Origin of the sequence: Streptomyces sp. NPDC006655 (genome assembly GCF_040703965.1) — a bacterium.
GTDB lineage: Bacteria > Actinomycetota > Actinomycetes > Streptomycetales > Streptomycetaceae > Streptomyces.
In genome coordinates this window covers 1-57,671 of sequence record NZ_JBEYJU010000049.1, presented here as the reverse complement: position 1 = coordinate 57,671, position 57,671 = coordinate 1, and the positions used below count along the sequence as shown (strand labels likewise).

Genomic DNA, 57,671 nt, shown 5'->3' with positions numbered 1-57,671 from the left:
CGGCGGCGGCGCGCAGTTCACGGTGGTGCTCCCCGAGGCGCTGACCGAGCCGGAACTCGAACCGGTGCTCGCACCGGCTGACGAAGAGACACGATGACCGAACGGCAGGGAGGCACGATGATCGAGGTCCTGGTCGTGGACGACGACACCCGGGTCGCCCGGGTCAACGCCGCCTACGTGGAGAAGGTGCCCGGCTTCCACGTGGCCGGCGAGGCCCACAACGCGGCCGAGGCGCTGCACCGGCTGGAGACGCTCCCGCGCCTCGACCTGGTCCTGATGGACCACTACCTGCCCGACGACACGGGTCTCGCGGTGGTCCGGGAGATGCGCCGGCGTGGCCACCAGACCGACGTGATCATGGTGACGGCGGCCAGGGACGTGTCGACCGTGCAGGCGGCGATGCGCCAGGGCGCCCTGCAGTACCTGGTGAAGCCGTTCGCCTTCGCGGGACTGCGCGCCAGGCTGGAGGCGTACGCGCGGCTGCGACGCACTCTGGACGGTGGCGGCGAGGCCGAGCAGGCCGAGGTGGACCGTATCTTCGGCGCCCTGTCCACGCCGTCCGAGCCGGAGCTGCCCAAAGGGCACTCCCCCACCACCGCCGAGCTGGTCCGCCAGTCGCTGATGAACGCCGAGAGCCCGCTGTCGGCCCAGGAGATCGCCGAGCGGACCGGGGTGAGCCGTCAGACCGCCCAGCGCTATCTGAAGCTCCTGGAGCGCACGGGCCGCGCCCGGCTGACCCTCAAGTACGGCGACGCGGGCCGCCCCGAACACCGTTACGTGTGGGCGACCCGCGGCTGAGGCGTACGCGTGGGCAGCCTTCTACTTGGCCGCCTCGACGAACTCCGTCGTGTACGTCTTGCTCAGGTCGACATCGTGGTTCTGTACGTTCGTGTTGAACGCCTTGAGCACCTTCTCCACGGTCTCCGGCCCGTTCTCCGGCATCACGCCGTCGTCGGTGAACATCGGCAGCGAGCTCTTGATGGACTCCGTGTAGAGGGCTTTGTTCCCCTGGGCGTAGTCGGCGGGCATCTTGGCCGCGATCTCGGCCGCGCTGTGCGTGGACATCCACTTGAGCGTCTTGACGAACGCATTGACCATCTTCTGGACGGTGTCCTTGTGGCTGTTGACCCAGTCCGTCTGCATGTACAGGCTGGACGACGGGTACGGGCCGCCGAGCGCCTTCTGGGAACCCTCCGGCGTCCGCATGTCCAGGAGGATCTTGCCCGCCTTCTTGTCCAGGATGGTCGCCACGGTCGGGTCCGTCGTCATACCGCCGTCGATGGAGCCCTGCTGGAGCGCCGAGATGAAGGTGGCGCCCGCCCCGACGGCGACCGGCGAGAAGTCGCTGACCTTCACCCCGTTCTTGACGGCGAGGTACTTGGTCAGGAAGTCGGTGGACGAGCCGAGGCTGGTGATGCCGAGCTTCTTGCCCTTGAAGTCCTTGGGCGAGGTGATGTCCCCGGCCGCCTTGGTGGAGACGATCTCGACCTCGCCGGGCGCGCGCGAGAACTGCACGACGGACTCCACCGCCTTGCCCTTGGTCTGGAGGTCCAGCGTGTGGTCGTAGAAGCCGACCGTGCCCTGGACCTGCCCGGCGACGAGGGCCGTCTCGGCCTGGACACCGGCGGGTTCCGTCAGCAGTTCCACGTCGAGGCCCTCGGCGTCGAAGTAGCCGAGCCGCTGGGTGAGCATCGCCGGCAGGTAGATGACCTTGTCCAGGCCGCCGACCATGATCTTGACCTTCGTGCCCTTGCCGTCGCCCTTGCCGGCGGAGCCGCTGGAGGTCGTGCTCGCGGCGTCGTTGGCACAGGCGGTCAGGGAGGACAGGGCGAGCAGGCCGGCGGCGGCCAGGGTGGTGTATCTGGCGGACTTGCGCATGACGTTCACGTCCTTGTGAGAGGCGGTGCGGGAGGAGAAGGCCGGCTTCAGCTGTCGGAGTCCGACGGCTTCCAGCGGAAGATGCGGCGCTCGGCGAAGGTGAGCACTCCCTCGGCGGCCAGCGCGACGACGGCGAGGATGACCATCGCGGCGTACACGCCGGCCGAGTTGAAGGTGCCCTGCGACTGCGCGACGAGCAGGCCGATGCCCTTGGTGGCGCCGATGAACTCGCCGACGATGGCGCCGATGAGGGCGAAGCCGAAGCTGACGTGGAGACTGGTGAAGATCCACGAGGTGGCGGACGGGATGACCACCTGGAGGGTCACCCTGCGGTCGGTCGCGCCCAGGATCCGGGCGTTGGCGACCAGGTTGCGGTCGACCTCGCGGGCGCCCTGGAAGGCGTTGAAGAACACTGGGAAGAACACCAGGACCACGGCCGAGGCGACCTTGGAGGAGGCGCCGAGCCCGAACCAGATCATGAAGATCGGGGCGAGCACGATCCTGGGGATCGAGTTGAGCACCTTGATGTACGGGCCGAGGACGTCGGCGAGGAACGCGATCCGTCCGAGGGCGATGCCGAAGACGACTCCGGCGACGACGCCGATGACCCAGCCGAGCAGCGCCTCGTAGAGCGTGTACCAGATCTGCTCGCCGAGGGAGCCGAGCGCGGTGCCGTGGGTCACCCAGGTCCAGATCTGCTGCCAGATCTTCGACGGCATCGAGAAGTTGAACGGGTCGATGACGCCGGCCCGGGAGAGGACCTCCCACAGGCCGAGGACGGCCACCAGGAGCAGCACCCGCACGGCGTACACGATCGCCTTGCGTCTGCGGGCGGCCTGGGCCCGCGTCTGGGCGCGGTCCGGGGCCTTGGCCGTGTCGACGACCGGTGTGCTGAGGACGTCAGGCGACATGGGCGGCGCCCCTCTCACGGGTGATGCGGACCTCTTCGCCGAGGGACTCCCAGATCTCGCGGTAGATCTCGATGAACCGCGGCTCCAGACGCACCGACTCGACCTTGCGGGGGCGGGGCAGGTCGATGTCGAAGACCTGTTTCACGGTCGCGGGCCCGGCGGTCATGACGACGACCTTGTCGGCCAGCGCGATGGACTCCTCCAGGTCGTGGGTGACGAACACGACGGAGGCGCCCGTGCCCTCCCACAGCTCCAGGAGTTCGTCCGACATCAGGGCCCGGGTCTGCACGTCGAGCGCGGAGAACGGCTCGTCCATGAGCAGGATCTCGGGGTCGTTGACGAAGGTCGCGGCGAGTGCCACCCGCTTGCGCTGGCCGCCGGAGAGCTGGTGCGGGTAGCGGTCCTCGAAGGCGGCGAGACCGACCCTGGCCAGCCAGGCGCGGGCCTTCTCCTTGGCCTCCGCCTTCGGCACACCCCGGAAGCGGGGTCCTGCCATCACGTTGGACAGCACGGTCCGCCAGGGGAAGGTGGCGTCCTGCTGGAAGACGAAACCGACCTTGTCCCCGACCCCGGCGACCGGTCGGCCGGCCACCAGCACATCGCCCTCGGTGGGCTCCTCCAGCCCGCTGACCAGCGTCAGCGTCGTGGACTTGCCACAACCCGTCGGCCCCACGACGGCCACGAACTCACCACGTCCGACAGTGAGGTCGAGGTCGCGGACAGCCGTGTGCAGACCCCCCGACGGGGTCTTGAAGATCTTGCTCGCGCCCCGCAGCTCGATGGCGGGGCTGGTGTCTGCGCTCATGGGCCGGGACGGTAGGTGTGGCACGGACCACAGCAGCAGTCTTCTGGGCGCAAGCCGTTCTTTTGCTCGCAAGCACCTGTTGTGCTCATTTTGCGCGCGCTACAACTGCGCAGACGAAACACGGGCTTAACGCTCGCCGGCCTTGAAGGAGAGGCCTGATGATTGACGTCCTGGTGGTCGACGACGACTTCCGCGTCGCTGAGATAAACGCCAAGTACGTGGGGAAGGTTCCCGGGTTCCGGGTGGCCGCCCGCGCGCACAGCGCTGCCCAGGCCCTGGCCGCCGTGGAACGCGGCACCATCGACCTGGTCCTGCTGGACCACTATCTGCCGGACCGGACCGGCCTCGAACTCGTCCACCGGATGCGGGAACAGGGCCATGGCACTGACGTCATCATGATCACGGCGGCCAGCGACGTCACCACCGTCCAGCGGGCGATGCGCCTGGGCGCGCTGCACTACCTGGTCAAACCGTTCACCTTCGCCGCGCTGCGCACCCGCCTGGACTCCTACGCGGCGCTGCGCCGCACCGTCGACCGGGTCGGCGGCCGGGGCCTGACCGGGCAGGAGCAGGTCGACCGGATCTTCGGCGCCCTGCGCACCTCACCCGCCCCCTCCGCGCCGGGACTGCCCAGCGGCCACTCCGAACCCACCACGGACCTCATCTGCGGGGTCCTGCACAGCGCCGACCATCCGCTCTCCGCCCACGAGGTGGCCGCCGAGACCGGCCTGAGCCGCTCCACCGCCCAGCGCTACCTCCGCCATCTGGAACAGGCCGGCCGGCTGCGCCTCTCCCTGAAGTACGGCGACACCGGCCGCCCGGAACACCGGTACGCCTGGGTGGCGCCGTAGGAAGGACCTACACGGCCCCCGCGCCGGTCAGCGACCGCACCTCGGTCTCCGCGTGCCGGGCTTCGTCCGGCACCTCGTCCGAGGTGACCGTCCCGAGCCAGCCGGCGAGGAAACCGAGCGGGATGGAGACGATCCCCGGGTTCTGCAACGGGAAGTACTGGAAGTCGACGTCCGGGAACAGCGCCCCCGGGCTCCCGGACACCACCGGGGACAGCACGACCAGCATCAGGGCCGGAACGAGTCCGCCGTACACGGCCCACACCGCGCCGCGGGTCGTGAAGCCCCGCCAGAACAGCGAGTACAGCAGCACCGGCAGGTTCGCCGAGGCGGCCACCGCGAAGGCCAGACCGACCAGGAACGCGACGTTGAGGTCACGGGCCAGCAGGCCGAGCGCGATGGCCACCACTCCGATGCCGACGGCCGACGCGCGCGCCACCGCCACCTCGCTGCGTGGTCCGGCGCCCGGTCTGCGCAGCGAGGTGTACAGGTCGTGGGCGACGGACGCCGAGGAGGCGAGGGTGATCCCGGCGACCACCGCGAGGATCGTCGCGAAGGCAACGGCGGCGACGACCGCGAACAGAACCGCTCCCCCGGTGGAACCCGCGCCGCCGCCCAGGTCGAGTGCCAGCAGCGGGACCGCCGTGTTCCCCGACTCGTTCGACGTGCGCACCACGTCCGGTCCCACGACGGCGGCGGCCCCGAAACCGAGCAGGATCGCCATCAGATAGAAACCGCCGATCAGTCCGATCGACCAGACCGCCGACCGCCGGGCCGCCTTCGCGGTCGGCACCGTGTAGAACCGCGACAGGATGTGCGGCAGTCCCGCCGTGCCCAGCACCAGCGCCAGCCCCAGGCTGATGAAGTCCAGCCGCGCGCTCCAGCCCCCGCCGTACCTGAGCCCCGGCGCCAGGAACGCCTTCCCGTGTCCACTGCGCTCCGCCGCCGTGCGCAGCAGCTGGTCGACATCGCCGTGGAAGCGCAGCAGCACCAGCACGGTCAGCGTCACCGTCCCGCCCAGCAGCAGGACGGCCTTCACGATCTGGATCCACGTCGTGGCCCGCATCCCTCCCAGGGACACGTAGATCACCATCAGCGCGCCGACCCCGATGACCGTCCACGCCTGCGCGGCCTGGCTGGTCCGTCCCAGCAGCAGCGTGACCAGGCTGCCCGCCCCCACCATTTGCGCCACCAAATAGAGAACGGACACGGTGACCGAGGACGCGCCCGCCGCGATCCGCACCGGCCGCTCGGTCATCCGTGCGGCGATCACGTCGGCGAGGGTGAACCGGCCGCAGTTGCGCACCAGCTCGGCCACCAGGAAGAGCACGACCAGCCACGCCACCAGGAAGCCCACCACGTAGAGCAGCCCGTCGTAACCGAACAGCGCGATCAGCCCGGTGACACCGAGGAAGGAGGCCGCCGACATGTAGTCACCCGCGATGGCAAAACCATTTTCCATGGGCGAGAACAGCCGACCCCCGGCATAGAACTCCTCCGCCGAACCATGCCGCCTCCTGCTCACCCACGTCGTGATCCCGAGCGTCACCGCGACGAAGGCGCTGAACAGCATGAGCGCCAACGTCTCATGACGGCCCGTCACAGGGCACCGCCCCGGGCGCCACGGGTCAGCTCCTGGGTGTCCCAGCGCAGCTCCAGCGCGGCGCGGTCCCTGCGCAGCCTGGCGTGCCGGGCGTAGGCCCAGGTGAGCACGAACGTGCTGAGGAACTGGCCGAGCCCCGCGAGCATCCCCACGTTCACCGCGCCGGCCACGGGTCTCGCCATCAGACCGGGCGCGGTCGTCGCCGTGACCACGTACGCCACGTACCAGGTGAGGAAGACGGCAACCCCCGGCACCACGAACCTCCGGTAGCTGCTGCGCACCTCCTGGAAAGCCGCACTGCGCTGCACCTCCAGATACACGTCCCGGGTGCGAACCGCCGCCCTCTCCCGCTCCGTTCGGGCGGCGGGCACCGACGGGGCCGGCATCCCGGTGGCGTCCGGCTCGCCCCAGCCGGAGGCCAGCGCGTCGTACCAGGGGTCCTCGTACCTGACTTCTGGGGAGGTCGTGCCGTACTCACCCTGGTCCTCGCGCCGCTCGGCCGAACTCTCGGAGCCCTCCCCGCCGTCGCGGTGAGGCCCGTTGCTTGACTGCATGCCCAAGGATGGACAGATCGGGAAGTTCCCCGACTCTTCTTCCCCCGTCTCTCACCCCATCAGGTGACTCAATTCGCTGGTGGCCGCACCATTCCCTTCCCGTTCGCGTAACGCACCGCCTGCGCACGGTCCTTGAGGCCCGTCTTCGCGAACAGGTTGTTGATGTGCGTCTTCACCGTCGCGGTCGAGACGTGCAGCCGCCTGGCGATCTCCTGGTTGGTGTGCCCTTCGGCGATCAGCACCAGGACCTCCGTCTCCCGCAGGGTCAGCCCGTCCGGCGCCTCGGTCACCACCGGCGCCTGCGGCGGCTCGGGCTGCGACAGCCTTTCCAGCAGCCTCAGCTGGATGCTCGGCGACAGCCCCGCGTCCCCCGAGAGCACGCTCTCCACCGCGCGTACGATCTCGTCGCCGCCCGCGTCCTTCGTCAGGTAGCCGCGGGCGCCGGCTCTCAGCGCCGGGAACAGCGACTCGTCGTCCGCGAACGTGGTGAGCACCACGACCTGGGTCCCCGGATACTGCGAGCGGATCCGCCGGGTCGCCTCCACGCCGTCGCAGCGCGGCATCCTCAGGTCCATCAGCACCACGTCCGGAGAGAGTTCGCCGACCAGCCGCACCGCCTCCTCGCCGTCGCCGGCCGCTCCCACGACCTCCACACCGGGCAGCAGCCCGAGGAGCATCACGATGCCCTCCCTGACCACCGTCTGGTCGTCGGCGACCACCACCCGCGCCGGCTTCTTCTCGCCCTCCGTCATACGGGCACCCTCAACCGCACCTCGAACCCCTCGTCGTCGCGTGCCGCCTCCAGCGACCCGCCCAGCAGCTCGGCCCTCTCCCGCATTCCCAGCAGACCGTACCCGCTGCCGGCACCGGTGAGTTCGCCCGGACGGCCGCCCGAGTCCCTCACGTTCAGCGTCACTTCGTGCTCGTTGTAGTCCAGCAGCACCCTGACCTTGGCGCCGTGGGCGTGCTTGCGGACGTTGGTCAGCGCTTCCTGGGCGACCCGTCGTACCGTCTGCGAGGCCTCGGCGGGCAGCGTTCTGCGTTCGCCCGTGACGGTGACCTCGGCGCCGTCGGTCGCACCGGCCAGTTCGGTGAGGAAGTCCTCCAGCGGGGTCAGCTCACCGCGCAGCGCCGACAGGGCCTGCCGGGTCTCGGCGAGTCCGTCGCGGGCCATTCCCCGGGCGGCCACCACCCGTTCGAGGATCTGCTCCCGGTCGGCCCCGCGCTCGATCAGCAGCCGCGCGGCCTCCAGGTGCACCATCTGGGCGGAGAGGCTGTGGGCCAGCACGTCATGGATCTCCCGCGCGATCCTGGCCCGCTCCGCGAGCGCAGCCGACTCGGCTTCGGCCGCTCTGGCGGCGCGCTCCTGGGCCAGCAGCCGCTGTGCGTGCCCACGGGCCTCGGCGTCGAGTCGCATGACGTAACCGGCGAGGGCCATGCCGGCGACGGTGGCCGCGGTGGTCAGCCAGACGTCGTTGTTGAACGCGGAGTACGAGGCGAGAGCCACGCAGGTGATGGGCACCGCGATCGCGATGGGCAGCCGCTCCAGCGCCGAGATGCCGCAGCCGCACCAGATCACGAGCGCCGGTCCACCGAATCCCGCGATCTCCGCCACGACCGCGAGGGCCAGCAGGAAGGTGATGAGGACCATGGAGGGCACGAGCCGGTGGGCGTAGGTGGTCCGGAAGAAGCCCCAGGACGCCACCGCGGTCACCAGCACACCCGCCACGGCGGCGGCCACGCCCCAGCCGTGGACGTGTGACTGGTTGCAGGCGCTCCACAGCAGCAGGGCGAGGACGAGCAGTCTCACTCCCCAGGCCAGCGTGCGCCGGGGCGGGGAGACCCCCGAGCGACTCAGCGCTTCACGTGAGGGCCATCGCGTCCAGGCGTTCTCCGTCACACGGCTTCCTTCCTGGTGACCCGGGGCATGTCGTCACCGTACGCCCGGGTGGGGCCGCTCGTGGACGGGCCGGAGGGGAGGGACTGCGCCCGCCACAGGAGGATGCCGGAGCGGACCAGGAGGAGGAGTGCCAGGCCGAGCATCAGGGCGGAGCTGTCCTGGTGGACGCCGAGCGCTGCGCCTAGGGCGAAGAGGCCGACGCGCAGGAGTACGCCGCTGAGCCAGACCATCGCGCCGGCCCTGGTGCTCTTGGTCCACACGACGCCGTCGGGTTCGGTCCAGATCCGGGTGGTCCAGGCCCAGGCGGCGCCCATCCCGAGCCCCACCAGCAACTCGGCGCCGAGCAGCAGGGCGGATTCGGTGCGGTGATGGGCGTCGAGTATGCCGGGGTCGCGCAGCGCGACCACCGCGAGGACCGCGGGGAGCAGCCACCAGCGCCGGCCGGTGTTGACGGGGCGGGCGCGGAACTGGCGGGCGATCACCACGACGACCACGGCCACGATCAGCAACGCGTTGACGAGCCCGGACATCAGAGCCTCCGTGAGCGGGAAGGGGCGGTGCCGGGAGCGGGAGCTGCCGACGCCTTCGACGCTACGGAAAAGCGCAGGTCAGCAGATCGGCGCCAGGGTGGATCAGAGGTGGATTCGACGAGCGTGATCTCTCCACCCTCAGGTGGAGAAGCGCTCTGTCGGAGGGTGGGGGCGTGGGGGCGTGGGGCCTCGGGGGCTCGGGGGCTCGGGGGCTCGGCGCGATTAGGTGGCGGTGTGCGGACGTACGGTGCGCCGGGGCCGGGCTCCTGAGCGACAGGAGGCCGTCATCCGGTCTCGGCGTCTCGGACTCGACGTACGGTGCACCGCACCCCGACGCATCGTGCACCGCGCCGCGACACACCGCGCACCGCCCTGGGGCACCAGACGCCCTGCCCGGAAACGCCTCGGGGCCCCGGCATCCGTCGGGGCCCCGAGGCACTCCTTGTGACTCGCACGCGTCTGAGCGGGCGGAGGCTGTCGGCCGACGGGGCGCCCTGGGTGGGGCGGGACCGGGTGGGTCGGCCGAGGCCCGCGCAGCGGTTATGCGTCGATCCGCGACCGGTCCAGCGTCGCCGCCGAGCCGGAGATGAACTCCTTGCGGGGAGCCACGTCGTTGCCCATCAGCAGGTCGAAGACCTGTTCGGCCGCTTCGAGGTCCGAGAGGTTGATGCGGCGCAGAGTGCGGTGGCGCGGGTCCATCGTGGTCTCGGCCAGCTGGTCCGCGTCCATCTCACCCAGACCCTTGTACCGCTGGATCGAGTCCTTGTAGCGGACGCCCTTGCTCTGGAATTCCATGAGCTTGTCCCGCAGCTCACGGTCCGAGTACGTGTACACGTACTTGTCCTGGCCCTTCTTGGGCTGGACGATCTCGATGCGGTGCAGCGGCGGGACCGCGGCGAAGACCCGGCCGGCCTCGACCATGGGCCGCATGTACCGCTGGAACAGCGTCAGCAGCAGGCAGCGGATGTGCGAGCCGTCGACGTCGGCGTCGGTCATCATGATGATCTTGCCGTAGCGGGCCGCGTCGATGTCGAAGGTGCGCCCGGAGCCCGCCCCTATGACCTGGATGATCGCGCCGCACTCGGCGTTCTTCAGCATGTCCGTCACCGAGGACCGCTGAACGTTGAGGATCTTGCCCCGGATCGGCAGCAGCGCCTGGAACTCGGAGTTCCGGGCGAGCTTCGCGGTACCGAGCGCCGAGTCGCCCTCGACGATGAAGAGCTCGCTGCGCTCGACGTCGTCGCTGCGGCAGTCGGCGAGCTTGGCCGGCAGCGACGAGGACTCCAGAGCCGTCTTGCGGCGCTGTGCGTCCTTGTGCTGGCGGGCCGCGATGCGCGTCCGCGCGGCGGCGACCACCTTCTCCATGACCACCCGCGCCTGGGCGGCGGCGTCACGTTTGGTGGAGGTCAGGAACGCCTTGAGTTCCTTGGAGATCACGTTGTTCACGATCCGGCGGGCCGCCGAGGTGCCGAGGACCTCCTTGGTCTGACCCTCGAACTGCGGTTCGGCGAGCCGGACGGTGACGACGGCGGTGAGGCCCTCCAGGGCGTCGTCCTTGACGATGTCGTCCTCGGCGACGCGCAGCAGCTTCTTGGCCCGCAGCACCTCGTTGAGGGTCTCGCGGACGGCCTGCTCGAAGCCGGCCACGTGGGTGCCGCCCTTGGGGGTGGCGATGATGTTGACGAACGACCTGACGTTCGCGTCGTAACCGGTGCCCCAGCGCAGCGCCACGTCCACGCCCAGTTCCCGGGTGACCTCGGTGGGGGTCATCTGGCCGTGGTCGTCCAGGACGGGGACGGTCTCCTTGAAGGTGCCCTGTCCGGAGAAGCGGAGGACGTCGCAGACCGGCTTGTCGGTGGCCAGGTACTCGCAGAACTCACTGATACCGCCGTCGAAGCGGAACGACTCCTCACCCTTGCTGCCGCTCTCGCCGAGCCCGTACTCGTCGCGGACGACGATGGTCAGGCCGGGCACCAGGAAGGCGGTCTGCCGGGCGCGCTGGTGGAGGGTGTCCAGGGAGAGCTTGGCGTCCTTGAGGAAGATCTGGCGGTCGGCCCAGTACCGCACGCGGGTGCCGGTACGGGTCTTGGGCACCCTCTTGATCTTGCGCAGTCCGCTCGCGGCCTCGAACTTCGCGTCCGGTCCGCCGGCGGCGAAGGCGCCGGGGACACCGCGGCGGAAGCTGATGGCGTGCACCTGGCCGCCGCGGTCGACCTCGACGTCGAGACGCGCGGAGAGCGCGTTGACCACGGAGGCGCCCACGCCGTGCAGACCGCCGGAGGCCGCGTAGGAGCCACCGCCGAACTTGCCGCCGGCGTGCAGCTTGGTCATGACGACCTCGACGCCGGACAGGCCGGTCTTGGGCTCGACGTCCACGGGGATGCCGCGGCCGTTGTCCCGGACCTCGACGGAGCCGTCGTCGTGGAGGATGACCTCGATGTGGTCGCAGTAGCCGCCGAGGGCCTCGTCCACGGCGTTGTCGATGATCTCCCACAGGCAGTGCATCAGACCCCGGCTGTCGGTGGATCCGATGTACATACCGGGGCGCTTGCGCACGGCTTCGAGGCCCTCGAGAACGAGCAGGTGCCGCGCGGTGTAGTTGGAGCCGTCCCGGTCTGCTCCTGCCAGCAGCGCAGTGGACGGCACGGACGTATCGGCGGTCACGCGGTTCGCTCCTCGCTGAATTTCAGTGAAGCCCCTTTGGGGTAAGGGGCCGGCTTCGGTCGCCGCTCAGAGGGTACCCAGGCCTGGTAGAGCCGTTGTAACGCCACCCTCGCAGGAAACTCACCCTAGTCCACGGTCGCATGGGTGTTCGATCCCTCGATGGGGTGAAGTACATATCACGTTCCCTTCGAGGCATGAACCATTTAGGCTCCGGGCACGTCCTCACAAACAACCGGCAACCCAGCCGGGAGGATGAGACCGATGAACCGAGCGAACCCGTAAGCACTGAAGAAACGCACTACGGCACATTCGCCGCCAACCGGCAGCAGACGGCCACCTCGAAAGATTTTTTTCGAGGAGAAGCCCCGAGCGGGAACGTTTTCGGGCTGGTTGGATGTTGACCCTGGTACGACAGCTCGTCGAGCTAGAGAAGAGGCGACGTGACTACTGTTCTGACCCCCGCGAGCCACCTGACGGCCGCCGATCGCTGCGACCGCTGCGGCGCCCAGGCATACCTGCGCGTCGTACTGCTCAGCGGCGGAGAACTGCTCTTCTGCGCCCACCACGGCCGCAAGTTCGAGCCGGAACTCAAGAAGATCGCCGCTGAGATACAGGACGAGACGGAGCGGCTGACGACCGGTCCGGCCACCGCCTCCGAAGATGAGCGCTGACCTCTCGCACCCACGACGAGCCAGCTCCGGCACAGGCCGGTGACGGGCGGTCGCTCCCCTCGGGAGCGACCGCCCTTCGTCATGTTCCCCCCGCAGCGGCCCTCAGGAGGGGTTGTGAGGGCGGCGTGAGGCGCTCAGGGCACTGCCGGGGCCCAAGGCCCGCGCGGCCTCTGAGACGCGCGTGTAGACGCCGGGACTCCCCGGCCGGCCGCAACCACTCCCCCACGACACGAGTCCGATCAGCTTCCCCTCGGCGACCAGCGGACCGCCGCTGTCGCCCTGGCAGGCGTCAGGGCCGCCCTGCGCCTCCCCCGCGCACAGCATGGAGCCCGTTCGGTAGGTGCCGTCGGGCCCGCCGGGGTAGGCGCGCTCGCACGTCTGGTCGGGGAGCACATGGACGCGCGCCGCGTGGATCCGGCGCGCGTAGTCGCCACCACCCGAGATGTCGCCCCACCCGGACACCAGGGCACCGGTGCCGGGCGCGTAGGCGGCGTCCCCCTCGGCCGCCATCGGGATGACCGCGCCCGCCGGCAGCGGCTCGGCGAGGCCGAGGACGGCGAAGTCACCGGTGTTCGCGTCGGCGTCGTAGTCCGGGTTCACCCGGAGGTCCGTCACGGCGATCTCCTGGCCCTGTGTGGACAGCAGGTCCGTGCGGCCCGCGATCACCTTGAGATCGCGCACCCGGCCGGTCGGACCGCCGATGACGTCGTCGGCCAGGCAGTGGGCCGCGGTCAGGACCGTGGTCCGGCCGATCGCCACACCACCGCAGAACTGACCGGCCCGGGTACCCCCGAACCGGTCACGGCTGGACAGGGCGACCGTCCAGGGGGCCTGTGAGACATCGATGGGAAAACCGCCGACGACCACGCTGTCAGCGGCGGCCGGAGACGGGGCGGCCAGCGGTATGACCGCGGCGACGGCCGCCAGGATCAGCGGCCGGATCAGGACCGGGGCAGACGAAGGACGCATGCACCCTCCTCACTCTGGGTGGTACTGGAACACCCAGAGTCATCCAGCGCACGGCGCTCCGCAGCACGAAGGCCCGGCCTCCCGAGGGAGACCGGGCCTTCGGGATCGTACGACCCGACCTAGTCGAGGTAGTCGCGCAGCACCTGGGAACGCGACGGGTGGCGCAGCTTCGACATGGTCTTGGATTCGATCTGCCGGATGCGCTCGCGCGTGACGCCGTAGACCTTGCCGATCTCGTCGAGGGTCTTCGGCTGACCGTCGGTGAGACCGAACCGCATGGAGACGACGCCCGCCTCGCGCTCGGACAGGGTGTCCAGCACCGAGTGCAGCTGCTCCTGGAGGAGCGTGAAGCTCACGGCGTCGGCAGGGACGACGGCCTCGGAGTCCTCGATGAGGTCACCGAACTCGCTGTCGCCGTCCTCACCGAGCGGGGTGTGCAGGGAGATGGGCTCACGGCCGTACTTCTGGACCTCGATGACCTTCTCGGGGGTCATGTCGAGTTCCTTGGCCAGCTCCTCCGGGGTGGGCTCGCGGCCCAGGTCCTGGAGCATCTGGCGCTGCACGCGCGCGAGCTTGTTGATGACCTCGACCATGTGCACCGGAATACGGATGGTGCGGGCCTGGTCGGCCATGGCCCGGGTGATCGCCTGCCGGATCCACCAGGTGGCGTACGTGGAGAACTTGTAGCCCTTGGTGTAGTCGAACTTCTCGACCGCGCGGATCAGACCGAGGTTGCCCTCCTGGATGAGGTCCAGGAAGAGCATGCCGCGGCCGGTGTAGCGCTTGGCCAGGGAGACCACCAGACGGAGGTTGGCCTCCAGGAGGTGGTTCTTGGCGCGGCGGCCGTCCTCGGCGATGATCTCCAGCTCGCGCTTGAGCTTCGGCGCGAGCTTGTCGGCGTTGGCCAGCTTGTCCTCGGCGAACAGACCGGCCTCGATGCGCTTGGCGAGTTCCACCTCCTGCTCGGCGTTGAGCAGCGGGACCTTGCCGATCTGCTTGAGGTAGTCCTTGACCGGGTCGGCGGTGGCACCGGCGGCGGCGACCTGCTGCGCCGGCGCGTCGTCCTCGTCCTCGTCGGACAGGACGAAGCCCGCGCTCTCGGTGCCCTCGGGCTCCTCGGCACCGGCCTTGGGCTCCTCGAGAACCTCGTCCTCGAGGATCTCGACGTCGTCCTTCTTGGCGGCGGTCTTCTTCGCCACCGTCTTCTTGGCGGCGGTCGCGGTCTTCTTCGCGGCCACCTTCTTGGCGACGGGCGCCTTCTTGGCGACGGCCTTCTTCACGGGCGCCGCCTCCTCGCCCGGATCGTCCACGGCGGCGGGGGCCACCGCGGGGGCGGCCGTGGCAGTGGCCTTCCTGGTGGTCACCGTCTTCGCCGCGACCGTCTTGGTGGCGGTGCGCTTGGCCGGACTCTTCGCTGCGACGCTCTTACGGGTGCGCTTGGGCTCCGCGGCACTGACCATCAGCGTCACACCCTCTTCCTCAAGGATCTGGTTGAGGCTGCGCAGTACGTTCTTCCACTGAGTGGCCGGGATCTGGTCAGCTTCGAAGGCCCGACGCACATCGTCGCCGGCGATCTGCCCCTCAGCCTTTCCCCGCTCAATGAGAGCCATGACAGAGACGGACTCGGCGATCTCCGGCGGGAGCGTACGGGATGTGCTGGCCGACACGAACAACCTCTCGGAACGTTGGAAAACGGCTTCCGGCCCCGTCCTGGACGGACTGGAGCCGACCGCCGGCTTGGGGATGGGCCGACGGCGCGGGCGGGGGCCGGGAAGATGCACAGCGCCATGAATGGCGTCCGTATTCCCTCCGCGGCTGTCACCTCTTAGGTCATCGCGCTGTTCGCAAGAGCGTTACGCCCAATCTACGTGGCCCGAGTCACATCCCGTAAGCACTCAAAAGCGATCAGACATGGGCAAAGGTAGTCGTCAATGATCTCTTCGGGGCGTTCGGCCCCGCACCACTTGGCCCCGCACCGTGCGCCCGCCCCGCCGCCGGGCCCCGCCGGAGCCTTGAAGGAGCCGGCGGGGTCCGGCGGAAGCGGGTTCCCGGATCGACGGCGCCCCTCGGGGGCGGCACCGGCCGAGTGCACCGCTCTCGTCGCGGATCAGTGCTCGCGCGGGGCGGGCACCACACGCTCCACCTCGGGGTGGACGGTCAGCAGCTGGCGCATCGCCGATTCGGCGGCCGTGCCGTCGCCGGCGCCCAGGGCGTCGACGATCCGCGCGTGCTGCGCCAGGGACGTCTCGTTCGGCCGCTCGCAGCCGGTGACCGGGCCGCCGGAGACCTGGAGGGCCGCCGACACGATGCCGGAGAGGTGCTCCAGCATGCGGTTGCCCGCGACCTGGATGAGCAGGGAGTGGAACTCGGCGTCGGCGCGGGAGAAGGTCAGCGCGTCACCCTGGGCCATGGCGTGACTCATGATCTCGACCATGTCGCACAGGCGCTGCTGGACGTCCTCGCGCCCGTGTCCGGCAGCGAGACGGGCGGCGAGCGGCTCGATCGTCCACCGCAGCTCGCTGAGCTCGCGGCGCTGGTCGTCGCGCTGCGGCCCGAAGGCCCGCCATTCGATGATGTCCGGGTCGAGGAGGTTCCAGTCACTGACGGGCCGCACGCGCGTGCCGACGTTCGGGCGGGCGCTGACGAGGCCCTTGGCCTCCAGGACCCGGAGGGACTCACGGACGACGGTGCGGGAGACCTCGAAACGCTGGCCGATCTCCTCGGGAACCAGCGGACGGTCCGCGCCCAGGTCCCCGGAGACGATCATCTGACCCAGCTGCTGAACGAGTTGACCGTGGAGTCCGCGACCACGGCTGCCGGCGGCACGTCGGCCCACACGGCCCAGCTCCGGGTCGGCGCCCTCCCAGGAGGGCGCACCGACACGGTCGGTGACGGGAGTTTCCGCATAGGGGTAGCGGTCGAGTTCGCCCGGGCCGACCAGACCAGAGTCTGCGGAGCGGGCGGCGGTCATCATGGTGTGCGCAAGGGTACTCACGGATCCTTTGTCGGCGTTGCCTCCAACTCCCTTGAGGTCTTTGGTGAAAAGCACACGAAAGGGTGATCGCTCACTCCGTCGCAATTGACGCCTTATCAGAAAGAAATGGGTGTTCTGCAGGGATTTGTGTGCGGGGCGGGATCGCAAGCGTCCGATCCGTGTTCATCGAACCCTCGCCCGCAGAGTGGTGAACAGGTACGTGCCGAGCAACGCGGACAGCGACAACGCCAGTGCGCCGCCCACGGGTTGGGCGAGTACCCGGGCCGCGCCGACGAGATAGCGCTCTCCCCCGAAGGGCCACTGCAGCAGGAACGCTTCCCTCAATCGCACCGGGAGACCGGTGGCCAACCGTGCTCCCGGTCCCCGCAGCGCCTGGTGCACGGCCGGCACGACGAGCACGGGTACGGCGAGCACCGCGGCAAGTCCGGCGGTGGTGGACCGGAACACGCCTGCGGCGAGCACGCCGGCCCAGGAGCAGCCGACGACCAGCCCGAACCAACTCACGGTGAGCGCAAGCCAGTCCGTGGGAACCTTCGCGAGCTCCTGGCCGTAGACGAGATAGAGCGCTTCGGCGTCGCAGCCCAGGGTGAGGAATGAGAGCAGGACCGCGGTGGCCCCGGACACCAGCAGTTTCGCGGTGAGCAGCCCCAGTCGGCGCGGCACGGTGCCGCGATCCGCCGCCAACGCGGGGTGACGGAACTCGTCCCCGAAGGCCAGCGCTCCGAGCAGACCCGCACCGAGTGCCGCCGGGGGCAGCGGCAGTTCCTGCGGCCAGGCCGCGAACAGCCGTTCCTGCGGGGTGTGCCCGAGCCGGGCCAGCAGTACGGAAGTGAGGGCGGACAGCAACAGTACGGCTCCACAGGTGACGAAGCCGGCGCCGATGCCGGCGGCCCGACGCAGTTCGTAGCGCAGGGGGCGGAGCGGGCTGGGGGCACTGCGCACGGAGATGGCGGGCGGGAGGGGGGACAGGACGTCCCGGGCGGCGGCCTCGGCCCGGTGGGCGGGGACTGCCGGAGCGGCGGCCTTGGCCAGGTGGGCGGGGGCTGCCGGGGACGGGGCGGGGAGGGCGTCGGCTTCGGCCGTCGTGGGCTTGCCGGGTTGCGGCTGGTGCGGGGGCTCGTCGGCGGGGACGGGGGCTTCGTCGGGTACGGCGCGCGACTGCGGGCGGGAGGAGGCGCGGGTGGCGGAATCGCTCGGCTCCACACCGATCGGCGACCGGGCGGGCACCTCGCGGGGCCGGAATGTGGTGGTGGATCCGGCGGAGGCCGTCGGTTGGGCGGTTGCGGCGGGAGTCGATCGCCGGGCGGCTCCGGCCGAGTCGGACGGCCGGTCGACGGCAGCGGCGGTCGGCTGATGGGGTGATGGGGCGGGGGCGGTTGGCTGGTCAGCGGTGATGATCGATCGATGGGCGGACGGGGCGGCGGACGGTTGCGCGGATGCGGGCGCTGTCGGCAGCCGCACGGGGGTGGCCGTGACCGAGGGCTGGGCAGGAGTCGTAGCGGCCGGCGGTTGGGCGGGGACGGTGGCCGACGCCGGGTCCGGGGACGTGGTGCGGGCAGTCGGCTCGGGAGACGCGGCCGGGGACGGCCTTTGCGCGGATGCCGTGTCGGCCGACGGCCGGGGTGTGGAGGCGGCCACCGGTTGAGCCTTGAACGTGACGACGGAGGCGTGGGCGGTCCTGGACTGCGCCGCGAGGTCGTCGGGCAGCGCCTCGGCGGACGCGGGTGACCCATGCGGGGCCATGACGGACGGTTCGGCCTCGGTGCACGGGCCGCTCGGAGTCGGCTTGTCGTCGTCCGTGCGCGACCGGGCCACCGGCTCGGCGGCGGCCGATGCCCGGGGCTGGGGGGTGACGGGGGGACCGGCGGCGCGCTGGAGTTCCCCTCCGGGCTCGTCCCGCGGGTCGTCGGTCAGGGCTGTACGGGCCGCCCGGCACTCCTCCGCCGTGTCCGGCTCGCTCGCGTCCCGTACCCGCCGTACCACCTCAGGTACCGGCCCGGTCAACGGTTCCGCGTCGGCGCCGGGCCCCATGTCACCCGTCTCGTCGGCGAGTTGGTGGACGAGGATGCCGTGCCGGAACGCGGTCTCGCCGACCTCGGCGGTGGTACTGCCGTACACGGAGAGGCGGTTGCCGCCTTCCCGTACGACCTCCACGGAACGGTGGGCCGTGCGGGCCTCCTTGCTGAGAAGGGCGGCGAGCCGGGCGGCGTGCGGGCTGCGGACGGCCACCCGGGGACGCAGCCGGGTACGGGCGAACTCGGTGGCCTCCTGGTCCGCGACGAGTCTCCCGGCGTCCAGGGTGACGACCCGGTCGGCGACGCGGGCGGCCTCCTTGGGGTCGGCGGTGGTGAACAGGACCGTGCCGCCCTGCGCCGTGTACGCCCGGAGCATGCGGTGCAGCCAGTGGGCCTCGCGGCCGGCGAGCCCCCTCGCCGGCTCGTCCAGGACGAGGGTGTGCGGCTCGGGAAGCAGAGCGCAGGCGAGGCCGAGACGGCGGTCCATGCCGCGCGACAGCGTGCCCAGGCGTTCGTCGCGCAGGCTGACGATGCCGACGGCTTCGAGCACTTCGTCCGCGCGCCGGGCCGGGACGCCCGTGGCCGCGCACAGCATGCGCAGATGGCCGCGGACGGAGCGGCCCGGGTGGCCGGGAACGTCGCCGAGAAGCACGCCGACCTCACGCGAGGGGTGGGCGATGCGGTGCAGGGGGCGTCCCCTGAACTGGGTGATTCCGCGGCCCGGTTGCAGTTCGAGCATCAGTCTGAGCGTCGTGGTCTTGCCCGCGCCCGCCTCTCCGAGGAGTGCGGTGACATGGCCCGCGCGCGCCTCGAAGGTCACGTCGTCGACGGCGGGCGGGTGCGCCTTGCGGGGGTTGCTGGTCAGTCCGAAGGCCTCGATCACCTTAGGGAAGATAGCGCGGAATGACCGTTTTTCCGGGAATAGGAGCCTTTAACCCTCTGTGGGTTCGCACTGTCGGCCGGTCACACCTCGGGCCGCAGCATCGGCGGGTTGAGCAGGGTCGCCCCACCGGCCCGGAAGAGCTGCGCCGGACGACCGCCCTGACGAGTGGTCGTGCCGCCCGTGGGGACGAGGAAGCCGGGGGTGCCGGTCACCTTGCGGTGGAAATTGCGCGGGTCGAGCGCCACCCCCCACACCGCCTCGTAGACCCGGCGCAGCTCGCCGACCGTGAACTCGGGCGGGCAGAACGCGGTGGCCAGGGACGAGTACTCGATCTTGGAGCGGGCCCGTTCCACACCGTCGGACAGGATCTGGGCATGGTCGAAGGCGAGCGGGGCGACGGGCTCGCCGTCCCGGCCGTAGCCGCCCTGCGCGAGGAGTTCCTCGACCGGGGCCCAGCGTGCGTTGCTGGCGTCACCGCCCGCGCGGGGTGCGGGGAGGTCGGGAGCGAGGGCGAGGTGGGCGACGCTGACCACGCGCATCCGGGGGTCACGCTTGGGGTCGCCGTAGGTCGCCAGTTGCTCCAGATGAGCCCCGCCCTCCTGGGCGGGCACGTCGGGGTCGTGGGCACTCAGCCCGGTCTCCTCCGCGAGCTCCCGTGCCGCCGCCTGCGAAAGATCCTCATCGGCCCGTACGAAGCCGCCCGGCAGCGCCCAGCGCCCCTGGAACGGCGACTCGCCTCTGCGTACCGCCAGCGCGCACAGGGCATGGCGGCGCACGGTCAGCACGACCAGGTCCACGGTGACGGCGAACGGCGGAAAGGCTGACGGGTCGTAGGGCATGCGGTGATCATAGTCGTCTGCCTGACGATAAACACTCCCTTCGCCGCTCGGTCCGACAGCTGATCCACTTCGCTCCGGTATGCGCCCCGCCATCCACCGGGACGTGCGTACGACGCCCGGTCACCCGTTCCCGCACGACCGTGCCGACCTGCCCGCGCCCCCTCTGTACAGCCGGGGTCACTTCCCCAGTCGCAGACCGTCGGCGGCCTCCTCGACCATGGCCAGGCCCAGCCGGCTGACCCGCACCGAGAAGGGCGCTCCGGCGACCCGCAAGTCGGTCAAACCGATTTCCCCCAGGGGGGCGCTGTGGAGCGGGCGAAGGACGACGGTGCCGGCCGGGACGTCGGGGCGGATGCCGACGAGCGTGGTCAGGAGCAGGATCCCGGAGGCGGCGGCCGTGGCGGCCGGGCGGCAGGCAGCGGGATGCGCGAGGGGGGCACTCCCGTCGGAGCGCTGTTCCCCGGCGAACATCTCCGGCAGCCGGTGGCCGAAGTGCACGGCCGCCGCCAGCAGCCCTCGCAAGAGCCCGCCTGCCTCCTTCTCGTAGCCGGCGGCGGCCAGTCCGGCGACGGCGAGTGCCGTCTCCTGGACCCGGACGGCCCCGGACCGGTGGCCGAACGGGTGGTGCCCCGCCTCCTTCGCTCCCATCCCACGCAGTCCCCACCCGGAGTCCATGGCCGGACCACCGAGCAGCCGGGCGAGTTGCTCGGTCTGGACCTTGTCGAGCAGGCCGGGGCCCCAACGGCCCGCCCCCAGCAGGCCGGTGTCGAGCAGATGCACTGCGGTGGCGCCGAGCAGGGCCAGAGGGGGGCCGCCGGGTTCCAGGGCCAGAGGGCGGCCGTCGGCTTCCAGGGCCAGAGGGCGGCCGTCGGCTTCCAGGGCCGCCACCGGGCGGCCGCCGCCCCGGTCCGCGGCCCAGAAGTCCACCCGGAACGCTTCTCGCAGCTCCTGAGCCCACTGCCGCAGCGCGGCGGCGCCCGGCCGCCCGTAGGCGTCGAGGAGGTCGGCACCCAGCAATGCGGCCCGGTGGGCGTGGGCCTGGGTCTCGCTGCGCACGGGGCCGCCCGGCTCCGGGGCGCACAGGTAGGTCCCGTCGCCCGCCTGCGTGCGCAGCCAGGTCAGGCAGCGCTCGGCGGCCGGCAGCAGCTCCCGTGTCTCCTGTTCCGGCAGCCCCCAGCGGCGTGCCTCCGCTAGCAGCACGGGGAAGAGCAGGGTGGCCTCCGTTCCGGTGCACGCCGGTGGCAGGTGTGCGCCCGCGTCGCGTCGGGGGCCGGGAATCATGCCGGTCCGCGGTCCCGGACCTCGGAGCTGGGTCCGGGCCAGGGTGCGCAGAGTGCCGGCGGCGAGACGGGTGCCGAGGGGCAGGGCCATCCTGGCGGCGGCGAGCGCCTCGGCCGGTGCCAGGCCGCATCGCCACGGTGCCCCGGCTGCGAGACAGGGGTCAAAGGGGTACGCCGGGTCGCGCAGCAGCAGTGCCTCCAGGTCGTCGATGCTGGTCCTGAGCAGCGCCGCGACCCCCGGGTCGTCGCCTGTGGCACTGGCCGGTGCGAGGGGGCTGGTCGCGGCCCGTCCCACGGCGCGCGACGGGCCCGCACCCTCCGCTCGCACCCGCAGCCGCACGCCGGCCGTGCCGCCCGGCGGCAGTTCGAACTCCCAGCGCAGCAGTCCCGCCGAGGCCAGCGCGTCGGCGGGTGGCGGGTCAGAGGTGACCCACGAGTTGCCCCTGGGGGTGGTCCAGCGCAGGCCGGAGCCGTGGACGCCGGCCGGGAGTTCGTGGCCCGGGGCGCCGGCGGCGATGGCACGCAGTTCCGCGAGATCGGTGGCCAGGGCCACCTCGAGCGGCAGGCGCAGGGGGTGGACCGCGTAGCTGCGCAGGGTGATGCACTCCGTGCCGTCGGCGTGCCGGGTGCGTTCCACGACGACGTCCGGGTCCGGGCCCGCCGCCGGAGAGACCCGGACGGTGCCGACGAAGCGAGCGGAGTCCGCCCCCGTCATCCGGGCCTGCACGGCGAGCGGTTCCCGGCCGGCCACACGGACCTGGCAGCGAGCGAGCAACCGCCGGCCCGCGCGGTAGAAACCCTCCAGTCCCTGACCGGTCAGCTGACCGTGCTCCAAGGAGATGGCGAGCCCGGGGAGCGCGACGCAGATCAGAGCGTTGTGCGTGGGCGGCAGTCCGGTGGCGTGTCGAGGGCCGGGAGCCGGTCGTGCGGGAGCCGACGCGGGCCGGGGAGCGCGGGCGGCCGGCAGGCCCGGACCGTCGTCCGTCGGCGGGAGCCAGGGCGGGAGGTCCCTCGGTCGGCGGTTGTCGTCAGCGGTGGAAGGCGGAGTCGGCTGATGCATCGGGAGGCTTCTTCTGCGCTCTGTGCGCCGGTGACGTGCTCGGCGCCGGACGGAGGGCTCCGGAGGGGCGACGGCGGGTGGCGGCACGGCCCGTCCAGCCGTTCCGCCACTCAGGTGAACGGGCGCGGGCTCTTCCCGGTCACGCCCCCGCCCGCCGAACCCGGCCGAATGAGCGTGCGGCCGGCTCATTCGTCGGACTCACTGCCGCTGTTCCCGGATCGCGCGCCCTCCGTGCCGGTCCGGCCTGCTCGAGTGCCGCTCTCCTCCGCCCTGTCCGCCGCTGCGGGCCGGTCCGCCGCGCGCGTGCGCGTGCCGCCGGGCCTGGTCGAACCGGGGCGGGCGTGATCCGCGTCCGCTCGTCGTGGCCGGGTCACGTCCGGCCGCCGCCGTCGGTTGTCGGTGTTGTTCCCCGTACGCGGACGACGCCTCGGGGGCGCCGCTGCCCCGCCGGCCGGCAGGTGGTCGGCTCCCGGGGCGAGCGGGGTGGCGTCGGGGACCGCCGCTGTGCTGTCCTCGCTGCGGTGTTCGGCCCGGCCCGCGCGCAGGCAGCGGCGGATCGACTCCGGATCGAGACCCTCGTTGCAGGCCTGGTGCAGCAGGTGGGCGAAGAGATAGTCGGGGTCTGCGCCCAGGGCCATGGCCAGGGCCTCCCGCCCCTCCAGATCGTCACCGCTCGACCAGGCGACCCAGCCGGCCAGGGTCAGGGGCGCGGCGGCGTGTTCGCCATAAGGGCCGACGCAGCGGCGAGCCAGGGCTCGCCACAGCCGCAGGGCCGGGCCGGCCTCGGCGCCCTCCATCCAGGCGGCCGCGCGATCCCGGGTCGTGCGGTCCTGGAGCCCGAGGATCAGCCGCGCGGCCTCGTCGTGGGCGAGCAGCCGGTCGTCGCGGAGGTCCGCCCGGTGGGTGTCGGACTCCGGGGTGGCGGCCGCGTACCGTTCGATGATCCGCTCCGCGAGGGCGAGGGTGTCCTCTGCCACCTCCGCGCGGAAGGCGTCGTCGAGGATGCGGGGCACCAGGGCCCGGCCGGCGCGGTCCAGGGCGGTCTCCTGTTCCCGCGCGTCGCCGCTCTCCCAGGGGAGCAGCCTGGCCCGCAACTCGCGCAGGCTGCCGCGCACCTGGATACCGGCGTAGGTGGCGGCGGCCGCGAGCACGGAGGTGCCGGGCAGGCCCATGGGCGTGCCGTCGGCGGGACAGCACCCTTGCGTCGGGCAGCAGTACGACCAGAAGCGGGCGTCCGAGATGCACAGCGCCTCGATCACGGGCACGTCGAGCCGGCCGCACTCGGTGCGCAGCAGGTGGGCGAGCGGAGCGAGCCGGCGCATGACGTCACGTCCCGTCTCGCCGGGTGCCGGTTCCTGGCAGACGTAGGCGACCATCTGCTCGGGCCGGGTTCCCCTGCGCTCGCTGCCCGTCATCAGGCCTTGGGCGAGCTGGCGTGCGGCCGGCTCCCAGTCGTCCTTGTTCGCGGGGATGCCGAGCCGGGCCCGGCCGCCGAAGCGGCCGCGGCCGCCCCGGTCGTGCAGGGCCATCAGGACCATGCTGTCCTCGGGGCGGTACCCGAGCAGGTAGGGCAGTGCGTCGGCCAGTTCGGCCGGGGTGCGCAGGGTGACCTGGGGGTCGTGGGCTGATCGGCACAGGGGGGCCGAGCCGTCCGTGATCCCGCCGTTCTCGACCGGTCCGGTGCTTTCGCTGTGATTCGTCATGCGCCGACGATCTCGCGGATCCTGCGATGACGGTTCTGCCTGTGGATAAGTCGAACCAGGGACACGACAACCGTGCCGCCCTCGTCCACAACGTGCCGCCCTCGTCCACAGGCGGCCCGGGCTGTCGGTCCCGTCCTGTTGTATGGGACCCATGGAGCACACGAGCAACGCGGATCTCCGGGCCCGGGCGGACGCCGTCCTCGCCCGTCTCGTCGGCGACGAAACGGGCACGGCCCGGCTGCGCGAAGACCAGTGGCGGGCGATCGAGGCACTGGTCGCCGACCGGCGCCGGGCCCTGGTCGTGCAGCGCACGGGCTGGGGCAAGTCCGCGGTGTACTTCGTGGCGACCTCGCTGCTGCGGACCACGGGCAGCGGCCCGACGGTGATCGTCTCCCCGCTGCTCGCGCTCATGCGCAACCAGGTGGAGGCGGCGGCCCGGGCCGGTATCCACGCCCGCACCATCAACTCCTCCAACACCGAGGACTGGGACGCGATCCAGGCGGAGATCGCGGCCGGTGAGGTCGACGTCCTCCTCGTGTCACCCGAGCGCCTCAACAACCCCGACTTCCGCGACCAGGTACTGCCCAGGCTCGCCGCGGCGACCGGCCTGCTCGTCGTGGACGAGGCCCACTGCATCTCCGACTGGGGCCACGACTTCCGGCCCGACTACCGACGGCTGCGCACCATGCTCGCCGACCTCCCGGCGGGCGTGCCGGTGCTGGCGACCACCGCCACGGCCAACGCGCGCGTGACCGCCGACGTCGCCGAGCAGCTCGGCACCGGTGGCGGCTCGGACGCGCTGGTGCTGCGCGGCCCACTGGACCGGGAGAGCCTCAGCCTGAGCGTGCTGCGGTTGCCGGACGCCGCGCACCGGATGGCGTGGCTGGCCGATCACCTGGGCGAACTGCCGGGTTCCGGCATCGTCTACACGCTCACCGTGGCGGCGGCCGAGGAGGTCACCGCCTTCCTGCGGCAACGCGGGCACGCCGTGGCGTCGTACACGGGAAAGACGGAGAACGCCGACCGGCAGCAGGCCGAGGACGACCTGCTCGGCAACCGGGTCAAGGCGCTGATCGCCACTTCCGCCCTCGGCATGGGCTTCGACAAGCCCGACCTCGGCTTCGTGGTGCACCTGGGCTCGCCTTCCTCCCCGATCGCCTACTACCAGCAGGTGGGCCGTGCCGGACGCGGTGTCGAGCACGCCGAGGTGCTGCTGTTGCCGGGCCGGGAGGACGAGGCGATCTGGAGTTACTTCGCCTCGCTCGCCTTCCCGTCGGAGGATCTGGTCCGCCGCACACTGGACATCCTGTCCCGGGCCGGGGGCCCGATGTCGTTGCCCGCGCTGGAGCCGCTGGTGGAGCTGCGTCGGTCCCGGCTGGAGGCCATGCTGAAGGTTCTCGATGTGGACGGCGCGGTCAAGCGGGTCAAGGGCGGCTGGATCGCGACCGGACAGCCGTGGACGTACGACGCCGAGCGGTACGCGTGGGTGGCACGGCAGCGCGAGGCCGAACAGCAGGCGATGCGGGAGTACGCGGCCACCGCGGACTGCCGGATGGAGTTCCTGCAGCGCCAGCTCGACGACGAGGGTGCGAAGCCGTGCGGCCGCTGCGACAACTGCGCCCGGCCGCGCTTCACGGCGGACACCTCGTCGGCCGCGGTGGACGCGGCCCGGGTCGACCTGGGGCGCGCGGGTGTCGAAGTGGAACCCCGCCGGATGTGGCCCACCGGTCTGCCGGCGATCGGCATCGACCTCAAGGGACGCATCCCGGCTGGTGAACAGGCGTCGCCGGGACGGGCGCTGGGGCGGTTGTCGGACATCGGGTGGGGCAACCGGCTGCGACCGCTGCTCGCACCGCAGGCCCCGGACACACAGGTACCTGACGACGTGGCCCGTGCCGTGGTGGAGGTACTGGCCGACTGGGCGAAGGGTCCCGGCGGCTGGGCCGCGGGAGCGGCCGACGCCCAGCCCAGGCCCCGAGGGGTCGTCACCGTCGCCTCGCGCTCCAGGCCTCGGCTGGTCCACTCCCTCGGGGCGCGGATCGCTGAGATCGGCAGACTGCCGCTCCTGGGTTCCGTGGAGTACGCCCACGAGGCGCAGCCGGTCTCACGCAGCAACAGCGCGCAGCGCCTGAAGGCACTCGACGGTGCGCTGACCGTGCCGCCCGCCCTCGCCGGCGCCCTCGCCGAGGTTCAGGGGCCCGTACTGCTGGTGGACGACTTCACCGAGACGGGCTGGACGCTGGCCGTAGCGGCGCGCCTGCTCAGGAGGGCCGGGGCGCGGGGAGTGTTGCCGCTGGTCCTGGCCGTTCAGGGCTGATCGGCGCGGTGTCGTTCGCATGCGGTGCCGGGTTCGGCGCACGAGTGTGCCGTTGCCGGATGTCCAAGGGGTCGCCGAGCGCCTCCAGGGGTAGGGATATAAGTCACACACCCCCAGATAACAGTCGGTGGCCCCATTTGCTCGTTGCCGCATCCAAGTTCGACAGGAAGAATTGAGGTCCGCTCCCCGCACGGCTCGTCCGTGATCCGGTTGGGCTTTGCTGCGGTGCGCGCTCCCCCGAATCCAATCCCGCCCGCAGTGTGGGCGCGTAGCCGAAGGGAGGAACGTGACCTTCGGATTCGCTCCGTCCTCGGCAGCATCGTTGTCGACGTCCGCGTCCGCCGTTTCCGCCAGTCGCCTGCTCGAGCCCGCGGAGTGGGCCGACGCCGGAATACCGCTGCTGCGCAACCCCCGTGAGGTGGTCAGCGGGCTGCACACCCGGCACCGTCCACGGCTGGGCACCGCGATCGTGGCGGTCCTCGACCCGGAGGAGCGCCTGTGCGCCAGCGCCTCCTTCAGTCGGCGTTCCGCCGCGGCCGACGGCTGGATGTTCCGCAACGTGCTGCTCGCGCAGTTGCGCCGGGTGATCCCGCACGACCTGCGCCGCCGCACCCCGGTGCGGACCGCCGTGCTGCTCTACTGCCGCGAGGGCGACGCGCGTTGGACGGAGGAGGACGGCGCCTGGATGTGGGGGCTGCGGGACGCCTGCACCCTGCACGGGCTTCGCTGCGGGGCGTACATCACGCTGACCCACGACGGCTGGCAGGTGCTCGGCGAGGGCCGCGGCGGACGCCGCCCCAGTGCCGACTCGGCTCCTGAACCCTTCGCCCTGTCCGAGGTGCCGCCGCCGTCACCGCGCACCGGAGGCGCCGCCTCCGACGTACTGCGCCGCGCGGCCGCTCGCTGAACCCGGCCCCGAAAGGGGCGCCGGCCGGACAGGCACCACCGGGCACGGCACCCTGAACCCGCCGCACCGTGCTCGCCGACCGCTCGCGTCACTCCCGGCGAGCCCGCCACGGCGGCGAGAGGGCCTGCCGTGTCAGCGCGCGGGAGCGGCTTGCCGTGTCGCCGAGCCGGAACCGCCTACCGCGTCGCCGAGCCGGAACGGCCTACCGTGTCGGTGAGCCGGAGCGGCCCGCCGTGCGAGCGAGGCAGCCCGCCGTGCGGCCCCTCGGCGGCCCCGGCCCGGTACTCCGGTTTCGGATCCGCGGCCCGGTGTCCGCGTCGCGGATGCGACCCAGTGCCCGCGTGGCGGGTCCTCCGCCCTGTCGCTGCCCGCGTGGCGGATCCTCCGCCTGTGCCAGACGGCCGCTCCCCGACGGCAGCGGCCACCGCAGGGTTCCGGGCACGCCGAAGGCACCACCGTGCCGGTCTCCGCCGACCCCCTTCGGTACCTCCGTGGCCCCGGAGGCGCCGGGGGTCAGACGCCCGCGCCCAGTACCGAGTTGATGCGCTGCGGGTCGCCGCAGACGATCAGCAGGGCACCGGCCCGCGACAGGGCCAGCGGCAAGGCGGTGGCGGCGACGGTGTCCGGGCCGCCGTTCACGGCGACGACCACGACGGCGCGGGTCGCGGCACGGGAGGCGATCGCGGCGTCCGCGTAGAAGACGTCGTCGCCCGCGTCGTGCTGCGCCCAGTAGGAGGTTTCACCGAAGGACAGCTCGTGCTCGGCCCACGGGTGCTGCGGGCCGGTGGTGATCACCAGCACGTCCCCGGGGGCACGGCCCGAGTCGAGGAGCAGGTCCACTGCTTCCTCGGCCGCGTCGAGAGCGCTCTCGACCGAGGCCGGGATCAGCTGGATCTGCGGGGCCGCCGCTGTCGCGGCGGGCACGGCCGGGCCGGACGGGCCTGGCTTGGCCACCTCCCGCGGGGTGCGCTGCACCGGCGGTGCCGGCCGCACAGGGCCGGGACGACCGGGACGCGACGGAGCCGCGGGGCGGGGGCCGGGTACGGGACGGGGGGTCGGCGCGGTGCGGCCACTGGCCGGAGTGGCGCGGGGACCCTGGGCACTCTCGTGAATCTGAGGCTCCTCGGGAATGAGAGGCATGAGCTGATATTTATCAAACGTTGGTGCAGGTGAGGTGAACCGGGTGGCACAACAGTGCGACTGGAGCGTCAGAAGTCGAAGCCGAGCTGACCCTCGATCTCCGGAACGCCGCCCTCCGCCCAGCTGCGGACCTTCTTGAGGTGCCGCCACTGGGGCAGCGCATCAAGATACGCCCACGACAACCGGTGGTACGGGGTGGGGCCCCGCTCCTCCAGTGCGGCCTTGTGCACGGGCGACGGATACCCGGCGTTGGCCGCAAATCCGAAGTCTGCATGGTCGATACCCAGTTCGGCCATCATTTTGTCGCGCTGAACCTTGGCGATCACCGAAGCCGCCGCGACGGCCACGCACGAGCGGTCACCCTTGATGACCGTGCGCACTCGCCAGGGGCGGCCCAGGTAGTCGTGCTTACCGTCGAGGATGACCGCGTCGGGGCGGACCGGCAAGGCTTCCAGAGCGCGGCAGGCCGCGAGCCGCAGCGCGGCCGTCATCCCGAGGTCGTCGATCTCCTCGGGCGAGGCATGCCCCAGGGCGTACGCCGTGACCCACGTCCGCAGGACCTCGGCAAGTTCCGTACGTCGCTTGAGGGTCAGCAGTTTGGAGTCCGTGAGTCCCTCGGGCGGCCGGCGAAGACCGGTGACCGCGGCGCAGACGGTGACGGGCCCGGCCCAGGCGCCGCGCCCCACCTCGTCGACACCGGCGATGACCTTCGCTCCGGTCGTCGCGCGAAGGGAGCGCTCGACGGTGTGGGTAGGTGGTTCGTACGGCATGGCGCCCTTAGCGTACGCCGCACTGATCCCTGAGCGACACCCGGCCCACCGGGCCCCGGCCGTCGCCGGACCGTGGTTCAGGCACCGGGCGGCGCCAGCAGCGGGAGCATCAGCTGGTCGACCATCTCCTCGATTTCCTGATCGCTCCATTCGCTTGCAGAAATCTTGGATCGGTACATCATCATCGCCGGAATGACATCGAGGACATAGCTGTTGGTCGCGTCAGCCCGTACGTCACCCCGCTCCACGCCGCGCTTGACCACCTGCCTCACCAACCTGGTGGTCGGGCCCACAACCCCTTCGAAGATCACCCCGTGGAAACGTTCGACCTGCATGTGATCGCATTCGTGAATCACTGATCGCAGCGCGAAGCCAGGCCGCGAGAACATCGCGTCCCGGGACTGGCGGCACAGTGCGAGCAGGTCCTCGCGCACACTTCCGAGATCGGAGGCTTCCTCCAGCCGGGGCAGCCCGGCCTGCAGCGCGTCGGCGACCAGGTCCTCCTTGGAGGACCAACGGCGGTAGACCGCGGCTTTCCCTGTCTGGGCGGCGGCGGCGACGCCCTCCATGGTGAGGCCGCTCCAGCCGACGGTGCTGAGCTGCTCCAGGGCGGCGTCCAGGATCGCGCGTTCGAGAACCGCCCCGCGTCGGCGCGGAGTCACTGCCCGAACGGGTCCGGCCGTCTGGCGCGAGGTGACCATCTGAGTCTCTCCAGCGAGCAGGGGAGGCGGGCATGAGGCGGGCATTCCAGAACAGCGCACACGGAGCGCCCCGACAGGGGCACGGTATCCGATGACGCACACAGTGAACACTTGCGTTCACTATCAAGGGCTCACTACCGTTGAGGCTTCAGTGAACGTGACCGTTCACTAATCCTCTGGAGAGAGACCCATGGTGACAACCTCTCAACTGTCTCAGGATCAGAAACCCGGTGCGGCCCGCCGACAGGGACATCCAGGCATAGCCCTCACCGTCATCGCGGCCTGCCAGCTCATGGTCGTACTCGACGCGACGATCGTGAACATAGCCCTTCCGCACATTCAGTCGGCGCTCGACTTCAGCACCACGGACCTCACCTGGGTGGTCAGCGCCTACACCCTCACCTTCGGCGGTCTGTTACTCCTCGGCGCCCGCGCCGGTGACATCCTCGGCCGTCGCCGGGTCTTCCTGACCGGCATCCTCCTGTTCACCGTGGCCTCGCTCCTCGGCGGACTCGCTCAGGAACCCTGGCAACTGCTGGCCGCCCGCGCCGTCCAGGGCGTGGGAGGCGCGATCGCGTCGCCGACTTCATTGGCCCTGATCACCACTACCTTTCCCGAAGGCCCCGAACGCAACCGGGCGTTCGGCGTGTTCGCCGCCGTCTCCGCGGGCGGCGGCGCCCTCGGACTGCTCTCCGGCGGCCTGCTCACCGACTGGCTCGACTGGCGGTCCGTGTTCTTCGTCAACGTGCCCATCGGGCTTCTGATCGCCGCGCTCACCCCGCTCTACATCAACGAGTCCGAGCGGCAGCCGGGGCGGTTCGACATCGCGGGCGCGCTGACCTCGACGGCGGGCATGGCGTCCCTCGTGTACGGCTTCATCCGGGTCTCGGAAGAGGGCTGGCACGACGGTCTGGGCCTTGGTTCGTTCGGTGCCGCGGTGGTCCTGCTGCTGGCCTTCGTGTTCATCGAACGCCAGGCGAAGGAGCCCATCACCCCGCTGAGTATGTTCGCCGACCGCAATCGCTCCGGCACCTACGTGATCATGCTGAGTCTGGCCGCGGCGATGTTCGGCATGTTCTTCTACATCGTGCTGTTCGTCCAGGACGTGCTCGGCTACAGCCCGATCAGGGCCGGGCTGGCCTTTCTTCCCATCAGCGTGGCGATCGCCGCGGGCGCCGGCCTGTCGCAACGGTTCCTGCCCACTCGGGGCCCCAAGCCGTTCATGATCGCCGGTGCGGCGCTGGTGGTCGTGGCGCTGGTCTGGCAGGCCTTCGTCAAGCCGGACAGCTCGTACCCCGGCGGCGTGCTGGGGCCCATGCTGGTCTTCGGTTTCGGGATGGGCCTGAACTTCGTGACGGTGACCAGCATGGCGGTCTCCGGCGTCGCGCCGCAGGAGGCCGGCGCGGCGTCCGGTCTGCTGAACGCCATGCAGCAGGTGGGCGGTGCACTGGGGCTGTCGATCCTGACCACGGTCTTCGGCTCGGCCAGCAAGGACGAGGCGAAGAAGCAGCTGCCGAAGTTCCTCGCCCACGGTTCGCCGGCCCAGAAGGCGGAGTTCGCCAGGTCCCATCAGCTGCCGGCGCCGTGGGGACACGAGGTGCTCGCGCACGGCATCGCCACGGCCTTCGTCCCCGCCGCCGTGATGGCCGGGCTCGGCCTGCTCACCGCCTGGCTGGTGATCAAGGTCCGCAAGAGCGATCTCGAGGCCCTGGCGGGCACCGCCGGCCCAGGGGTGGGCTGACCTCACCGGGACGCCCGGCGGTCGTCCGGAGTTCCCTCCGGGCACGGGGAGCGCCTGCGGGCGGCGCCAGATCCGAGCGGCGACCGTACGCCGGGAGCCGCGCAGGCACATCGTGCCCGGCGGCACGGACGGTGGCCGGGTGCCGGTGAGGCGGTCACCCGCCCGTGGCAGGACCCGTTCCCGTCGGCACCCATCCCGGCAGCGGCTCCGTCCGCTGCGCCCAGGCGGTCGGCGGGGCGCCCGCCTGGGCGCCGGCCAGTACACCGCCCACGATGGCGCAGGTGGTGTCCACGTCACCGCCGACCTGGGCGGTCGTCCAGAAGGCCGTCTCGTAGTCGCCGAGGGCACGTGCCGCCGACCAGAGGGCGAAGGGGACGGTGTCATGGGCGGTCGTACGCCGTCCGCAGCCCAGGACGGCCGCGACGGTGCCCGCGTCGCCGTAGTCGAGCATGTCGCGGGCGCGCCGCAGGCCCTGGCCGACGGCGCTCCTGGGGATGAGCGAGATGACACCGTCGAGGAGGGCCTCGGGGCTCGGCGGGCCGTCGGGCGCGGCCGCGAGGGCGGCGGCCGCCGCCACGGCCATGGCCCCCACGACCGCCTCGCGGTGCTGGTGCGTGGGGTAGGCCGAGATCTCGGCCTGGTGGGTGGCCTGCTCCGGGTCGTCCGCGTACCAGGCACCCAGGGGCGCGATCCGCATCGCCGCGCCGTTGCCCCATGATCCCTGGCCGTTGAAGAGCGCGGCGGCCAGTTCACGCCAGTCGCCGCCCTCCCTGACCAGGCGGAGCAGCCGGTTGACGGCGGGGCCGTAGCCCCGGTCGAAGTCGTGGTGCTCGGCGAAGGAGTGGGCCAGTGCGTCCTGGTCGATGCGGTGGTGGGCGGCCAGGACCGCGACGACGGAGCCGGCCATCTCGGTGTCGTCGGTCCAATGCCAGGGGTCGGGTGGCAGCTCGCGCCGCTTGAGCAGCGGGTAGTTCGCCGGAACGAAGAACTGTGAGCCGAGCGCGTCGCCGACGGCGAGTCCGCGCAGGGCCGCCAGGGCGCGGTCCAGGCGCCCTGGGGTCGAGGAGTCGAAGGAGGAGGTCATCGCGGCCAGCCTAGCCGCTCATCCAGTGGGGTTCCGGGTCCCGCCAGCGGTCGAACGGCTGGTCCAGGGTGTACTTGCCGTCGTCTCCGAGAACGAGCATCCGCATCTCGGCGTTCCCGGGATTGGAGAGCGACTCGAAGTCCGCGACCGTCCAGTGGAACCAGCGCATGCAGAACAGCCGCATCGCCAGCCCGTGGGTCACGAGGAGCACGTTGGGCGGGTGGTCCGGCGCCTCGAAGCTGCGGAACAGGCTCTCCAGGAAGCCGCCGACCCGGTCGTACACGTCGGCTCCGGACTCGCCCTGCGGGAAGCGGAAGAAGAAGTGCCCGTACGCGTCCCGGTACGTCTTCTGCAGGCGTACGTCGTCGCGGTCCTGCCAGTTTCCCCAGTCCTGCTCGCGCAGCCGGGGCTCCTCGCGCACGCGTATGAGATCCGGGTCCAGCTGGAAGGCGCGGAGGGTCTCGTGGGTACGGCGGTAGGGGGAGACGTATACGCTGACGCGCTCCCGGCCGAAGATCTCCCGGATGCGTTTGCCGGTCTGCTCCGCCTGTCGCCGGCCCCGGTCGGTCAGGGCCAGCGCGTGGTCGGGTTCGCGCTCGTACACGGAGTCGTCGACATTGCCGGTTGACTCGCCGTGCCGGACAAGGACGATGCGCCGTGGTCGTGCCATGCCAAAACCCTAGATCGAGTGACGCGAAGTCGAGCACTCGAATGGGCCCCATACGGCGCAGGTCACACCATTCAGGGGTTGGATATTCAAACGATCCAGCTCGGTTCGAGCTCCACGATGTCGCCCGTGAGGTCCGCGATGTCGGCCTCCGTCTGGGCACGCAGCGCCAGCCGCTCCACCCGTTCGGTGCGGTACTTGCCGTGTTCGGCGGCCGACCGCCACATCGAAAGGACCATGAACTCGTGGGCGGGGGCCTCCGCGAACATGCCGCGGATCATGCCGGGGGAACCGGCCATCGCCGGGTTCCAGACCTTCTCCTGCATCAGGGTGAAATGCTCCACCCGCTCCTCGTGCACCCGGCAGAGCGCCACCCGGATCAGGTCGGCGTCCGTGAACCGCGGTTCGAAGCCGGTCTTCACGTCGAACCGGTACTCGAACAACTTGACCCGCTGATCCTTGTACGTACCGACCTGGGACGCGGCCAGACGGTCGTGCGAACGCGCCATGAAGGAGTCGTAGAAGGCACGGCTCTCCCAGAAGGCGAAGGTGTGCGCCACTCCGGGACGCTGCCGACTCCAGCCCCCGCCCTGTCCCCGAAATCCCGGCTCCCCCGGAAGCCCCGCCCATTTCCGCTGCCCCCGCTCGAAGCCCCGGCGGTCCACCACGGTGCAGCGAATCCACTTGACCAGCACCGCGCCATCGTAAGGCCATGGAGCGTGGCGTCGGTCACGCTCCGGCTGAGATCACCCGCGCATGCGCCCCCGCGCGCGTGGCACGATGGACAAAGAGCCTTGGCAGAGCATCAGTTGGGGAAGTGGACCTCTAGGGGGAAGGGGACGCGTGGTGAGCGGTTTCAGCAAGGCGATCCGCAAGGTCGAGGTCGCGGTGAAGTGGGATCCCAGCCCGTCCGGGCAGCCGCCCACCGATCTCGACGTCGTGGCCGGGACGTTCACGGCGGCGGATCCGTACGGAACTCCGGCCTATCTGGTGCACTTCGACAGCCGGTCGCCGGACGGCACCATCTTCCTCAACCGCGACAGCCAGGACGGCAGGGGCTTCGGCTGGGACGAGGTGATGACGCTCGAACTCGACCGGCTCGCCGACCGGTACGCGCGCGTGGTCGTCGGAGTGGTCATCCAGCAGCGGTCGGCGCACCGGACGTTCGTCAACGTCCTGAACCCGGCCGTGCGGGTCCGCGAGGGATACACCGTGCTGGCCGAGGACGACTTCGGCTCGGTCCTCGGGTCCACGGCCGCCGCGGTCGCGGAGTTCGTGCGCGACGAGTCCGGTGACTGGGGCTTCCGGCCCGGCCTGCACGGCTTCGACGACGACCCGGAGGTCTTCGCCCGCGCCATGGGCGGGCTGGGGCGTGCCTGACGACGGAAGTGGAAGACGGTGAACGGTGAGGGGCGTCGGCCGTGGCCGACGCCCCTCATCTCACTTCATCGACCCGTCAGCTGCAGCCGCTGGTCGAGCCGCAGCCCTCGCAGATGTAGCAGGAGCCGGCCCGCTGCATCTTCGTACCGCAGGAGAAGCAGAGCGGGGCGTCGGCCTGGATGCCCAGCTGCATCTCCACCAGTTCGGCGCTGGTGTGGGCCTGCTGCGGTGCGGGCTTGGCCGCCTGGGGCCGCGGGGAGGCGACGGCCTTCAGCTCCTGGGCGCGCGGCGCCGACTGGGCCAGGCCCTCGACGTCGACCTCGTCGTCCTCGATGGACGGCTCGTACGAACCGGTCTCCAGGTGACGCTGACGCTCCTCGGCGGAGTGGATGCCGAGCGCCGAGCGCGTCTCGAAGGGCAGGAAGTCCAACGCCAGGCGGCGGAAGATGTAGTCGACGATCGACTGCGCCATCCGCACGTCCGGGTCGTCCGTCATGCCGGCCGGCTCGAAGCGCATGTTGGTGAACTTCGAGACGTAGGTCTCCAGCGGCACGCCGTACTGCAGACCGACGGAGACCGCGATGGAGAAGGCGTCCATCATGCCCGCGAGGGTGGAACCCTGCTTGGACATCTTCAGGAAGACCTCGCCCAGGCCGTCGTCCGGGTAGGAGTTGGCCGTCATGTAGCCCTCGGCGCCGCCGACGGTGAAGGACGTGGTGATGCCGGGACGACCCTTCGGGAGGCGCTTGCGGACCGGGCGGTACTCGATGACCTTCTCGACCGTCTCGCGGATGGTCGCCTCGGCCTTCTCGGCGACCTCCTCCTTCTCCTTCTCCTTGGTCTTGGCGGAGAGCGGCTGGCCGACCTTGCAGTTGTCGCGGTAGATCGCGAGCGCCTTGACGCCGAGCTTCCAGGCCTCGAAGTAGATCTCCTCGACCTCCTCGACGGTCGCCGACTCCGGCATGTTGACCGTCTTGGAGATGGCACCGGAGATCCACGGCTGGATCGCGGCCATCATGCGGACGTGGCCCATCGGGGAGATGGCGCGCTCGCCCATGGCGCAGTCGAAGACCTCGTAGTGCTCGTGCTTGAGACCGGGGGCGTCGATCACGTTGCCGTGCTCGGCGATGTGGGCGACGATCGCCTCGATCTGCTCCTCCTGGTAGCCCAGGCGGCGCAGGGCCTGCGGGACCGTGCCGTTGACGATCTGCATCGAGCCGCCGCCGACCAGCTTCTTGAACTTGACCAGGGCGAGGTCGGGCTCGACCCCGGTGGTGTCGCAGGACATGGCGAGACCGATGGTGCCGGTCGGCGCGAGGACGGACGCCTGGGAGTTACGGAAACCGTTCTTCTCGCCGAGGCGCACCACGTCCTGCCAGGCCTCCGTGGCGGCGGCCCAGACCGGGGTGTCCAGGTCGTCCATGCGGACGGCCACGGTGTTGGCGTCGGCGTGCTGCTGCATGACGCGGTTGTGGGCGTCGGCGTTGCGGGCGTAGCCGTCGTACGGGCCGACGACCGCGGCGAGCTCCGCGGAGCGCTTGTACGCGGTACCGGTCATCAGGGAGGTGATGGCACCGGCCAGCGCACGGCCGCCTTCGGAGTCGTAGGCGTGGCCGGTCGCCATCAGCAGGGCGCCGAGGTTGGCGTAGCCGATGCCGAGCTGGCGGAAGGCGCGGGTGTTCTCGCCGATCTTCTGGGTCGGGAAGTCCGCGAAGCAGATGGAGATGTCCATCGCGGTGATGACGAGCTCGACGACCTTGCTGAAGCGCTCGACGTCGAAGGACTGGTTGCCCTTGCCGTCGTCCTTCAGGAACTTCATCAGGTTCAGCGAGGCGAGGTTGCAGGACGTGTTGTCCAGGTGCATGTACTCGCTGCAGGGGTTCGAGCCGTTGATCCGGCCGGATTCCGGGCAGGTGTGCCAGTGGTTGATGGTGTCGTCGTACTGGATGCCCGGGTCGGCGCAGGCCCAGGCGGCCTCGGCCATCTTCCGGAACAGGCTCTTGGCCTGGACCTCCTCGATGACCTCTCCGGTCATCCGGCCGCGCAGTCCGAACTGGCCGCCCTGCTCGACAGCCCTCATGAACTCGTCGTTCACGCGGACCGAGTTGTTGGCGTTCTGGTACTGGACGGACGTGATGTCGTCGCCGCCCAGGTCCATGTCGAAGCCCGCGTCACGGAGGGCGCGGATCTTCTCCTCCTCCTTGACCTTGGTCTCGATGAAGTCCTCGATGTCGGGGTGGTCGACGTCGAGGATGACCATCTTGGCGGCGCGGCGGGTGGCGCCGCCCGACTTGATGGTTCCGGCGGAGGCGTCGGCGCCGCGCATGAAGGAGACCGGTCCGGAGGCGTTGCCGCCGGAGGAGAGGAGTTCCTTGGAGGAACGGATGCGGGAGAGGTTGAGGCCGGCGCCGGAGCCGCCCTTGAAGATCATGCCCTCTTCCTTGTACCAGTCGAGGATCGACTCCATGGAGTCGTCGACGGACAGGATGAAGCAGGCGGAGACCTGCTGGGGCTGCGGGGTGCCCACGTTGAACCACACGGGGCTGTTGAAGCTGAAGATCTGGTGCAGGAGGGCGTACGCCAGCTCGTGCTCGAAGATCTCGGCGTCGTCGGGGGTGGCGAAGTACTTGTGGTCCTCGCCGGCCTTCCGGTAGGTCTTCACGATGCGGTCGATCAGCTGCCTGAGGCTGGTCTCGCGCTGCGGGGTGCCGACGGCACCGCGGAAGTACTTGCTGGTGACGATGTTGACCGCGTTCAACGACCAGAAGTCGGGGAACTCGACGCCACGCTGCTCGAAGTTGACCGAGCCGTCGCGCCAGTTGGTCATGACGACGTCACGGCGCTCCCAGCTCACCTCGTCGTACGGGTGCACGCCGGGAGTGGTGTGGATGCGCTCGATACGCAGTCCCTTGGTGGCCTTCGTCCCCTTCGCGCGGGAACTCCGTGCCGGACCGCTCGCCGTCTCTGTCATGCCGCCTCCCTGTACGGGCTAAAACGCCCTGAAATGCCACGATGTTCCCGTGGCACACTGTTCTGTTTCCGCGTCGCGGGCACGCTGAGCCGCCCCCGCGACAAGTCCTGGATCGCCGTCCGACAACCGGATCCGGGTCCTCCGACCGGTTCCGGTCCGCCCGTCAGTCGGCGATGCGCACGGGCGCGGGCACCCGAGCGGTCCCGCCCTGCCCGTGATCGTCCTCCTGGCTCCCCGCTGCCGCGCCTTCGTCGTCCGCGACCGGGTCCTGCGCCGCCCGCCTGAGTTCCGCGATCGCGGCCTCGAAGTCCTCGAGCGTGTCGAATGCCCGGTAGACGGAGGCGAATCGCAGGAAGGCGACCAGGTCGAGTTCCTGCAACGGGCCGAGTATGGCCAGCCCCACGTCGTGGGTGGTCAGCTCGGCGCTTCCGGTGGCCCGCACCGCCTCCTCGACCCGTTGGCCGAGCTGGGCGAGCGCGTCCTCGGTGACAGGTCGCCCCTGGCACGCCTTGCGCACACCGTTGATGACCTTGGTACGGCTGAATGGCTCGGTGACTCCGGAACGCTTCACCACCATGAGCGAGCACGTCTCCACGGTCGTGAAACGACGGGAGCAGTCAGGGCACTGGCGGCGCCTGCGGATCGACGTGCCGTCGTCGGTCGTACGACTGTCGACGACCCGGCTGTCGGGGTGCCTGCAGAAGGGGCAGTGCATGATCTCCAACCCTCCTCACAGCAGACTCGACAGCCTCGCTGGACCTCATGGGTCCCGCGAAGCAGCCCCAAGCATAGGCGATCTCAGAGAGACCGGAGACCCGGGGGACCACAACTTGTGGGCCGCGGTCGCAATCCAACCACTACATGTGGTGATTGGCTGATACATCGCCAGGTTGCGCGTGTCGCACACGTACCGCTACGGCGGATTCGGAGATACCGTGAGCGCCGCACGGAGGTCGCGTGCGACTCCGGCGCAGATGGGGGCGGATGTCCCGGTCGGCGGCGGCACTGATGGCAGACTGGGCACACCCGCGAGGCCGTCACCGGCGGCGAAGAGTACAACAATGAACCTTTTGCCCGCCGGACACCGCATGACCCATACACCCAGACATGTGATCGCGTCCGATGAACCGCGTTTTTTCACTCGAACGTGTGTTTGGCGCAACCTTTCGAAAGCAACTACCGTTGTCCAGCAGGGAGACCATCGAGAGGGGCCGACGTGACCACGACCGCAGACAGTGCCACCATCACCGCCCAGGACCGCTCCCAGGGCCGAATCGACCCGGTGCACGCCATGAACGAAGCCGTGAATCCCGAGGGACACAAGCGTTCCCTGCCGGGCCGACCTCCAGGCATCCGGGCGGACAGCTCGGGCCTCACCGACCGGCAACGCCGGGTGATCGAGGTGATCCGGGACTCGGTGCAGCGACGAGGTTACCCGCCGTCGATGCGGGAGATCGGCCAGGCCGTCGGCCTGTCGAGCACGTCCTCGGTGGCCCACCAGCTGATGGCACTGGAGCGCAAGGGCTTCCTGCGCCGGGACCCGCACCGCCCGCGCGCGTACGAGGTACGCGGCTCCGACCAGGCCGTGACCGTGCAGCCCACGGACACCGCCGGCAAGCCCGCGGCGTCCTACGTTCCGCTGGTCGGCCGGATCGCCGCCGGTGGGCCGATCCTCGCCGAGGAGTCCGTCGAGGACGTCTTCCCTCTCCCCCGGCAGCTGGTCGGCGACGGCGAGCTGTTCGTCCTCAAGGTCGTCGGTGATTCCATGATCGAGGCCGCGATCTGCGACGGCGACTGGGTGACCGTGCGCCGCCAGCCGGTCGCCGAGAACGGCGACATCGTCGCCGCCATGCTCGACGGCGAGGCCACGGTCAAGCGCTTCAAGCGCGAGGACGGCCATGTCTGGCTCCTCCCCCACAACGCGGCCTACGAGCCGATCCCCGGCGACGACGCGACCATCCTCGGCAAGGTCGTCGCGGTACTGCGGCGCGTGTGACGCCTGCGGCGGGCACTCATGCCACCCGCCCTCAGATCGGGCCCCGGGACCCCTGCGCCGGTTCCGGGGTCCTGCACTGTCCGGCGCCCCACCGCACGCCTGCTCGTACCTAGGGGTGGTCCCGTCCTGTCACGGAACCACCTCTGGGATCACTCCCCCTCCGCCTGCCGTGCCGAGGCGTCGATCGCCGCCAGCGACTTCCGGACCTGGTTACGGTCGGTGGTGTACCAGAAGTCGGGCAGTGACGCCTTGAGATAGCTGCCGTACCGAGCGGTCGCCAGCCGCTGATCGAGTACGGCGACCACGCCCCGGTCCCCCGACGCCCGCACCAGCCGGCCGGCGCCCTGGGCCATCAGCAGCGCGGCATGGGTGGCGGCGACCGCCATGAAGCCGTTGCCGCCGGCGTCCTCCACCGCCTTCTGGCGCGCGCTCATCAAGGGGTCGTCGGGGCGCGGGAACGGGATCTTGTCCATGACGACCAGCTGGCAGCTGGGACCAGGGACGTCCACGCCCTGCCACAGTGACAGCGTGCCGAACAGACAGGTCCGGGGATCGGCCGCGAAGTTCTTGATCAGCTCGCCCAGGGTCTCCTCGCCCTGCAGAAGTATCGGGAACTCGGGGATCCGGACGCGCAGTTCCTCGGCGGCCTGCTGGGCGGCGCGCATCGAGGAGAAGAGGCCGAGGGTGCGGCCGCCGGCGGCCTGGATCAGCTCGGTGAGTTCGTCGAGCATGTCGGCGCGGTCGCCGTCCCGTGCGGGGCGGGCGAGGTGTTTGGCGACGTAGAGGATGCCCTGCTTCGGGTAGTCGAAGGGCGAGCCCACATCCACCCCCTTCCAGCGCGGGAAGTCCTCCCCCTCGGTGCCCTCGGGGGCGAGGCCGAGGGAGGCGCCCACGCCGTTGAAGTCGCCGCCGAGCTTGAGGGTCGCCGAGGTGAGGGTGACCGAACGGTCCGCGAAGAGCTTCTCCCGGAGCAGACCCGAGACGGACATCGGGGCGACCCGGAGGGAGGCGCCGAAGCGGTCGTGGCGTTCGTACCAGACCACGTCCCACTCGGAGCCGTTCACGATCCGCTCGGCCACGTCGTGCACGCTCTCCACCGACGCCAGCGCCTGCTTGCGGACCGCGTCCTCGTCCTGGACGGACTTGTCACGGGTCGTGCCGATCGCGGAGATCACCGTGCGGGACGCGTCCCTAAGCGCCGCGAGGGCATAGCCGAGATCCTCCGGGATCTCCTCCAGACGGCCCGGCAGGGCCAGCTCCATCAGCCGCTCGAAGCCCTCGGCGGCGGTCTGGAGCTGGTCGGCGGCCTTCTCGTCGACCAGCTTGGCGGAGCGCCGGACCGCGCGGTTGACCTGGCCCGGGGTGAGTTCGCCGGTGGCGACACCGGTGACCCGGGAGACCAGTTCGTGCGCCTCGTCCACGATCAGCACCTCGTGCGGGGGGAGCACGGGGGCGCCCTCGATGGCGTCGATGGCCAGCAGGGCGTGGTTGGTGACGACCACCTCGGCGAGCTTGGCGCGCTCGCGGGCCATCTCGGCGAAGCACTCGGCGCCGTAGGCGCACTTGGACGCGCCGAGGCACTCCCGCGAGGAGACCGAGACCTGCGCCCATGCCTTGTCGGAGACACCCGGCGTCAGATCGTCGCGGTCACCGCTCTCGGTCTCGTCGGCCCAATCCCGCAGCCGCAGCAGGTCCTGACCCAGCCTGCCGGTCGGGGCGGCCGCCTCGAACTGGTCGAAAAGGCCCTCTTCCTCGTCCTGCGGCAGTCCTTCGTGCAGCCGGTGCAGACACAGGTAGTTCGACCGGCCCTTGAGCATCGCGAACTCCGGGCGGCGGCGCAGCAGCGGGTGCAGGGCGTCGACGGTCCGTGGCAGATCCCGCTCCACCAGCTGTCTCTGCAGGGCGAGCGTCGCCGTCGCCACGACGACCCGCTCCCCGTGGGCGAGCGCGGGCACCAGATAGCCGAGCGACTTTCCGGTGCCGGTGCCGGCCTGGACCAGCAGATGGGATCCGTCGTCGATCGCTTCGGCGACCGATTCGGCCATGGTCACCTGGCCGGGGCGCTCCGTGCCGCCGACAGCTGTGACAGCGGCATGCAGGAGTTCAGGGAGTGAGGGCTTCGTCATAGCGCGACCACCCTACGGCCCTGCGCTGACAATCGGGCGGTCAAGACGGGTGCGAGGGGTGCGAGCACGCCGAGGACTCCTCAACGGACGGGCCGGACGGAGAGCGGACGGGCCGGACGGAGAGCGGACGGGCCGGAGTTCGGGCCGCTGTCGATTTTCTTCGGGCGGCCGGGAACTCGATCGGCCGCCGCTTCGTACTACATGTGTCCACGCAATCACTCAGCGCTACATCAGATGACGTAGGGACCGGTCCCGGATCATGAGGGCGGCCCGTTTGGCAGGCAGGTCGACCTCGGCTGCGTAGCGGTAGCCCGCGTTGAGGAAGGCGGCCACGGAGGGGGTGTTGTGAAGATCAGGTTCCGCGACGACCCGCGCGCAGGCGGGGCGGTGATCGAGTACGAGATCGGCCACGGCTCTCAGCAGGGCGGAGCCCAGTCCCTTTCCCCGGTCGGCGACATCGCCGATGAGCAGGTGCAATCCGGTGTCGTGCGGGCGGGCCGGATAACGGCGGGCGAGCGGGTCGAGGTCGGCCCGGTAGATCTCCCAGTAGCTCATGGGGGTGCCGTCCAGCAGGCCCAGACACGGCACGCTGCGTCCGTCACCGGCGAGTTGGCCGCGCAGGTGTTCCTCCGTCCGCGTCGGTGAGCCGGCCAACTGCCAGAACCTGGCCACTGCGGGGTCGTCCATCCAGCGGCTGATGACCGGCAGGTCCCGTTCCACCTGCGCCGGCACCAGCTGGAAGGAGCCGACCGGGGTCGGGGTCGGGCCCCAGGCACCCACGTGGTCGAGCAGGTCCGGCGCGTCGACAGGTCCCGGGACCGGCCGGTCGGCCGGCTTCCCGGCGAAGAGGGCGCGGAGTCCGGCGGGCAGCCGGAGGTCCAGGGTGTCCTCGCAGTCCCCGGTGATCTCGGCGGGTCCGGAGCGGCCGGGGTGGCAGGGGCGGCCGGGATGGACCGGTACGGGGCCTGCGTCGGCGCTCGCGTCGGTGGGAGGCACGGTGCGCTCCTCTCAGAAGACGAGGTGGGTCATGTTCCTCGGTCGGTGAACGAAGGGCGGTGGTCGGCGGGTAGGTGGGAGTGCCGGTGTGATCGGGCGAGTCAGGAGTGGAGGGGGTTGGCGATGGTGACGTAGACGGACTGGGTGTCGACCGGGCCGACGAGTTCGTCGAGGCCGTACAGCCGGGTCAGCAGGTTGGCCTTGCAACGCAGGACGGGTGAGTCGAGCAGGCGGCCGGGCAGGGAGCTGTGCGGTCGGGTGGGTCCGGCGGCCGTGTCGGTGAGGAAACGGCGGAACGCGGCGAGCAGCAGACGTTCGTCGGCGAGTTGCTGCGAGCCGAACGCTCCGATGAGACCGCACACGTTGTTGATGCCGAGGTAGTAGGCGAAACGCTCGTCGGTGGTCTCGTCGGAGACGAAGGTGTCGCTGTGCTCACCGATGCCGGGCAGTCGGGCGTCCAGGTCGGCCCGCCGTGACTCGCGGAAGTAGTAGCCCTGGTTGTCGCGGTAGCGGCCGCCGACGGGCCAGCCGTCGGAGTCCAGCAGGAGCAGGGTGTTCTGCTGGTGCGCCTCCAGGGCGATGCCGGCCTCGCCGTCGAGCCAGAGCAGCGGGCGGACGACCTGTTCCAGGTAGCGCAGGAACCACTCGGCACTGACGGCGCCGACGGGCCGGCCGGTGCGTACGGCGAGCCGGGCGACCACTCGGGCCAACCGTGAGCGGAACGGCCGGGGCGGCCTGCCGTCCGCGGCCGGTGTGCCGTGGGGGCGTGGGGCGTCGGAGGGGCGTAGGGCGTCATGGGGGCGTGGGGCGACCAGTCCGGCGACGCAGGACACGTCGTCGGTCGGGGTGAACGGGTTGTGCCGGATCATCACGTCGAGGCCGGACACGGGCCGGCCGTCCCGGCCGTCGACGGCGAGCCAGGCGGGGTCGCGCACGATGTCGAACCCGGGATGGGCGGCCTGCCACTGCTTGCCGAGGCCGGTGCGCAGCAGACGGTGCACCTCCACGCCCCGGTGGAGTTCCTTGCGGAGGTTCTCGCGACGGGAGTTGGTGATGCGCAGACCGAGGGACAGCTTGAGCATGGCGGCGGCGCCGGTGCGGTGGACGGTTCGTACGGAGGAGGTGGGATGCCAGGGGACGCCGAGGGGGCCCAGGTCGTGGAGCAGTCCGGCGTCGAGAAGGGCGGCGGTCTCCTCGCGGTGGCGGACCTCGCGGGCCTGCCAGGGATGCAGGGGCAACGCGGCGGCATGGCCTTCGGGCAGCGGCAGGGGCGTCCCGGCGAGGCGTTCCATGAGATGCGGCGCGGGGACGGGTCGGCCGCGTTCGGTCCAGGCCGAGTCGGTGGCGAGCAGCGAGGAGTGGACGGTCATCCAGTGCAGGGGGAAGGAGCCGCGCAGCTCCGGTGAGTAGAGGCGGGTTTCGGATTCGGTCAGGCCCCCGCGGCTCTTCGGGGTCGGGTGCAGCGGGTGGCCGAGGAGGAGCGCCTGCTCGGCGGCGAGGAAGCGGTCGGGGCCGTCGGCGGGGTGGGCTCGCCGGTCGGCGATGAAGAGGGCCGTGCGACGCAGGGAGTCGGCGACCCGGGCCACCAGGTCGTCGGCAGGGGCGGCGGGAGCGGCCTGGGTGACGGGCGCGCTTTCGGCGGGACGGGGCCTGTCGGCGTCGGCGACACGGGGCTTGTCGGCGTCGGCGACACGGGGCGTGCCGGTGTCGGCGACACAGGGCGTGCCAGTGTCGGCGGCACCGGTGGCTCGGGCGGGGTTGTCGTGGGTTCGGTCAGCCGTGCGCGCCGCTGTCCAGGCCGTCTCGCGGGCGAGCAGGGCGGCGAGGGTGACCGCGTCCACGGGCGGGGCGGAGTCGGGGGCGCCGGCCAGCCGGGGCGGGCCGAAGCGGTGCCAGCCGGTCGGGGACCAGTGGCGGACCGGGGTGACCAGGGCCGAACCGCTGGCGGGCAGCGGGATGCGGAGGATGCCGGTGTCCGGGGCGGGGAGGCCGGTCTCGCGCGTCCAGCAGCGCAGCAGGTTGTCCACGGCGGCGGCCTGGGCCGCGGTGTACGGGTCGGGGTGTTCGAGGGGGTCCCCGGGATCGCCGTGCGGCCGCTCGGCCTGGGAGGCGCGGCCGCGTTGCGGGGGGACCGACTCGGCGAGCGGAACGGGGCGTCCCTGGGGGCCTTGGTCTCCGGGCTCGTCGGGATAGGGGGTGGCGTTCAAGGGGTTCCTCGGGCTCGGGCGGTGCTGGTTCGCCGTCCTGGGTCCTGACGGCAGAGACGGCCAGGACGAGGAGGTGCGGATGGTGTGGGGTTTCGGGCGGGGCCGGGTCGGCAGGTGTCCGGCCGTTCGACGGGCAGGGGTTCCCGGTCTCTGCCTGGTTCTCCTAGTCCTTTCGGACGCTCTCCTGGTCCGGTCGGACGCCGCGTCGGCCGGAGGGGTCGCGGGCCACCGCGGCCACGGCGTCGGCGAGCCGGTCCAGTACGGCCTCGGCTTGCTCGTCGGTGATGGTCAGCGGCGGAAGGAGTCGTACGACACCGGCGTGGCGGCCGCCGAGTTCGACGATCAGGCCCCGTTCCAGACAGGCCCGCTGGACGGCGGCGGCCAGAACCGGGGCGGCGGGGTGCGGCCCGGGTCCGGCGTCACCGTCCCGCCCGCCGGTCGCACCGCTGTCCGGGCCCGCGGGCCTGCCGTCCCGGCTCCCGGTCGTGTCGGCGGAGCCGGTGGGCTTCCCCTGCCCCGGGCTCCGCTCCGCCTCCGGATCCACCATTTCCACCCCGATCATCAGGCCCCGCCCCCGCACCTCGCCCACGCACGCGAAGTCGTCCTGGAGTCCGCGCAGTCGGGTGAGCATGCGGGTGCCGAGCAGGCGGGCCCGGTCGGCGAGGGCGTTCTCGCGGACGTGGGCGAGGGTGGCCGCACCGGCGGCCATGGCGAGTTGGTTGCCACGGAAGGTGCCGGCGTGGGCGCCGGGCTCCCAGACGTCGAGGTCGTCGCGGTAGACGACGACCGCGAGGGGGAGACTGCCGCCGATGGCCTTGGAGAGGACCATCACGTCGGGAGTGACTCCGCTGTGCTCGACGGCCCAGAAGGCGCCGGTCCGGCCCACACCGGTCTGGATCTCGTCCGCGATGAGGGGGATGGACCGGTCGGCGGTGAGTCGGCGCATCCGGCGCAGCCAGTCGTCCGGTGCGGGATGCACCCCACCCTCGCCCTGGACGGGTTCGAGGATCATGCCGGCGGGCAGTGGGACGCCGGACTTGGGGTCGTCGAGCAACGACTCGGTCCAGCGGGCGGCGAGTTCGGCGCCGCGTGGGCCGCCGACACCGAACGGGCAGCGGTAGTCCTGCGGATAGGGCAGCCGGGCGACCCGGACGTCACCGGCTCCGCCGGAGGCGGCCAGAGCACCGGCGGTCATCCCGTGGTAGGCGCCGGTGAAGGCGAGTACGCCGGTGCGCCCGGTCGCGGTGCGCACCAGTTTGAGGGCGGCCTCCACGGCGTCCGTACCGGCGGGTCCGCAGAACTGGACGCGGGCGCGGTCGGCAAGGCCGGGTGGCAGGGTGCGGAAGAGTTCGGTGACGAACGCGTCCTTGACCGGGGTCGCCAGGTCTAGGACGGAGAGCGGGGCGCCGGAGTCGAGTACCTTGCGGATCGCCTCGAGCACGACGGGGTGGTTGTGGCCGAGGGCGAGGGTACCGGCACCGGAGAGGCAGTCCAGGTAACGGCGGCCGTCGGCGCCCTCGATGGTCAGTCCGCGCGCCCGGACCGGCACGATGGGCAGGGCGCGCGCATAGGTACGGGCCCGCGATTCTCGCGCCGACTGGCGCGTGAGAATCCCCTCGTGCGCTGCCCGCGCTCCCCCGAACGTCTCCCTGGTCACCGACTCGGTCATGGCCACGGCTCGCTGTCCTCCCGCTGTCCAGAGGCGAGTTGTCCGGCGGGCGCCGGGCACAGACAGCCGGACCCCCACCGCTACAACCCCGGGCCGTCCGGCGGGTTACGGGTCGACGCGAGATAGTTCCCGAATCCCGGGGGTCCGCACCGGACGTGATCCGGGCCGGCGTGATGGAGTTCGAGGACGGTGAGGTCCGCATCCCCTCCGGCCCGGGCCCGTGCGGAGCTCGGCCACGAGGCCCTCGGCCGCCCGCACCGGCGGTATCTGGAGTCGGCTGTGCGCACCCGCGACGACACGGGTTGCGTGCGCCACGTCGACCCCGGCTGCGAACTGCGGTTGCCCCGCTGGTGAGGCCGTAGCGAAACCGTTGCCCGGCCGGGGGTGGGCCTTCACAGCGAACGCATAGTGTGGAGCGCTGAAGTCCTTTGACAACAGGGGGAGTCACCACCATGCGATCCATCCGGCCGTCGTCCGTCCTTCGCCGGGGAGGGGGCACGCCCCGGGCGCTGGCGGCCGTCGCCCTCGCCTCGGCGCTGGCGCTCACCGCCACCGCCTGCAACGGCTCGGGCGACGACCACGCGGGCGGCCCGGCGTCCGCGTCCGCCACGGCCGACCCTGGCGACGGCAAGATCAAGATCCCGGCGGACATCAGGAACAAGCTCAAAGAGCACGGGATCGACATCGACAAGTGGAAGAACGGCGCCTGGAAGAAGTGGGACAGGCGGGACTGGCTGCGCGAGGCCGACGATTTCATCAACCCCATCATCAAGGGCCTGTGGAACCCCGACCGGATGCGGGACGCCGACGACCCCGACCAGCACAAGGCCGTCGACGACAACGGCCTCTCCGGTGACCAGGGCGTGACCGACCCGGCCCCGGCACCGGTCCGGGCGACGGCGGTGCGGCCGACGTACCACGCCGCGGCGGCCACGGCCGGGAAGGTCTTCTTCGACTCCCCCGAGGGCACGATGGTCTGCTCGGCGACGGTCGTCGAGGACCCCGCGCACCCGGGCAAGTCCAACCTGGTGTGGACGGCGGGGCACTGTGTGCACGCCGGTAAGAAGGGCGGCTGGTACCGCAACATCGCGTTCGTGCCGTCGTACAACGACAAGGGTCTGACCGGGGCGGCGCTGGCCAAGGCCACCCGGTCGGAGGTCGCGCCGTACGGCGTGTGGTGGGGTGACGGGGCGCGGACCTCGCAGCAGTGGATCGACCAGGGCGGGGAGACCGGCGGCCAGGGCGCGTCGTACGACTACGCCGTGATCCATGTGACTCCCGAGCAGGGCAGTGGCGGCAAGTCCCTCGAGGAGACGGTCGGCTCGGCGCTTGCGGTGAACTTCGACGCGCCGGCCGTCCCGAAGGTGCCGAGCATCACGGCCACCGGGTATCCGGCGGCCAAGCCGTACGACGGGTCGTTGCTGTACCAGTGCGCGGACAGGCCGGGGCGGCTGTCGATCGATGCCGCGGCGCCGACGATGTACCGGATCGGGTGCACGATGACCGGCGGGGCGTCCGGCGGTGGCTGGGTGGAGAAGGGTGCCGACGGGAAGGTGGCGCTGGTGTCCAACACGTCCATCGGGCCGGTGAGTTCGGGGTGGCTGGCCGGGCCGCGGTTCGGGACCGTGGCGAAGGGTGTGTACGAGGCGGTCAGCAAGGAGTTCGCTGATCAGTGAGGGGGCTGATATCGCCGTTCCCCGCGCCCCCAGGTAAGTGAAAGGGCCGCCCCCCTGAACAAAGGGGGGCGGCCCTTTCACTTACGAGCTGTCATGCGACCGGTGACGGAACGTACGGTGCGAGTTCCGCTGCCAGTTCCTCGTGGACGCGGACCTTGAGGAGGGTGCCCTCGGCGGTGTGCTCCTCCGAGAGGACCTCGCCCTCGTTGTGCGCGCGGGCGACCAGCTTGCCGTGGGTGTACGGGACCAGGGCCTCGATCTCCACCGACGGGCGGGGCAGGTCGTTGTCGAGAAGGGCGAGCAGTTCGTCGATGCCCTGGCCCGTGCGGGCCGAGACGGCGATGGACCGCTTCTCGACGCGGAGCAGGCGCTGCAGGACCAGGGGGTCCGCCGCGTCCGCCTTGTTGATCACGACGATCTCCGGGACGTCGGTGGCGCCGACGTCCCTGATCACCTCGCGCACGGCGGCCAGCTGCTCCTCCGGCGCCGGGTGCGAGCCGTCGACCACGTGCAGGATCAGGTCGGAGTCGCCGACCTCCTCCATGGTGGAACGGAAGGCCTCGACCAGGTGGTGGGGCAGGTGGCGGACGAATCCGACCGTGTCCGCCAGGGTGTAGAGGCGGCCGCCGGGGGTCTCGGCCCGCCGGACCGTCGGGTCCAGGGTCGCGAACAGGGCGTTCTCGACCAGGACACCGGCGCCCGTGAGGCGGTTGAGCAGGGAGGACTTGCCGGCGTTGGTGTAGCCCGCGATGGCGACGGACGGCACCTTGTTGCGGCGGCGCTCCTGGCGCTTGATCTCGCGGCCGGTCTTCATCTCCGCGATCTCCCGGCGCATCTTCGCCATCTTCTCTCGGATCCGCCGCCGGTCCGTCTCGATCTTGGTCTCACCGGGACCACGCGTGGCCAGGCCGCCGCGACCGCCACCCATCTGCCGGGACAGCGACTGACCCCAGCCTCGCAGCCGCGGCAGCATGTACTGCATCTGCGCGAGCGCGACCTGCGCCTTGCCCTCGCGGGACTTGGCGTGCTGGGCGAAGATGTCCAGGATGAGGGCGGTCCGGTCGATGACCTTGACCTTGACGACGTCCTCCAGCTGGATCAGCTGGCCGGGGCTCAGCTCACCGTCGCAGATGACCGTGTCAGCGCCGGATTCGAGGACGATGTCGCGCAGCTCCAGGGCCTTGCCGGAGCCGATGTAGGTGGCCGCGTCGGGCTTGTCGCGGCGCTGGATGACGCCGTCGAGCACCAGCGCGCCCGCCGTCTCGGCGAGGGCGGCCAGCTCCGCGAGGGAGTTGTCCGCGTCCTGTGCGGTGCCCGAGGTCCACACCCCGACCAGTACCACCCGCTCCAGGCGGAGCTGCCGGTACTCGACCTCGGTGACGTCCTCGAGCTCGGTGGAGAGGCCGGCGACACGGCGCAGGGCCGCGCGCTCGGAGCGGTCGAACTGGTCGCCGTCCCGCTCTCCGTCGATCTCGTGGCTCCAGGCGACGTCCTCTTCCATCAGGGCATCGGCCCGAAGACCGTCGGGGTAGTCCTGCGCGAGGCGCCTGGTGTCCTGGGAAGGGGAAGAAGAGGAGGTCATTGGGTCCTTTGTGTCGATGGAATGCCTTAGTCGGCCGTTGTCAGTGCGATGACTGTTCAACGTACGAGTACCCGGGGAGATTCCCGCTGACCCGTGCCGTGCCGACCCCATGATGGTCGCACGGCACGCGTCGCCTCGGCACCGTGTTATTCCCGGGGCCGCCCGGCCGTCACTTGTGCGCCTGCTTGCGCGGGGCCTGCTTGGCCGGTTGCTGCTTCCAGTCCGGGTGACCGGGCATCGGCGGGGTCTTCTCGCCGTACAGCCAGGGGTCGAGGAAGCCGGTGAGGTCGCGGCCGGCGACCGCGGACGCCAGTCGGACGAAGTCGGCGGTGCCGGCGTCGCCGTCCCGGTGGCGCTGTACCCAGATCCGCTCCAGGCGCTCGAAGGCGGGTTTGCCGATCTCCTGGCGCAGGGCGTAGAGGATGAGGGCCGCTCCGTCGTAGATGTTCGGCCGGAAGATGCTGATCTTCTGACCCGGTGCGGGGGCCTTGGGCCGGGCGGGCGGTCCGCCGGAGGCGCGCCAGGCGTCGGATTCACCGTAGGCCGCCTTCATGCGGTCGATCATGGGGTGGTGGCTCTTCTCCTCCGCGTACAGCTCCTCGTACCAGGTGGCGTGGCCCTCGTTCAGCCAGACGTCCGACCACACGCGCGGGCTGACGCTGTCGCCGAACCACTGGTGCGAGAGCTCGTGGACCATGATCGACTCGATGTACCACTTGGGGTACGCCGGCTGGGTGAACAGGTTCTTCTCGAACAGCGAGAGGGTCTGGGTCTCCAGCTCGAACCCTGTGGTGGCCTGTGCCATGAGCACGCCGTACGTCTCGAACGGGAACGTGCCGACCTTGCTCTCCAGCCAGGCGATCTGGTCCGGCGTCCGGGCCAGCCAGGGTTCGAGTTTCTTGGTGTCGGCGCTGGGGACGACGTCCCGGACCGGCAGTCCGTGCGGCCCCTTGCGGTGCAGGACGGCGGAGTGGCCGATGGAGACCTGGGCCAGCTCGGTGGCCATGGGGTGCTGGGTGCGGTAGGTCCAGGTGGTCCGGCCGCCGGTCCGGGCGGCCTCGGTGGGCAGTCCGTTGGCGACGACCGTGTAGTCGTCCGGGGCGGTCACGTGGAAGGTGAACATCGCCTTGTCGGACGGGTGGTCGTTGCACGGGAAGACCAGGTGGGCGGCGTCCGCCTGGTTGGCCATGGCGAGCCCGTCGGAGGTGCGCACCCAGCCGCCGTCCTGGTCCTTGGCGGGCACCGGGTCGCTGGTGTGCCGCACCGTGATCCTGGCCCAGCTGCCCTTCCGCAGCGGCCGGTCGGGGGTGACGACCAGGTCCTCACCGGCGCTCGCGTAGTCGGCGGGCCGACCGTCGACCTCCACGGACTCGACCTTGCCGTGCGCGAAGTCGAGGTTGACCCGGTCCAGGTCGGCGGTGGTGACGGCGTCGATGGTGGTGACGGCCTGGAGCGGCTTGTCGTTGCGGCCGGAGTAGGTGAAGGAGAGGTCGTACGACGCCACGTCGTACCCGGGGTTGCCGAGGTAGGGGAAGAGCCGGTCGCCGAGGCCCAGCGGGACCGGCGGTGCGCTCGCGCCCAGCAGGGCGACGGAGACGGCGGAGGCGAGGAGGGCGGCGGCCCGCCGGGGCCGGGACGGACGGCTACGGCGCGGCAGCGGACCGGTGCGGAGGGTGAGCGGCATGGACCACCGCTACCAGCGTGGCCCCGGTTCACCGTGACGACTCGCGACCAAACCACCCGAACGAGTACTTCACCGGCCCACACCGACCCGCCGGGCACGTGACCGGTGAGGCGCGCGGCCGACCGTCACTGGTGTTGCGCGCGGCCCACGTCGTACACGCCGGGTACGTTGCGCATCGCGCGCATCAGGTCCGGCAGATGGGCCGCGTCGGGGAGCTCGACCGTGTAGGTGTGGCGGACGCGCTGCTGGCTGGGCGGTTCCACGGTCGCCGAGACGATCTCGGCGCCCTCCTGGGCCATCGCCTCGGTGAGGTCGGCGAGCAGATGGGGGCGGCCGAACGATTCGGCGACCAGGGTGACCCGGCAGCCGGCGCTGTCGCCCCAGCTCACGGCCATCTCCGGGCGTCCGGTGCCCTTCATGTGGGCCACCGCGGCGCATTCCACGCGGTGCACGGTGACCACTCCCCCGCGTACCGCGAAACCGGTGACCTCGTCGGGGGGCACGGGGGTGCAGCAGCCGGCCAGCCGTACGGTCGCGTCGGGGCGGTCGGCGACCACGGCGCTTGCGGTGCGGGGGGCGGGTGCCTGGGGTTCGGGGGCGGGGCGGCTGGGGACGGGGACCGGTGGTTCCTCCGCGGCGGTCGCCGGGTGGGTGGCGATCCAGCGCTGGATGGCGATGCGGGCGGCGGGTGTGTGGGCGTGCTCGAGCCATTCCCGGGAGGGCTCGGAGGCCGGGTCCTGGCCCATCAGGAGCTGGACGGTGTCGCCGTCTCTCAGGACCGTGCTGAGGGTCGCGAGCCGGCCGTTGACACGGGCGCCGATGCAGGCGTGGGCGTCCTCGCCGTACTGGGCGTACGCGGCGTCGACGCAGGTGGCACCCTCGGGGAGGCCGAGGGTGCCGCCGTCGGGGCGGAAGACGGTGATCTCGCGGTCCTGGGCGAGGTCCTCACGCAGGGTGGACCAGAAGGTGTCGGTGTCGGGCGCGGCCTTCTGCCAGTCGAGGAGCCGGGAGAGCCAGCCCGGACGGGTGGGGTCGGCGCGCTCGCCGTCGGCCGCGTCGTCCGCGGTGTCCGCCGCGGGCGCCTCGGCGGCCTGCGCGTAGGGGTTGCCGAGGGCGACCACGCCGGCCTCGGCGACCTTGTGCATCTGGTGGGTGCGGATGAGGACCTCGGCCACCTGGCCGTCGGCACGGGCGACCGCCGTGTGCAGCGACTGGTACAGGTTGAACTTGGGTACGGCGATGAAGTCCTTGAACTCCGAGACCACCGGGGTCAGACAGGTGTGCAGTTCACCGAGGACGGCGTAACAGTCCGCGTCCTCGTTGACCAGCACCAGCAGCCGGCCGAAGTCGCAGCCGCGCAGTTCGCCGCGCTTGCGGCTGACCCGGTGGACGGAGACGAAGTGCCGGGGGCGGATGAGGACCTCGGCCGGGATGTCGGCCTCGCGCAGCACTCCGCGCACCTCGTCGGCGATGTCCGCGAGGGGGTCCTCCGCGCGGGCCGCGTTCGCCGCGATCAGCTCGCGGGTGTGCTCGTACTCCTCGGGGTGCAGGATCGCGAAGACCAGGTCCTCCAGTTCGGTCTTCAGCGCCTGCACGCCGAGCCGCTCGGCGAGCGGGATGAGGACGTCCCGCGTGACCTTGGCGATGCGTTCCTGTTTCTCGCGGCGCATCACGCCGAGGGTGCGCATGTTGTGCAGCCGGTCGGCGAGCTTGATCGACATCACCCGGACGTCGCTGCCGGTGGCGACGAGCATCTTCCGGAACGTCTCGGGCTCGGCGGCGGCCCCGTAGTCGACCTTCTCGAGTTTCGTCACCCCGTCGACCAGGTAGCGGACCTCCGCGCCGAACTCCTCCCCGACCTGGTCGAGCGTCACCTCGGTGTCCTCGACGGTGTCGTGGAGCAGAGAGGCCGTCAGGGTCGTGGTCTCGGCGCCGAGTTCGGCGAGGATCAGGGTGACCGCGAGCGGGTGCGTGATGTACGGCTCGCCGCTCTTGCGCATCTGGCCGCGGTGCGAGGACTCGGCCAGGACGTAGGCGCGGCGCAGTGGTTCGAGATCGGCGTCGGGGTAGTGGGCGCGGTGCGCCTCGGCGACATGGCCGATGGCGTCCGGCAGTCTGCCGCGGGCGGCATTGCCGAGCAACGCGGCCAGACCGAGTCGACGCAGGTCGATCCGAGGGCGGGCCTTCCTGCGGGCCACCGTGGGCACGACAGGACCGGGCGTCGCAGGGTTCGTGGCCTCCGCACTCATGGGCACCTCCGGCTCGTGGACCGGCGGACGGGGCCCCAGGGCATACGTGGCTCAGGGATGGGCGACGTCCCCCCGTCCGTGCCGGTGCTTGATGCTACCGAGCCCATCGCGCCCGATTGACCGGCTCCCGGCGAGCGTGAAACGGATCACCCCATCGAGCGACGATTTCGAGGTTTACGATTTTGCGCCACCTGTTCGGCGGGTGGCCGACGTTTTTCGCCACGTGGGCGACGGCTGCCGTGGATCCGGGTGTCGCACAGCGGCCCGGACCACGGTTCATGACGTCAGGCCGCCTCAACGGAGGACGTTTTCCAGCCAGTCGGCGTCGATCTCGCCCTCGGCCACGATCACGGCGGGGCCTGTCATCTCGATCTCTCCGTCGGGTCGTTCGGTGATGACGAGCCGTCCGCCGGGCAGATCCACGGTGTACGTCGCCGGGGTGCCGCTGACGGCCGGGTCGGCGCCGTCGCGGCGGATGGCGGCGACGGCGACCGCGCAGGCGCCGGTGCCGCAGGAGCGGGTCTCGCCGGAGCCGCGCTCGTGGACGCGCATCGCGACGTGGCGGGGGCCGCGGTCCACGACGAACTCGACGTTGACCCCTTCGGGGTAGGCCGACGGCGGGCTGAAGGGGGGCGGGGTGTACAGGTCGCCGGCGTCGGCGAGGTCCGCGACGAAGGCGACGGCGTGCGGGTTGCCCATGTTCACGTTCAGCGCGGGCCAGGAGCGGTCGCCGACGGAGACGGTGACGTCACCCTCCGGGAGGCGGGCACGGCCCATGCCGACGGTGACGTCACCGGCCTTGTCGATGTGGACGGTCTTGACGCCGCCACGGGTGGCGACGGCGAGGTCTCCCTCGGTGACGTGGCCGGCCTGCTGGAGGTAGCGGGCGAAGACGCGGACGCCGTTGCCGCACATCTCGGCGATCGAGCCGTCACTGTTGCGGTAGTCCATGAACCACTCGGCGTCGGCGGCCATCCCCCTGGCCTCGGGGTGCGCGGCGGACCGTACGACGTGCAGCACGCCGTCGGCGCCGATGCCGGCGCGACGGTCGCAGAGAGCGGCGACGGCGGCCGGGCCGAGGTCGAGGGCGTTGTCCGGGTCCGGGACGATCACGAAGTCGTTCTCGGTGCCGTGGCCCTTGAGGAAGGGGATGCTCATTCTTCGAGGGTAAGGGAGGGGTGCGTGGCATCCCGGACGCGGGTCGGTGGGGGCTGGGCGCCGCCGGCGAGAGGCCTTTCTCAGCGCAGGCGCGCCACGCGCCAGACGGCCAGGACGACCACGATCGCCACCAGCACCGCGTAACCGATCACCACGCGCCAGTCCGGCCTGCGGCCCGAGCCCCTCGCCGGGACGCCCGGCCAGGTGTAGCCGACCCTGCGGGCGGCCGTCATGCCCCAGCCGGCCGCGCAGAAGCAGATCAACAGGCCCAGCATCGCGATCACCGCGCCACTGTCGCCGAAGTCGAAGGCGAGCGGGAAGGCGAACATCAGGGAGCCGACCGCGGCCAGGCCCACGATGGGGGCCAGCTGCCACAGGCGCAGGCGGCGCTGCGGGCGGAGTTCGACCTCCACCTCGGGGCCGCCCGCGAACATCTCCTCCGGCTCGGGGCCGTCGGCGGTGACACCGCCGCCCACCGTGTCGTCCGGGCCGTCCGAGCTCAGCCTGTCCTCGGCCTCTTCGGTCTCACTGGGCCCGACTGCGACATGTTCGGTGTCTTGTGCGGTGTCGCGAGGGCCGGCCTCCATCGCCACGCGCCCTCCCAACCTAGGACTCCACTTGCGATCGAAGCTCGATGATGGCACGGCGCCGGAGGCCCGGATGACCGGTGGCGCATCCCGATGCCATGACGTGATCAGGCTGTGACCGGTCGTTCGACCAACGCCAGGGCCAGCCGCGGAAGTTCCTCGCGGTCCTCGGCGGCCCCACTCAACCAGTGCACCCGCGGGTCGCGCCTGAACCATGAATCCTGACGGCGCGCGAAGCGTTTGGTGGCACGGACGGTCTCGGCACGGGCTTCCGCTTCCGTGCACTCCCCGGCTAGCGCCGCCAGGATCTGCTGGTAGCCGAGGGCGCGCGACGCCGTGCGGCCCTCGCGCAGCCCGTGCGCCTCCAGTGCGCGCACCTCGTCCACGAGGCCGGCCTCCCACATCCGGTCGACGCGCAGCGCGATGCGCTCGTCGAGTTCGGGGCGGGTCACGTCGACGCCGATCTGAACGGTGTCGTACACCGAGTCGTGGCCCGGCAGGTTGGCCGTGAAGGGACGGCCGGTGATCTCGATCACCTCCAGGGCGCGGACGACGCGGCGGCCGTTGCTGGGCAGGATGGCGCGCCCGGCCTCGGGGTCGGCGGCGGACAGCCGGGCGTGCAGCGCGCCGGAGCCGCGCAGGACGAGTTCCTCCTCCAGGCGGGCCCGGACCTCGGGGTCGGTACCGGGGAACTCCAGGTTGTCGACGGCGCCGCGGACGTACAGACCGCTGCCGCCGACCAGGATCGGCCAGCGGCCCTCGGCGAGCAGGGCGTCGATGCGGGCGCGGGCGAGCCGCTGGTACTCGGCGACGGAGGCGGTGACGGTCACGTCCCATATGTCGAGGAGGTGGTGCGGGACGCCGGCGCGCTCCTCGGGCGTCAGCTTGGCGGTGCCGATGTCCATCCCCCGGTACAGCTGCATCGAGTCGGCGTTGACGACCTCCCCGCCGAGCCGTTGGGCCAGGAAGACGCCGAGGTCGGATTTTCCGGCCGCGGTGGGGCCGACGACGGCGATGACACGGGGGGCCGAGGGTGCGCTGCTCACTGCACCAGTCTCGCAAACCTCCGAGGCGGGTCTCGAACGAGTTACGTGACGGTCCGTGTCCGGGCTTCGTTGCCCGTTGCGAGGTTCCCGCCGCCCACGAGTGGCGGAGACCGGGGTGGCACCGACGGACGCACCGGTTCACGCGGGATTTCGCTCGCACGAGTAACGTATGGAGTGGATATGGGCGTTTTTGCATGGCTCCTCGGGAAGAAGCCGAAGACGACCGAGGAGCCGGCCGCCGAGGTGACGACCGGTGTCGAGCCGGCCGAACCGGCGGCGGAGAGCACGGCGGAGGAGGCGGCCGAGGCGACAGCGGCGGAGGACTCGGCGGCGGACGCGGCGGCGGACCCGGTGGCGGACGCGGCGGTGGCCGACAAGGACGACGGCAGCGGAGCAGGCGCCGGTCCGGGGACACGTTCGGAGCCGGAGCCCGAGCGCGACGCCTCGGCCGCCGCCGCCGAGAGCACCGAGATCCCCCAGCAGCAGTCCGCGAGGGAGGCCGCCGACAACGAGGCCGGCGAGAGCGCCCGCACATAACGGCCCGCGAGGGAAGGTGGACCATGGGTCTTTTGGAGAATTTGAAGGCCAAGCTCGCCCCGGCCAAGGACAAGGCCTCTCACCTCGCGCAGCAGCACGAGGACAAGATCGACAAGCTCCAGCACGGCATGGACAAGGCCGCGCGGGTCGTCGACGAGAAGACCAAGGGCAAGTACAGCGACAAGATCCAGACGGGGACGGGCAAGGCCAAGGACGCGATGGACCGGTTCGTGCACCCGGACGCCACAGGCGGTACGGCGTCGGCCGGCCCCACCACCCCCACCCGGTCGGAGGGGCCGCCGCCGGCCTCCTGAGCCGCGCGTGTCCCGTGGCACGGCGGACGGACGGGAGTCACCGGGCTCCCGGCCCCGC

At 71.2% G+C, this 57,671-nt stretch carries 47 protein-coding genes (1 of these 47 running past the window's edge); 13 read left to right on the top strand and 34 right to left on the bottom strand.

Annotated elements, in window-relative coordinates; genetic code table 11:
* Together AB0958_RS26495 and AB0958_RS26490 are read left to right on the top strand one after the other, a co-directional pair.
* A protein-coding gene (locus AB0958_RS26495; RefSeq protein ID WP_366892948.1) for a sensor histidine kinase crosses the window boundary here: on the top strand, nt 1–97 show its 3' end. The gene continues 1,559 nt to the left of window position 1, outside the view; the window shows 97 of its 1,656 coding nt (coding positions 1,560–1,656); its start codon lies off the left edge, out of view; it ends in the stop codon at nt 95–97.
* 20 nt (nt 98–117) lie between these two features.
* A complete protein-coding gene (locus AB0958_RS26490) occupies nt 118–798 on the top strand; it encodes a response regulator (RefSeq protein ID WP_366892956.1) in 681 nt (226 codons plus the stop codon).
* 21 nt (nt 799–819) lie between these two features.
* On the opposite strand, the gene AB0958_RS26485 is transcribed toward AB0958_RS26490, so the two are convergent.
* The 3 genes from AB0958_RS26485 to AB0958_RS26475 are packed head-to-tail and all read right to left on the bottom strand — an operon-like array spanning nt 820 to nt 3,594.
* Nucleotides 820–1,878 (bottom strand): ABC transporter substrate-binding protein, encoded by a 1,059-nt coding sequence (locus AB0958_RS26485; protein WP_366892946.1) that lies wholly within the window; start codon nt 1,876–1,878, stop codon nt 820–822.
* Between the two features lie 47 nt (nt 1,879–1,925).
* A complete protein-coding gene (locus AB0958_RS26480) occupies nt 1,926–2,789 on the bottom strand; it encodes an ABC transporter permease (protein WP_366892945.1) in 864 nt (287 codons plus the stop codon).
* Nucleotides 2,779–3,594: an ABC transporter ATP-binding protein gene (locus AB0958_RS26475; RefSeq protein ID WP_358979549.1), complete on the bottom strand. Its 816-nt coding sequence runs from the start codon at nt 3,592–3,594 to the stop codon at nt 2,779–2,781. Before AB0958_RS26475 ends, AB0958_RS26480 begins: the two co-directional genes overlap by 11 nt.
* A 158-nt stretch (nt 3,595–3,752) precedes the next feature.
* Here AB0958_RS26475 and AB0958_RS26470 point away from each other — a divergent pair, with 158 nt between their 5' ends.
* Nucleotides 3,753–4,445, top strand: coding sequence for a response regulator (locus tag AB0958_RS26470; protein WP_366892944.1), 693 nt, complete (start codon nt 3,753–3,755; stop codon nt 4,443–4,445).
* A 7-nt stretch (nt 4,446–4,452) separates the two neighbouring features.
* Here the strand turns inward: AB0958_RS26470 and AB0958_RS26465 are convergent, their stop codons facing one another.
* The 6 genes from AB0958_RS26465 to AB0958_RS26440 form a co-directional block, all read right to left on the bottom strand.
* Nucleotides 4,453–6,045: a cation acetate symporter gene (locus AB0958_RS26465; RefSeq protein ID WP_366892943.1), complete on the bottom strand. Its 1,593-nt coding sequence runs from the start codon at nt 6,043–6,045 to the stop codon at nt 4,453–4,455.
* Nucleotides 6,042–6,599 carry a DUF485 domain-containing protein gene (locus AB0958_RS26460; protein ID WP_366892942.1) on the bottom strand — a complete coding sequence of 186 codons (558 nt, stop codon included), beginning with the start codon at nt 6,597–6,599 and terminating at the stop codon, nt 6,042–6,044. The genes AB0958_RS26465 and AB0958_RS26460 overlap by 4 nt, the downstream gene beginning before the upstream one ends.
* A gap of 68 nt (nt 6,600–6,667) precedes the next feature.
* Nucleotides 6,668–7,351, bottom strand: a complete 684-nt coding sequence (locus AB0958_RS26455) for a response regulator transcription factor (protein WP_366892941.1) — start codon at nt 7,349–7,351, stop codon at nt 6,668–6,670.
* Nucleotides 7,348–8,499: a histidine kinase gene (locus tag AB0958_RS26450; RefSeq protein WP_366892940.1), complete on the bottom strand. Its 1,152-nt coding sequence runs from the start codon at nt 8,497–8,499 to the stop codon at nt 7,348–7,350. Before AB0958_RS26450 ends, AB0958_RS26455 begins: the two co-directional genes overlap by 4 nt.
* Complete coding sequence (locus AB0958_RS26445) at nt 8,496–9,029, bottom strand: DUF1453 domain-containing protein (RefSeq protein WP_366892939.1); 534 nt, start codon at nt 9,027–9,029, stop codon at nt 8,496–8,498. The genes AB0958_RS26450 and AB0958_RS26445 overlap by 4 nt, the downstream gene beginning before the upstream one ends.
* 540 nt (nt 9,030–9,569) lie before the next feature.
* The gene (locus tag AB0958_RS26440) at nt 9,570–11,693 is read right to left on the bottom strand and encodes a DNA topoisomerase IV subunit B (RefSeq protein ID WP_366892938.1); all 2,124 of its coding nucleotides are present in this window, start codon (nt 11,691–11,693) and stop codon (nt 9,570–9,572) included.
* Between the two features lie 440 nt (nt 11,694–12,133).
* On the opposite strand from AB0958_RS26440, the gene AB0958_RS26435 reads away from it, so the two are divergent.
* Complete coding sequence (locus AB0958_RS26435) at nt 12,134–12,364, top strand: hypothetical protein (RefSeq protein ID WP_366892937.1); 231 nt, start codon at nt 12,134–12,136, stop codon at nt 12,362–12,364.
* 102 nt (nt 12,365–12,466) lie between these two features.
* Here AB0958_RS26435 and AB0958_RS26430 read toward each other — a convergent pair whose 3' ends face one another.
* From AB0958_RS26430 to AB0958_RS26400, 7 genes are all read right to left on the bottom strand, one after another.
* Nucleotides 12,467–13,333: a serine protease gene (locus tag AB0958_RS26430; RefSeq protein ID WP_366892936.1), complete on the bottom strand. Its 867-nt coding sequence runs from the start codon at nt 13,331–13,333 to the stop codon at nt 12,467–12,469.
* Nucleotides 13,334–13,452: 119 nt separating this feature from the next.
* Nucleotides 13,453–15,000: an RNA polymerase sigma factor gene (locus tag AB0958_RS26425; protein WP_366892935.1), complete on the bottom strand. Its 1,548-nt coding sequence runs from the start codon at nt 14,998–15,000 to the stop codon at nt 13,453–13,455.
* A 440-nt stretch (nt 15,001–15,440) separates the two neighbouring features.
* Nucleotides 15,441–16,328, bottom strand: coding sequence for a FadR/GntR family transcriptional regulator (locus AB0958_RS26420; RefSeq protein WP_366892934.1), 888 nt, complete (start codon nt 16,326–16,328; stop codon nt 15,441–15,443).
* A gap of 162 nt (nt 16,329–16,490) precedes the next feature.
* Complete coding sequence (locus tag AB0958_RS26415) at nt 16,491–19,226, bottom strand: ATP-binding cassette domain-containing protein (protein ID WP_366892932.1); 2,736 nt, start codon at nt 19,224–19,226, stop codon at nt 16,491–16,493.
* Between the two features lie 80 nt (nt 19,227–19,306).
* The gene (locus tag AB0958_RS26410) at nt 19,307–20,065 is read right to left on the bottom strand and encodes an NUDIX hydrolase (RefSeq protein ID WP_360526776.1); all 759 of its coding nucleotides are present in this window, start codon (nt 20,063–20,065) and stop codon (nt 19,307–19,309) included.
* A gap of 177 nt (nt 20,066–20,242) precedes the next feature.
* Nucleotides 20,243–22,405, bottom strand: a complete 2,163-nt coding sequence (locus tag AB0958_RS26405; RefSeq protein WP_366892931.1) for a glycogen debranching N-terminal domain-containing protein — start codon at nt 22,403–22,405, stop codon at nt 20,243–20,245.
* A 185-nt stretch (nt 22,406–22,590) separates the two neighbouring features.
* Nucleotides 22,591–24,108, bottom strand: a complete 1,518-nt coding sequence (locus AB0958_RS26400; protein WP_366892930.1) for a DUF4192 domain-containing protein — start codon at nt 24,106–24,108, stop codon at nt 22,591–22,593.
* A 151-nt stretch (nt 24,109–24,259) separates the two neighbouring features.
* On the opposite strand from AB0958_RS26400, the gene AB0958_RS26395 reads away from it, so the two are divergent.
* Both AB0958_RS26395 and AB0958_RS26390 read left to right on the top strand, forming a co-directional pair.
* A complete protein-coding gene (locus AB0958_RS26395) occupies nt 24,260–26,425 on the top strand; it encodes a RecQ family ATP-dependent DNA helicase (RefSeq protein ID WP_366892929.1) in 2,166 nt (721 codons plus the stop codon).
* Between the two features lie 286 nt (nt 26,426–26,711).
* Nucleotides 26,712–27,332, top strand: a complete 621-nt coding sequence (locus AB0958_RS26390) for a hypothetical protein (RefSeq protein ID WP_366892928.1) — start codon at nt 26,712–26,714, stop codon at nt 27,330–27,332.
* Nucleotides 27,333–27,845: 513 nt separating this feature from the next.
* Here the strand turns inward: AB0958_RS26390 and AB0958_RS26385 are convergent.
* From AB0958_RS26385 to AB0958_RS26375, 3 genes are all read right to left on the bottom strand, one after another.
* Entirely contained in the window at nt 27,846–28,472 is a 627-nt protein-coding gene (locus AB0958_RS26385; RefSeq protein WP_366892927.1) for a hypothetical protein, read from the bottom strand.
* A 68-nt stretch (nt 28,473–28,540) separates the two neighbouring features.
* Entirely contained in the window at nt 28,541–29,242 is a 702-nt protein-coding gene (locus AB0958_RS26380) for a ribonuclease HII (protein WP_366892926.1), read from the bottom strand.
* A 77-nt stretch (nt 29,243–29,319) separates the two neighbouring features.
* Nucleotides 29,320–29,943 (bottom strand): TetR/AcrR family transcriptional regulator, encoded by a 624-nt coding sequence (locus tag AB0958_RS26375; protein WP_366892925.1) that lies wholly within the window; start codon nt 29,941–29,943, stop codon nt 29,320–29,322.
* Between the two features lie 193 nt (nt 29,944–30,136).
* On the opposite strand from AB0958_RS26375, the gene AB0958_RS26370 reads away from it, so the two are divergent.
* The gene (locus AB0958_RS26370) at nt 30,137–31,684 is read left to right on the top strand and encodes an MFS transporter (RefSeq protein ID WP_366892955.1); all 1,548 of its coding nucleotides are present in this window, start codon (nt 30,137–30,139) and stop codon (nt 31,682–31,684) included.
* A gap of 154 nt (nt 31,685–31,838) precedes the next feature.
* Here the strand turns inward: AB0958_RS26370 and AB0958_RS26365 are convergent, their stop codons facing one another.
* The 3 genes from AB0958_RS26365 to AB0958_RS26355 form a co-directional block, all read right to left on the bottom strand.
* Nucleotides 31,839–32,768: an ADP-ribosylglycohydrolase family protein gene (locus AB0958_RS26365; RefSeq protein WP_366892924.1), complete on the bottom strand. Its 930-nt coding sequence runs from the start codon at nt 32,766–32,768 to the stop codon at nt 31,839–31,841.
* Between the two features lie 10 nt (nt 32,769–32,778).
* The gene (locus tag AB0958_RS26360; RefSeq protein WP_366892923.1) at nt 32,779–33,438 is read right to left on the bottom strand and encodes a histidine phosphatase family protein; all 660 of its coding nucleotides are present in this window, start codon (nt 33,436–33,438) and stop codon (nt 32,779–32,781) included.
* An 86-nt stretch (nt 33,439–33,524) separates the two neighbouring features.
* Nucleotides 33,525–34,130, bottom strand: coding sequence for a YdbC family protein (locus tag AB0958_RS26355; protein ID WP_366892922.1), 606 nt, complete (start codon nt 34,128–34,130; stop codon nt 33,525–33,527).
* A gap of 151 nt (nt 34,131–34,281) precedes the next feature.
* Here AB0958_RS26355 and AB0958_RS26350 point away from each other — a divergent pair, with 151 nt between their 5' ends.
* Entirely contained in the window at nt 34,282–34,815 is a 534-nt protein-coding gene (locus AB0958_RS26350; RefSeq protein WP_366892921.1) for a TerD family protein, read from the top strand.
* Nucleotides 34,816–34,891: 76 nt separating this feature from the next.
* On the opposite strand, the gene AB0958_RS26345 is transcribed toward AB0958_RS26350, so the two are convergent.
* Entirely contained in the window at nt 34,892–37,786 is a 2,895-nt protein-coding gene (locus AB0958_RS26345) for a vitamin B12-dependent ribonucleotide reductase (protein WP_366892920.1), read from the bottom strand.
* 163 nt (nt 37,787–37,949) lie between these two features.
* Entirely contained in the window at nt 37,950–38,501 is a 552-nt protein-coding gene (gene nrdR / locus AB0958_RS26340) for a transcriptional regulator NrdR (protein WP_366892919.1), read from the bottom strand.
* A gap of 501 nt (nt 38,502–39,002) precedes the next feature.
* Here nrdR and lexA point away from each other — a divergent pair.
* Nucleotides 39,003–39,782 (top strand): transcriptional repressor LexA, encoded by a 780-nt coding sequence (gene lexA / locus AB0958_RS26335; RefSeq protein ID WP_132893616.1) that lies wholly within the window; start codon nt 39,003–39,005, stop codon nt 39,780–39,782.
* Between the two features lie 149 nt (nt 39,783–39,931).
* On the opposite strand, the gene AB0958_RS26330 is transcribed toward lexA, so the two are convergent.
* The 4 genes from AB0958_RS26330 to AB0958_RS26315 all read right to left on the bottom strand — a co-directional run bounded on the left by AB0958_RS26330 (nt 39,932) and on the right by AB0958_RS26315 (nt 46,780).
* Nucleotides 39,932–41,908 (bottom strand): ATP-dependent DNA helicase, encoded by a 1,977-nt coding sequence (locus tag AB0958_RS26330; protein WP_366892918.1) that lies wholly within the window; start codon nt 41,906–41,908, stop codon nt 39,932–39,934.
* A gap of 225 nt (nt 41,909–42,133) precedes the next feature.
* Nucleotides 42,134–42,904 (bottom strand): GNAT family N-acetyltransferase, encoded by a 771-nt coding sequence (locus AB0958_RS26325; protein ID WP_366892917.1) that lies wholly within the window; start codon nt 42,902–42,904, stop codon nt 42,134–42,136.
* Between the two features lie 101 nt (nt 42,905–43,005).
* Nucleotides 43,006–45,111 carry an IucA/IucC family protein gene (locus AB0958_RS26320; RefSeq protein WP_366892916.1) on the bottom strand — a complete coding sequence of 702 codons (2,106 nt, stop codon included), beginning with the start codon at nt 45,109–45,111 and terminating at the stop codon, nt 43,006–43,008.
* Nucleotides 45,112–45,274: 163 nt separating this feature from the next.
* Entirely contained in the window at nt 45,275–46,780 is a 1,506-nt protein-coding gene (locus tag AB0958_RS26315) for a diaminobutyrate--2-oxoglutarate transaminase family protein (protein ID WP_366892954.1), read from the bottom strand.
* Nucleotides 46,781–46,969: 189 nt separating this feature from the next.
* On the opposite strand from AB0958_RS26315, the gene AB0958_RS26310 reads away from it, so the two are divergent.
* Both AB0958_RS26310 and AB0958_RS26305 read left to right on the top strand, forming a co-directional pair.
* Nucleotides 46,970–47,134 carry a hypothetical protein gene (locus AB0958_RS26310; RefSeq protein ID WP_366892915.1) on the top strand — a complete coding sequence of 55 codons (165 nt, stop codon included), beginning with the start codon at nt 46,970–46,972 and terminating at the stop codon, nt 47,132–47,134.
* Nucleotides 47,135–47,232: 98 nt separating this feature from the next.
* Nucleotides 47,233–48,456, top strand: coding sequence for a hypothetical protein (locus AB0958_RS26305; protein WP_366892914.1), 1,224 nt, complete (start codon nt 47,233–47,235; stop codon nt 48,454–48,456).
* A gap of 91 nt (nt 48,457–48,547) precedes the next feature.
* On the opposite strand, the gene hflX is transcribed toward AB0958_RS26305, so the two are convergent.
* From hflX to miaA, 6 genes are all read right to left on the bottom strand, one after another.
* Nucleotides 48,548–50,038 (bottom strand): GTPase HflX, encoded by a 1,491-nt coding sequence (gene hflX, locus AB0958_RS26300; RefSeq protein ID WP_366892913.1) that lies wholly within the window; start codon nt 50,036–50,038, stop codon nt 48,548–48,550.
* 169 nt (nt 50,039–50,207) lie between these two features.
* Nucleotides 50,208–51,722, bottom strand: coding sequence for a M1 family metallopeptidase (locus tag AB0958_RS26295; protein WP_366892912.1), 1,515 nt, complete (start codon nt 51,720–51,722; stop codon nt 50,208–50,210).
* Between the two features lie 125 nt (nt 51,723–51,847).
* Nucleotides 51,848–53,971, bottom strand: a complete 2,124-nt coding sequence (locus tag AB0958_RS26290) for an HD domain-containing protein (protein WP_366892911.1) — start codon at nt 53,969–53,971, stop codon at nt 51,848–51,850.
* A 294-nt stretch (nt 53,972–54,265) separates the two neighbouring features.
* Nucleotides 54,266–55,129: a diaminopimelate epimerase gene (gene dapF / locus AB0958_RS26285; protein WP_366892910.1), complete on the bottom strand. Its 864-nt coding sequence runs from the start codon at nt 55,127–55,129 to the stop codon at nt 54,266–54,268.
* Between the two features lie 80 nt (nt 55,130–55,209).
* On the bottom strand, nt 55,210–55,716 hold the full coding sequence (locus AB0958_RS26280; protein WP_366892953.1) for a hypothetical protein: 507 nt from the start codon (nt 55,714–55,716) through the stop codon (nt 55,210–55,212).
* A 107-nt stretch (nt 55,717–55,823) separates the two neighbouring features.
* Nucleotides 55,824–56,762 carry a tRNA (adenosine(37)-N6)-dimethylallyltransferase MiaA gene (gene miaA / locus AB0958_RS26275; protein WP_366892909.1) on the bottom strand — a complete coding sequence of 313 codons (939 nt, stop codon included), beginning with the start codon at nt 56,760–56,762 and terminating at the stop codon, nt 55,824–55,826.
* A gap of 180 nt (nt 56,763–56,942) precedes the next feature.
* Between miaA and AB0958_RS26270 the strand changes: the two genes are divergently transcribed.
* Nucleotides 56,943–57,299: a hypothetical protein gene (locus tag AB0958_RS26270; protein WP_366892908.1), complete on the top strand. Its 357-nt coding sequence runs from the start codon at nt 56,943–56,945 to the stop codon at nt 57,297–57,299.
* Nucleotides 57,300–57,322: 23 nt separating this feature from the next.
* Complete coding sequence (locus tag AB0958_RS26265) at nt 57,323–57,613, top strand: antitoxin (protein ID WP_366892907.1); 291 nt, start codon at nt 57,323–57,325, stop codon at nt 57,611–57,613.
* The last annotated feature ends 58 nt before the right edge of the window (nt 57,614–57,671 follow it).

What these genes read in the sequence shown, in the direction of transcription:
- AB0958_RS26290 (WP_366892911.1), bottom strand. Translation starts at nt 53,971, where the DNA reads ATGAGTGCGGAGGCCACGAACCCTGCGACGCCCGGTCCTGTCGTGCCC.
- AB0958_RS26410 (WP_360526776.1), bottom strand. Translation starts at nt 20,065, where the DNA reads ATGCCCTACGACCCGTCAGCCTTTCCGCCGTTCGCCGTCACCGTGGAC.
- AB0958_RS26385 (WP_366892927.1), bottom strand. Translation starts at nt 28,472, where the DNA reads ATGCCTCTCATTCCCGAGGAGCCTCAGATTCACGAGAGTGCCCAGGGT.
- AB0958_RS26480 (WP_366892945.1), bottom strand. Translation starts at nt 2,789, where the DNA reads ATGTCGCCTGACGTCCTCAGCACACCGGTCGTCGACACGGCCAAGGCC.
- AB0958_RS26485 (WP_366892946.1), bottom strand. Translation starts at nt 1,878, where the DNA reads ATGCGCAAGTCCGCCAGATACACCACCCTGGCCGCCGCCGGCCTGCTC.
- AB0958_RS26270 (WP_366892908.1), top strand. Translation starts at nt 56,943, where the DNA reads ATGGGCGTTTTTGCATGGCTCCTCGGGAAGAAGCCGAAGACGACCGAG.
- AB0958_RS26345 (WP_366892920.1), bottom strand. Translation starts at nt 37,786, where the DNA reads ATGACAGAGACGGCGAGCGGTCCGGCACGGAGTTCCCGCGCGAAGGGG.
- AB0958_RS26360 (WP_366892923.1), bottom strand. Translation starts at nt 33,438, where the DNA reads ATGGCACGACCACGGCGCATCGTCCTTGTCCGGCACGGCGAGTCAACC.
- AB0958_RS26445 (WP_366892939.1), bottom strand. Translation starts at nt 9,029, where the DNA reads ATGTCCGGGCTCGTCAACGCGTTGCTGATCGTGGCCGTGGTCGTCGTG.
- AB0958_RS26365 (WP_366892924.1), bottom strand. Translation starts at nt 32,768, where the DNA reads ATGACCTCCTCCTTCGACTCCTCGACCCCAGGGCGCCTGGACCGCGCC.
- AB0958_RS26295 (WP_366892912.1), bottom strand. Translation starts at nt 51,722, where the DNA reads ATGCCGCTCACCCTCCGCACCGGTCCGCTGCCGCGCCGTAGCCGTCCG.
- AB0958_RS26375 (WP_366892925.1), bottom strand. Translation starts at nt 29,943, where the DNA reads ATGGTCACCTCGCGCCAGACGGCCGGACCCGTTCGGGCAGTGACTCCG.
- AB0958_RS26265 (WP_366892907.1), top strand. Translation starts at nt 57,323, where the DNA reads ATGGGTCTTTTGGAGAATTTGAAGGCCAAGCTCGCCCCGGCCAAGGAC.
- nrdR (WP_366892919.1), bottom strand. Translation starts at nt 38,501, where the DNA reads ATGCACTGCCCCTTCTGCAGGCACCCCGACAGCCGGGTCGTCGACAGT.
- AB0958_RS26430 (WP_366892936.1), bottom strand. Translation starts at nt 13,333, where the DNA reads ATGCGTCCTTCGTCTGCCCCGGTCCTGATCCGGCCGCTGATCCTGGCG.
- AB0958_RS26475 (WP_358979549.1), bottom strand. Translation starts at nt 3,594, where the DNA reads ATGAGCGCAGACACCAGCCCCGCCATCGAGCTGCGGGGCGCGAGCAAG.
- AB0958_RS26460 (WP_366892942.1), bottom strand. Translation starts at nt 6,599, where the DNA reads ATGCAGTCAAGCAACGGGCCTCACCGCGACGGCGGGGAGGGCTCCGAG.
- AB0958_RS26470 (WP_366892944.1), top strand. Translation starts at nt 3,753, where the DNA reads ATGATTGACGTCCTGGTGGTCGACGACGACTTCCGCGTCGCTGAGATA.
- AB0958_RS26305 (WP_366892914.1), top strand. Translation starts at nt 47,233, where the DNA reads ATGCGATCCATCCGGCCGTCGTCCGTCCTTCGCCGGGGAGGGGGCACG.
- AB0958_RS26490 (WP_366892956.1), top strand. Translation starts at nt 118, where the DNA reads ATGATCGAGGTCCTGGTCGTGGACGACGACACCCGGGTCGCCCGGGTC.
- AB0958_RS26315 (WP_366892954.1), bottom strand. Translation starts at nt 46,780, where the DNA reads ATGACCGAGTCGGTGACCAGGGAGACGTTCGGGGGAGCGCGGGCAGCG.
- AB0958_RS26330 (WP_366892918.1), bottom strand. Translation starts at nt 41,908, where the DNA reads ATGACGAAGCCCTCACTCCCTGAACTCCTGCATGCCGCTGTCACAGCT.
- AB0958_RS26400 (WP_366892930.1), bottom strand. Translation starts at nt 24,108, where the DNA reads ATGACGAATCACAGCGAAAGCACCGGACCGGTCGAGAACGGCGGGATC.
- hflX (WP_366892913.1), bottom strand. Translation starts at nt 50,038, where the DNA reads ATGACCTCCTCTTCTTCCCCTTCCCAGGACACCAGGCGCCTCGCGCAG.
- AB0958_RS26380 (WP_366892926.1), bottom strand. Translation starts at nt 29,242, where the DNA reads ATGCCGTACGAACCACCTACCCACACCGTCGAGCGCTCCCTTCGCGCG.
- AB0958_RS26455 (WP_366892941.1), bottom strand. Translation starts at nt 7,351, where the DNA reads ATGACGGAGGGCGAGAAGAAGCCGGCGCGGGTGGTGGTCGCCGACGAC.
- AB0958_RS26395 (WP_366892929.1), top strand. Translation starts at nt 24,260, where the DNA reads ATGGAGCACACGAGCAACGCGGATCTCCGGGCCCGGGCGGACGCCGTC.
- AB0958_RS26405 (WP_366892931.1), bottom strand. Translation starts at nt 22,405, where the DNA reads ATGCATCAGCCGACTCCGCCTTCCACCGCTGACGACAACCGCCGACCG.
- AB0958_RS26280 (WP_366892953.1), bottom strand. Translation starts at nt 55,716, where the DNA reads ATGGAGGCCGGCCCTCGCGACACCGCACAAGACACCGAACATGTCGCA.
- dapF (WP_366892910.1), bottom strand. Translation starts at nt 55,129, where the DNA reads ATGAGCATCCCCTTCCTCAAGGGCCACGGCACCGAGAACGACTTCGTG.